This is a genomic window from Enterobacter sp. PL_is514 (assembly GCF_055816715.1).
On the sequence record NZ_JBVPGN010000028.1, the window covers coordinates 401,576 to 458,859 of the forward strand.

The 57,284-nt window shown below is 57.3% G+C and carries 54 protein-coding genes (2 of these 54 running past the window's edge); 35 read left to right on the forward strand and 19 right to left on the reverse strand.

Translation table 11 applies throughout. The features are described from left to right. The 3 genes from sdaA to pabB form a co-directional block, all read right to left on the reverse strand. On the reverse strand, positions 1-1,283 hold the 5' portion of the coding sequence (gene sdaA / locus AC0TNG_RS08175; protein WP_024909859.1) for an L-serine ammonia-lyase. Its footprint begins 82 nt before the window's first position; the window shows 1,283 of its 1,365 coding nt (coding positions 1-1,283); its start codon is at positions 1,281-1,283; its stop codon lies off the left edge, out of view. Between the two features lie 185 nt (positions 1,284-1,468). Then, positions 1,469-2,047 carry a CoA pyrophosphatase gene (locus AC0TNG_RS08180; protein ID WP_048029449.1) on the reverse strand — a complete coding sequence of 193 codons (579 nt, stop codon included), beginning with the start codon at positions 2,045-2,047 and terminating at the stop codon, positions 1,469-1,471. A gap of 6 nt (positions 2,048-2,053) precedes the next feature. Continuing rightward, a complete protein-coding gene (pabB, locus tag AC0TNG_RS08185; RefSeq protein ID WP_417927709.1) occupies positions 2,054-3,379 on the reverse strand; it encodes an aminodeoxychorismate synthase component 1 in 1,326 nt (441 codons plus the stop codon). Positions 3,380-3,440: 61 nt separating this feature from the next. Here pabB and AC0TNG_RS08190 point away from each other — a divergent pair, with 61 nt between their 5' ends. Next, positions 3,441-3,623, forward strand: coding sequence for a YoaH family protein (locus AC0TNG_RS08190; protein ID WP_008500497.1), 183 nt, complete (start codon positions 3,441-3,443; stop codon positions 3,621-3,623). A gap of 6 nt (positions 3,624-3,629) precedes the next feature. On the opposite strand, the gene AC0TNG_RS08195 is transcribed toward AC0TNG_RS08190, so the two are convergent. Next, complete coding sequence (locus AC0TNG_RS08195) at positions 3,630-3,974, reverse strand: RidA family protein (protein WP_008500498.1); 345 nt, start codon at positions 3,972-3,974, stop codon at positions 3,630-3,632. A gap of 133 nt (positions 3,975-4,107) precedes the next feature. Between AC0TNG_RS08195 and AC0TNG_RS08200 the strand changes: the two genes are divergently transcribed. The 5 genes from AC0TNG_RS08200 to rnd all read left to right on the forward strand — a co-directional run bounded on the left by AC0TNG_RS08200 (position 4,108) and on the right by rnd (position 10,487). After that, positions 4,108-6,018, forward strand: a complete 1,911-nt coding sequence (locus AC0TNG_RS08200; protein WP_024909863.1) for an ATP-dependent DNA helicase — start codon at positions 4,108-4,110, stop codon at positions 6,016-6,018. Positions 6,019-6,084: 66 nt separating this feature from the next. Next, a complete protein-coding gene (tsaB, locus tag AC0TNG_RS08205) occupies positions 6,085-6,780 on the forward strand; it encodes a tRNA (adenosine(37)-N6)-threonylcarbamoyltransferase complex dimerization subunit type 1 TsaB (RefSeq protein ID WP_417927538.1) in 696 nt (231 codons plus the stop codon). A 37-nt stretch (positions 6,781-6,817) separates the two neighbouring features. Next, positions 6,818-7,399 carry a Slp family lipoprotein gene (locus AC0TNG_RS08210; RefSeq protein ID WP_061714891.1) on the forward strand — a complete coding sequence of 194 codons (582 nt, stop codon included), beginning with the start codon at positions 6,818-6,820 and terminating at the stop codon, positions 7,397-7,399. Between the two features lie 203 nt (positions 7,400-7,602). After that, complete coding sequence (gene fadD, locus AC0TNG_RS08215; RefSeq protein WP_073961507.1) at positions 7,603-9,288, forward strand: long-chain-fatty-acid--CoA ligase FadD; 1,686 nt, start codon at positions 7,603-7,605, stop codon at positions 9,286-9,288. 71 nt (positions 9,289-9,359) lie between these two features. Further along, positions 9,360-10,487 (forward strand): ribonuclease D, encoded by a 1,128-nt coding sequence (gene rnd, locus AC0TNG_RS08220; RefSeq protein WP_417927537.1) that lies wholly within the window; start codon positions 9,360-9,362, stop codon positions 10,485-10,487. An 86-nt stretch (positions 10,488-10,573) separates the two neighbouring features. Here the strand turns inward: rnd and minE are convergent, their stop codons facing one another. Genes minE through minC form a run of 3 tightly spaced genes read right to left on the reverse strand, consistent with a single transcriptional unit; the run spans position 10,574 to position 12,387 of the window. Continuing rightward, on the reverse strand, positions 10,574-10,840 hold the full coding sequence (gene minE / locus AC0TNG_RS08225; RefSeq protein ID WP_024909868.1) for a cell division topological specificity factor MinE: 267 nt from the start codon (positions 10,838-10,840) through the stop codon (positions 10,574-10,576). 3 nt (positions 10,841-10,843) lie between these two features. Continuing rightward, positions 10,844-11,656 carry a septum site-determining protein MinD gene (minD, locus tag AC0TNG_RS08230; protein ID WP_024909869.1) on the reverse strand — a complete coding sequence of 271 codons (813 nt, stop codon included), beginning with the start codon at positions 11,654-11,656 and terminating at the stop codon, positions 10,844-10,846. Between the two features lie 23 nt (positions 11,657-11,679). Then, positions 11,680-12,387 carry a septum site-determining protein MinC gene (gene minC / locus AC0TNG_RS08235; protein WP_023312186.1) on the reverse strand — a complete coding sequence of 236 codons (708 nt, stop codon included), beginning with the start codon at positions 12,385-12,387 and terminating at the stop codon, positions 11,680-11,682. 123 nt (positions 12,388-12,510) lie between these two features. Here minC and AC0TNG_RS08240 point away from each other — a divergent pair, with 123 nt between their 5' ends. The 3 genes from AC0TNG_RS08240 to AC0TNG_RS08250 all read left to right on the forward strand — a co-directional run bounded on the left by AC0TNG_RS08240 (position 12,511) and on the right by AC0TNG_RS08250 (position 14,027). Further along, the gene (locus AC0TNG_RS08240) at positions 12,511-12,786 is read left to right on the forward strand and encodes a YcgL domain-containing protein (RefSeq protein WP_029742143.1); all 276 of its coding nucleotides are present in this window, start codon (positions 12,511-12,513) and stop codon (positions 12,784-12,786) included. A 47-nt stretch (positions 12,787-12,833) separates the two neighbouring features. Further along, positions 12,834-13,493, forward strand: a complete 660-nt coding sequence (locus tag AC0TNG_RS08245; protein ID WP_417927536.1) for a fumarylacetoacetate hydrolase family protein — start codon at positions 12,834-12,836, stop codon at positions 13,491-13,493. A gap of 93 nt (positions 13,494-13,586) precedes the next feature. Next, positions 13,587-14,027, forward strand: a complete 441-nt coding sequence (locus AC0TNG_RS08250) for a YcgN family cysteine cluster protein (protein WP_024909872.1) — start codon at positions 13,587-13,589, stop codon at positions 14,025-14,027. A 125-nt stretch (positions 14,028-14,152) separates the two neighbouring features. Here the strand turns inward: AC0TNG_RS08250 and dsbB are convergent, their stop codons facing one another. Next, complete coding sequence (gene dsbB, locus AC0TNG_RS08255) at positions 14,153-14,683, reverse strand: disulfide bond formation protein DsbB (protein ID WP_024909807.1); 531 nt, start codon at positions 14,681-14,683, stop codon at positions 14,153-14,155. Between the two features lie 143 nt (positions 14,684-14,826). After that, positions 14,827-16,365, reverse strand: a complete 1,539-nt coding sequence (gene nhaB, locus AC0TNG_RS08260) for a Na(+)/H(+) antiporter NhaB (RefSeq protein WP_248165022.1) — start codon at positions 16,363-16,365, stop codon at positions 14,827-14,829. 201 nt (positions 16,366-16,566) lie between these two features. Here nhaB and fadR point away from each other — a divergent pair, with 201 nt between their 5' ends. After that, positions 16,567-17,286, forward strand: coding sequence for a fatty acid metabolism transcriptional regulator FadR (gene fadR, locus AC0TNG_RS08265; protein WP_024909809.1), 720 nt, complete (start codon positions 16,567-16,569; stop codon positions 17,284-17,286). 109 nt (positions 17,287-17,395) lie between these two features. Here the strand turns inward: fadR and AC0TNG_RS08270 are convergent, their stop codons facing one another. Continuing rightward, a complete protein-coding gene (locus tag AC0TNG_RS08270; protein ID WP_024909810.1) occupies positions 17,396-18,928 on the reverse strand; it encodes a SpoVR family protein in 1,533 nt (510 codons plus the stop codon). Positions 18,929-19,249: 321 nt separating this feature from the next. On the opposite strand from AC0TNG_RS08270, the gene AC0TNG_RS08275 reads away from it, so the two are divergent. Next, entirely contained in the window at positions 19,250-20,548 is a 1,299-nt protein-coding gene (locus tag AC0TNG_RS08275) for a D-amino acid dehydrogenase (RefSeq protein ID WP_267215002.1), read from the forward strand. 9 nt (positions 20,549-20,557) lie between these two features. After that, positions 20,558-21,628: a catabolic alanine racemase DadX gene (gene dadX, locus AC0TNG_RS08280; protein WP_473713393.1), complete on the forward strand. Its 1,071-nt coding sequence runs from the start codon at positions 20,558-20,560 to the stop codon at positions 21,626-21,628. Between the two features lie 95 nt (positions 21,629-21,723). Here dadX and AC0TNG_RS08285 read toward each other — a convergent pair whose 3' ends face one another. Together AC0TNG_RS08285 and ldcA are read right to left on the reverse strand one after the other, a co-directional pair. Continuing rightward, entirely contained in the window at positions 21,724-23,457 is a 1,734-nt protein-coding gene (locus tag AC0TNG_RS08285; protein WP_032647718.1) for a potassium/proton antiporter, read from the reverse strand. Positions 23,458-23,554: 97 nt separating this feature from the next. After that, complete coding sequence (ldcA, locus tag AC0TNG_RS08290; protein WP_267217036.1) at positions 23,555-24,469, reverse strand: muramoyltetrapeptide carboxypeptidase; 915 nt, start codon at positions 24,467-24,469, stop codon at positions 23,555-23,557. 107 nt (positions 24,470-24,576) lie between these two features. Here ldcA and emtA point away from each other — a divergent pair, with 107 nt between their 5' ends. Next, entirely contained in the window at positions 24,577-25,188 is a 612-nt protein-coding gene (gene emtA, locus AC0TNG_RS08295) for a membrane-bound lytic murein transglycosylase EmtA (protein ID WP_024909815.1), read from the forward strand. A 37-nt stretch (positions 25,189-25,225) separates the two neighbouring features. On the opposite strand, the gene ycgR is transcribed toward emtA, so the two are convergent. Next, positions 25,226-25,957 carry a flagellar brake protein YcgR gene (ycgR, locus tag AC0TNG_RS08300; RefSeq protein WP_024909816.1) on the reverse strand — a complete coding sequence of 244 codons (732 nt, stop codon included), beginning with the start codon at positions 25,955-25,957 and terminating at the stop codon, positions 25,226-25,228. A 208-nt stretch (positions 25,958-26,165) separates the two neighbouring features. Between ycgR and AC0TNG_RS08305 the strand changes: the two genes are divergently transcribed. Together AC0TNG_RS08305 and AC0TNG_RS08310 are read left to right on the forward strand one after the other, a co-directional pair. Beyond that, the gene (locus AC0TNG_RS08305) at positions 26,166-26,420 is read left to right on the forward strand and encodes a GlsB/YeaQ/YmgE family stress response membrane protein (protein WP_008502662.1); all 255 of its coding nucleotides are present in this window, start codon (positions 26,166-26,168) and stop codon (positions 26,418-26,420) included. A gap of 117 nt (positions 26,421-26,537) precedes the next feature. Beyond that, complete coding sequence (locus AC0TNG_RS08310; protein ID WP_417927534.1) at positions 26,538-28,640, forward strand: TonB-dependent siderophore receptor; 2,103 nt, start codon at positions 26,538-26,540, stop codon at positions 28,638-28,640. A gap of 494 nt (positions 28,641-29,134) precedes the next feature. Here AC0TNG_RS08310 and AC0TNG_RS08315 read toward each other — a convergent pair whose 3' ends face one another. Both AC0TNG_RS08315 and AC0TNG_RS08320 read right to left on the reverse strand, forming a co-directional pair. Continuing rightward, positions 29,135-30,820 (reverse strand): alpha,alpha-trehalase, encoded by a 1,686-nt coding sequence (locus AC0TNG_RS08315; protein ID WP_417927533.1) that lies wholly within the window; start codon positions 30,818-30,820, stop codon positions 29,135-29,137. A gap of 102 nt (positions 30,821-30,922) precedes the next feature. Then, positions 30,923-31,879, reverse strand: coding sequence for an AraC family transcriptional regulator (locus tag AC0TNG_RS08320; RefSeq protein WP_024909819.1), 957 nt, complete (start codon positions 31,877-31,879; stop codon positions 30,923-30,925). A 115-nt stretch (positions 31,880-31,994) separates the two neighbouring features. On the opposite strand from AC0TNG_RS08320, the gene AC0TNG_RS08325 reads away from it, so the two are divergent. Continuing rightward, complete coding sequence (locus tag AC0TNG_RS08325) at positions 31,995-33,182, forward strand: MFS transporter (RefSeq protein ID WP_024909820.1); 1,188 nt, start codon at positions 31,995-31,997, stop codon at positions 33,180-33,182. Positions 33,183-33,222: 40 nt separating this feature from the next. On the opposite strand, the gene gap is transcribed toward AC0TNG_RS08325, so the two are convergent. Together gap and AC0TNG_RS08335 are read right to left on the reverse strand one after the other, a co-directional pair. Then, positions 33,223-34,233, reverse strand: coding sequence for a type I glyceraldehyde-3-phosphate dehydrogenase (gap, locus tag AC0TNG_RS08330; protein ID WP_024909821.1), 1,011 nt, complete (start codon positions 34,231-34,233; stop codon positions 33,223-33,225). Between the two features lie 78 nt (positions 34,234-34,311). Next, entirely contained in the window at positions 34,312-35,292 is a 981-nt protein-coding gene (locus AC0TNG_RS08335; RefSeq protein ID WP_024909822.1) for a GlxA family transcriptional regulator, read from the reverse strand. Between the two features lie 149 nt (positions 35,293-35,441). Between AC0TNG_RS08335 and AC0TNG_RS08340 the strand changes: the two genes are divergently transcribed. Together AC0TNG_RS08340 and AC0TNG_RS08345 are read left to right on the forward strand one after the other, a co-directional pair. Continuing rightward, the gene (locus tag AC0TNG_RS08340) at positions 35,442-36,413 is read left to right on the forward strand and encodes a fatty acid desaturase (RefSeq protein WP_024909823.1); all 972 of its coding nucleotides are present in this window, start codon (positions 35,442-35,444) and stop codon (positions 36,411-36,413) included. Next, the gene (locus AC0TNG_RS08345) at positions 36,406-37,164 is read left to right on the forward strand and encodes a phosphate/phosphite/phosphonate ABC transporter substrate-binding protein (protein WP_024909824.1); all 759 of its coding nucleotides are present in this window, start codon (positions 36,406-36,408) and stop codon (positions 37,162-37,164) included. The genes AC0TNG_RS08340 and AC0TNG_RS08345 overlap by 8 nt, the downstream gene beginning before the upstream one ends. Here the strand turns inward: AC0TNG_RS08345 and AC0TNG_RS08350 are convergent. Both AC0TNG_RS08350 and AC0TNG_RS08355 read right to left on the reverse strand, forming a co-directional pair. Beyond that, positions 37,143-38,039, reverse strand: coding sequence for a LysR family transcriptional regulator (locus tag AC0TNG_RS08350; RefSeq protein WP_024909825.1), 897 nt, complete (start codon positions 38,037-38,039; stop codon positions 37,143-37,145). The genes AC0TNG_RS08345 and AC0TNG_RS08350 overlap by 22 nt on opposite strands. A gap of 22 nt (positions 38,040-38,061) precedes the next feature. Then, positions 38,062-40,350, reverse strand: a complete 2,289-nt coding sequence (locus AC0TNG_RS08355; protein ID WP_473713395.1) for an FdhF/YdeP family oxidoreductase — start codon at positions 40,348-40,350, stop codon at positions 38,062-38,064. A gap of 1,001 nt (positions 40,351-41,351) precedes the next feature. Here AC0TNG_RS08355 and AC0TNG_RS08360 point away from each other — a divergent pair. The 17 genes from AC0TNG_RS08360 to AC0TNG_RS08440 form a co-directional block, all read left to right on the forward strand. Continuing rightward, the gene (locus AC0TNG_RS08360) at positions 41,352-41,846 is read left to right on the forward strand and encodes an SH3 domain-containing protein (RefSeq protein WP_463727189.1); all 495 of its coding nucleotides are present in this window, start codon (positions 41,352-41,354) and stop codon (positions 41,844-41,846) included. Between the two features lie 23 nt (positions 41,847-41,869). Beyond that, the gene (tssJ, locus tag AC0TNG_RS08365) at positions 41,870-42,373 is read left to right on the forward strand and encodes a type VI secretion system lipoprotein TssJ (RefSeq protein WP_024909828.1); all 504 of its coding nucleotides are present in this window, start codon (positions 41,870-41,872) and stop codon (positions 42,371-42,373) included. A gap of 28 nt (positions 42,374-42,401) precedes the next feature. After that, positions 42,402-43,745: a type VI secretion system baseplate subunit TssK gene (gene tssK / locus AC0TNG_RS08370; protein WP_024909829.1), complete on the forward strand. Its 1,344-nt coding sequence runs from the start codon at positions 42,402-42,404 to the stop codon at positions 43,743-43,745. Between the two features lie 17 nt (positions 43,746-43,762). Further along, positions 43,763-45,001: a DotU family type VI secretion system protein gene (locus tag AC0TNG_RS08375; protein ID WP_024909830.1), complete on the forward strand. Its 1,239-nt coding sequence runs from the start codon at positions 43,763-43,765 to the stop codon at positions 44,999-45,001. A 3-nt stretch (positions 45,002-45,004) separates the two neighbouring features. After that, a complete protein-coding gene (gene tssM / locus AC0TNG_RS08380) occupies positions 45,005-48,625 on the forward strand; it encodes a type VI secretion system membrane subunit TssM (protein ID WP_473713396.1) in 3,621 nt (1,206 codons plus the stop codon). Between the two features lie 16 nt (positions 48,626-48,641). Further along, complete coding sequence (gene tagF / locus AC0TNG_RS08385) at positions 48,642-49,358, forward strand: type VI secretion system-associated protein TagF (protein WP_024909832.1); 717 nt, start codon at positions 48,642-48,644, stop codon at positions 49,356-49,358. Positions 49,359-49,369: 11 nt separating this feature from the next. Beyond that, complete coding sequence (gene tssA / locus AC0TNG_RS08390; RefSeq protein ID WP_090419862.1) at positions 49,370-50,386, forward strand: type VI secretion system protein TssA; 1,017 nt, start codon at positions 49,370-49,372, stop codon at positions 50,384-50,386. A gap of 75 nt (positions 50,387-50,461) precedes the next feature. After that, a complete protein-coding gene (gene tssB, locus AC0TNG_RS08395; RefSeq protein WP_008502644.1) occupies positions 50,462-50,986 on the forward strand; it encodes a type VI secretion system contractile sheath small subunit in 525 nt (174 codons plus the stop codon). Between the two features lie 3 nt (positions 50,987-50,989). Further along, entirely contained in the window at positions 50,990-52,489 is a 1,500-nt protein-coding gene (tssC, locus tag AC0TNG_RS08400) for a type VI secretion system contractile sheath large subunit (RefSeq protein WP_014884232.1), read from the forward strand. 55 nt (positions 52,490-52,544) lie between these two features. After that, on the forward strand, positions 52,545-52,778 hold the full coding sequence (locus AC0TNG_RS08405; RefSeq protein WP_061714907.1) for a hypothetical protein: 234 nt from the start codon (positions 52,545-52,547) through the stop codon (positions 52,776-52,778). A 53-nt stretch (positions 52,779-52,831) separates the two neighbouring features. Then, positions 52,832-53,263 carry a Rap1a/Tai family immunity protein gene (locus AC0TNG_RS08410; RefSeq protein ID WP_061714908.1) on the forward strand — a complete coding sequence of 144 codons (432 nt, stop codon included), beginning with the start codon at positions 52,832-52,834 and terminating at the stop codon, positions 53,261-53,263. A gap of 71 nt (positions 53,264-53,334) precedes the next feature. Further along, a complete protein-coding gene (locus tag AC0TNG_RS08415; RefSeq protein ID WP_473713397.1) occupies positions 53,335-53,754 on the forward strand; it encodes a T6SS amidase immunity protein Tai4 family protein in 420 nt (139 codons plus the stop codon). A gap of 180 nt (positions 53,755-53,934) precedes the next feature. Continuing rightward, a complete protein-coding gene (locus AC0TNG_RS08420; protein ID WP_008502640.1) occupies positions 53,935-54,417 on the forward strand; it encodes an Hcp family type VI secretion system effector in 483 nt (160 codons plus the stop codon). 58 nt (positions 54,418-54,475) lie between these two features. Further along, complete coding sequence (locus AC0TNG_RS08425; RefSeq protein WP_032645536.1) at positions 54,476-54,967, forward strand: type VI secretion system amidase effector protein Tae4; 492 nt, start codon at positions 54,476-54,478, stop codon at positions 54,965-54,967. Continuing rightward, positions 54,964-55,317 (forward strand): T6SS amidase immunity protein Tai4 family protein, encoded by a 354-nt coding sequence (locus tag AC0TNG_RS08430; RefSeq protein WP_061714910.1) that lies wholly within the window; start codon positions 54,964-54,966, stop codon positions 55,315-55,317. The genes AC0TNG_RS08425 and AC0TNG_RS08430 overlap by 4 nt, the downstream gene beginning before the upstream one ends. Before the next feature lie 87 nt (positions 55,318-55,404). After that, positions 55,405-57,180, forward strand: coding sequence for a type VI secretion system-associated FHA domain protein TagH (gene tagH, locus AC0TNG_RS08435; protein ID WP_473713399.1), 1,776 nt, complete (start codon positions 55,405-55,407; stop codon positions 57,178-57,180). After that, on the forward strand, positions 57,177-57,284 hold the 5' portion of the coding sequence (locus AC0TNG_RS08440) for a PP2C family protein-serine/threonine phosphatase (protein WP_008502637.1). It continues 690 nt past the right edge of the window; 108 of the gene's 798 nt are visible here — the first part of the coding sequence; its start codon is at positions 57,177-57,179; the stop codon falls past the right edge of the window. The genes tagH and AC0TNG_RS08440 overlap by 4 nt, the downstream gene beginning before the upstream one ends.

A 57,284-nucleotide genomic window follows, 5' to 3' on the forward strand; every position in this document is an offset into this window, starting at 1 on the left:
ATGGTTTCAATCACCTTATCCAGCGATACGCGAGGTTCGCTGGTACGGCGCATCGCCATACGTGAGGCGTTGATGGCTTTCACCGAGGCAATCGCGTTACGCTCGATGCACGGCACCTGCACCTGGCCCGCGACCGGGTCACAGGTCAGACCGAGGTTATGTTCCATACCGATTTCAGCCGCCACGCAGACCTGCTCAGGGCTTGCGCCCAGCAGCTCTGCCAGACCTGCCGCCGCCATGGAACAGGCCACGCCGACTTCACCCTGACAGCCCACTTCCGCACCGGAGATGGAGGCGTTCATCTTGTACAGCGCGCCGATGGCACCTGCCGCCAGGAAATAGCGAATGTAGATGTCCGGCGTCACGGGCTCAATAAAGTGATCGTAGTAGGCCAGCACTGCCGGGACGATACCGCAGGCGCCGTTGGTTGGCGCCGTCACGACGCGACCACCGGCGGCGTTCTCTTCGTTAACGGCCAGGGCAAACATGTTTACCCAGTCAACCACGTTCATCGGGTCGTTGGAGAACTTGTCCGTGGTCACCAGCATACGGCGCAGGGCGGAGGCACGACGCGGTACGCGCAGTGGACCCGGCAGAACGCCTTCGGTGTTCATCCCGCGATCGATACAGGCGCGCATGGTTTGCCAGACGTTCGCAAAATAGTCTTCAATCTCTTTTTTGCTGTGCAGGGCCAGCTCGTTCTGCATCACCATACCGGACAGTGAAAGACCGGTCTCTTTGCAGTAGCCCAGCATCTCGGTAGCCGATTTGAACGGGTACGGTACGTTGACGTCGCCGACGCTGTCTTTGCCAAAATGCTCTTCATCCACGATGAAGCCACCGCCGATGGAGTAGTACGTCTTGCTGTAGATCTCTTTTTCACCGCTCCAGGCGTGAATGGTCATGCCGTTTTCATGCAGCGGCAGGTTGTCGCTACGGAAACGCATGCCGTCATCCTGCGGAAAATCGACTTCCTGCTGGCCGTTTGCCAGCAGCAGGCGACCGCGTGTTTCCACGTCGCGGATAAATGCCGGGATGGCATCAATATCAACGGTATCCGGCATGTTGCCTGCCAGACCCATAATAATGGCGATATCGGTGTGGTGGCCTTTACCCGTTAATGACAGCGAGCCGTAAACATCCACGGCGACACGGGTAACGCTTTCCAGTAATCCTTTTTCGACCAGATCATCGACGAACTGTTTACCGGCCTTCATCGGGCCAACAGTATGGGAAGACGAAGGGCCAATTCCCACTTTGAACATGTCGAATATACTAATCACTTTCACACTCCTGACAGGGTTACCGGGGTTCCAGTAACGATGTTATAACTGCGCATAGTGTAAGAGGGAACACCGACCTCGGCTTAACTATTCACATGAATTAAACTAATGGTTAACGATGGGTTTTGCTAATAGCGCGACGCAGATCGCAAACCTGGCAGAAGAGGGCGGAATGTAAAGTATAGTCAAGGCTTCAGGCCGATTTGCAACGCCAGCTCACGAATAATGCCCGCCGTCATGCCCCAGACAAAATAATGCTGATACCAGGACAACCAGACCCGATGGTCATGCCCACGACGCTGAATATCCAGCGGGTGGTAACGACTCAGTCGGAGGGCCTCCTCCAGCGGCATTTCAAACACCGCGGAGACTTCATCGACGCTGGCGTGATACTGCAGGCCCGGCGGGATAATGCCCACCACCGGCGTGACCTGAAAACCGGTGACGCTGTCGACGGGCGGCAGCACGCCGATGACCTCAACGGCCTCCGGCGGAATGGCCACCTCTTCCTGCGCTTCGCGCAGCGCGGCGGCAATCAGCGAGGCGTCGGAGCTGTCTACCGCGCCCCCCGGAAAAGCGACCTGACCCGCGTGCTTGCGTAAATGGGCGGAACGCTGGGTGAGCAGCAGGCCCGGCTGCGCGCGACGCACGACCGGGATCAGCACGGCCGCCTGACGTTGATTCAGCGCTTCGCGGTTAACCTGCGGTCGTAATAGCTGAAAACGCGATAAAAAGTCATCCAGCGTCAGGTTCTCTTTTTCCACCCGTGATTACTCCAGTTGTTTCAGGATACGGTTAACTTTATCAAAGGTTTCCTGATATTCCGCATCGACCTCACTGTCGGCAACAATGCCGCCCCCGGCCGAACAGTAAAGGTTTCCGTTGCAGGCGGTCAGCGTGCGAATGGTAATGCTGGTATCCAGCGTGCCGCACAGGCTGATATAGCCGATGCTGCCGCACCAGGCGTTGCGGCGGTGCGGCTCCAGCTCATCAATGATCTCCATCGCCCGCACCTTTGGCGCGCCGGTGATGGAGCCCCCCGGGAATGCCGCGCGCAGCAGGTCGCAGGCCGTGCGCGAGTCAGGCAGCCGCGCGGTAATGGTGCTGACCAGATGATGCACCGCCGGGAAAGGCTCGACGACAAACAGTTCCGGTGCGCGGACGCTGCCCGGAACGGCCACCCGGCCAATGTCGTTACGCATCAGATCGACAATCATCAGGTTTTCGGCGCGGTCTTTCGGCGAGGCGGCGAGTTTTTCCGCCTGCTTGCGGTCGGCGTCGGGATCGGCAAGACGCGGCAAGGTGCCTTTAATCGGACGGGTTTGAATCGTGCCCTCGGCCAGATGAATAAAACGCTCGGGCGACAGGCTGAGGATCGCCCCCTGTTCCAGACGCACAAACGCGCTAAACGGCGCCTTATTGCTGGCATTAAGACGGGTAAACGCCTGCCACTCATCTCCCCGGTATGTCGCCTGGAAGCGCTGGGCAAGGTTAACCTGGTAGCAGTCACCGCTTTGCAGATACGCCTGAACGCGCGCGAATTTTTCGCCATACTCTGCGGCGCTCATGTTCGAGCGCCAGTCGGAGGTCAGCGTGAATGGCCCGGCAGGTGCAGGCTGCTGTGCCTCAAGCCACGCCAGACGCGCCTGCACGTCATGATGGCTCAGCAGGGAAACCGTTTTTTTCTGGTGATCAACTATTAACGCCCAGTCATACAGCCCGACGGCCATGTCGGGCAGGGGAATATCAGCCTGCGCATGCTCGGGCAGCGTTTCGAAACGGCGACCCAAATCGTAGCCAAACAGGCCCAGCGCGCCCCCCTGAAAAGGAAGGTCCGGGTTGGGTGTGGCAGATAAGCCCAGCGCGTTAATGTCGCGCTGAAGCTGCACCAGCGGATCGTCCGTCAGCGAAAGGTCATCGGTTGTCAGCGTCTTCAGCGGATCGGCGACCAGAATATCAAAGCGGCTATAGGGATGATCCGCATGGCCGGAATGCAGCAGCATCGCAAACGGAAGATGGCTCAGGCGGGCAAACCAGTATTCAGCGGCGTCTGTCCGCCAGGGCAGGGTAATAACAGTGGGGAAGCGCATGTTCATGTATGGCATACTACCGGGCAGCGTGAAATAATTAGCGCGAATAATTTAGCAGGAGTTGACGATGTTTGCAGGTTTACCTTCTCTGAGCCATGAACAGCAGCAGAAAGCGGTTGAGCGAATTCAGGAACTGATGTCCCAGGGGATGAGCAGCGGACAGGCGATTTCCCAGGTGGCGGAAGAACTGCGCGCCACGCATACCGGCGAGCGGATCGTGGCGCGTTTCGAGGATGAAGATGAAGAGTAATCGGGCTTAAACCGCCGCGATAATCTTAATCTCGACCTTGTATTCCGGCTTCATCAGCGTGGCCTGTACGGTGCAGCGTACAGGCGCGTGACCCGCCACCACCCACGCATCCCAGGCTTTGTTCATTGCCGCGAAGTCATCTTTGTTTGCCAGGAAAATCGTCGCATCCAGAATGCGGGATTTGTCGCTGCCCTGTTTTTCCAGCACCGCGTCAATCTGCGCCAGGGTATTTGCCGTCTGCTCGAACGCATCCGCGTCCAGGTTAGCCGGGACGCCGGTGTAGTAGAGCGTCTGGTTATGGATCACCACATCAGACCAGCGGGCTTCGGCATCAATGCGCACAATTGTCATAAACGTTTCCTCGTTATTTTTCGTCATCAGGCGGCAAGACTGCCATATTGTTCCCCTGTCGTCACTATTTGGGGTGGCACATGAGAGGATGGGCTGACATAATCCCTGTGCAAAAATACAGTGAGAGAGCACCGTGGCAGACGATTTTTCCCCTGAAGGTCAATTAGCGCAGGCTATCCCCGGCTTCAAACCCCGTGAGCCTCAGCGACAGATGGCGCACGCCGTTGCACGCGCCATCGATAAGGCTCAGCCGCTGGTGGTTGAAGCCGGTACCGGCACGGGTAAAACCTATGCTTACCTTGCGCCGGCGCTGCGGGCGAAAAAGAAGGTGATTATTTCCACCGGTTCAAAAGCGCTGCAGGATCAGCTCTACAGCCGCGATTTGCCCACGGTAGCTAAGGCGCTGAAATACAAGGGACGTCTGGCCCTGCTGAAGGGGCGCTCCAACTATCTCTGCCTGGAGCGCCTTGAGCAGCAGGCGCTGGCGGGCGGCGATCTGCCGGTACAGACGCTGAGCGACGTCATTATCCTTCGGTCATGGGCGAACCAGACCGAAGAGGGCGATATCAGCACCTGCGCGAGCGTGCCGGAAGATTCCCCGGCCTGGCCGCTGGTGACCAGCACCAACGACAACTGCCTCGGCAGCGACTGCCCGCTGTATAAAGACTGCTTCGTGGTGAAAGCGCGCAAAACGGCGATGGACGCCGACGTCGTGGTGGTAAACCATCACCTGTTTCTCGCGGATATGGTGGTCAAGGACAGCGGTTTCGGCGAGCTGATCCCCGAGGCGGACGTGATGATCTTTGATGAAGCGCACCAGCTTCCGGATATCGCCAGCCAGTACTTCGGTCAGTCGCTCTCCAGCCGTCAGCTGCAGGATCTGGCGAAAGATTTCACCATTGCGTACCGGACCGAACTCAAAGATACCCAGCAGCTGCAGAAGTGCGCCGACCGCCTGGCGCAGAGCGCGCAGGATTTCCGTTTACAGCTCGGCGAGCCGGGCTATCGCGGCAACCTGCGCGAGCTGCTGGCGGACAAAAATATCCAGCGCGCGCTGCTGCTGCTCGATGACGCCCTGGAGCTCTGCTACGACGTGGCGAAACTGTCCCTCGGCCGCTCCGCGCTGCTGGATGCGGCCTTCGAGCGCGCTACGCTCTATCGCGGTCGGCTCAAACGGCTGAAAGAGATCAACCAGCCGGGGTACAGCTACTGGTACGAGTGCACCTCGCGGCATTTCACGCTGGCGCTCACGCCGCTGACGGTGGCCGATAAATTCAAAGAGGTGATGGCGCAAAAGCCGGGAAGCTGGATCTTTACCTCGGCAACCCTGTCGGTGAATGACGATCTGCACCACTTCACCGAGCGCCTCGGCATTGAGCAGGCGGAATCGCTGCTCCTGCCCAGCCCGTTCGACTACGAAAAACAGGCGCTGCTCTGCGTTCCCCGTAATCTGCCGCTGCCGAACCAGCCGGGTGCGGCGCGCCATCTGGCTGCAATGCTAAAACCGATGATCGAGGCCAACAACGGCCGCTGCTTTATGCTCTGTACCTCCCACGCCATGATGCGCGATCTCGCCGAGCAGTTCCGCGCCACGATGACCCTACCGGTGCTGCTGCAGGGCGAAACCAGCAAAGGCCAGCTGTTACAGCAGTTTGTCAGCGCCGGTAATGCCCTGCTGGTCGCAACCAGCAGCTTCTGGGAAGGGGTGGACGTGCGCGGCGACACGCTTTCGCTGGTGATCATTGATAAGCTGCCGTTTACCTCCCCGGACGATCCGCTGCTGAAGGCGCGGATGGAAGACTGCCGTCTGCGCGGCGGCGATCCGTTTGACGAGGTACAGCTGCCGGATGCGGTCATCACGCTTAAGCAAGGGGTAGGGCGCTTAATCCGTGACGTCACCGATCGCGGCGTGCTGGTCATCTGCGATAACCGGCTGGTGATGCGTCCTTACGGGGCGACTTTCCTTGCAAGCCTGCCGCCCGCGCCGCGGACGCGGGACATAAAACGCGCGGTGCGTTTCCTGGCAAACCCAACGGCGGAGTAATTTACCCCGGAGTGTGCTAAGATGCGCGCCATTTTGTGACTGACCCCTGCGAGAGCGCGACGACTGATGCGAATTCTGGCTATTGATACCGCGACAGAGGCTTGCTCTGTTGCCCTGTTGAACGACGGTGCTGTTTCTGCCCATTTCGAAGAGTGCCCCCGGGAACACACCCAACGCATTCTGCCCCTGGTAAAAGCCATTTTAACCCAGGGCAACACCTCCTTAACCGACCTCAACGCGCTGGCCTTTGGCCGCGGCCCCGGCAGCTTTACGGGCGTACGTATCGGGATTGGCATTGCGCAGGGGCTGGCGCTGGGCGCCGAACTGCCGATGATCGGCGTCTCTACCCTCGCCACCATGGCGCAGGGCGCATGGCGCATGACCGGGGCAACGCGCGTCCTGGCAGCGATTGATGCCCGCATGGGCGAAGTCTACTGGGCCGAATACACCCGCGACGAGCAGGGCGTGTGGCACGGTGAAGAGACGGAAGCCGTGCTTAAGCCAGAAGCGGTCACAGAACGACTGAAGCAGCTGTCCGGCGAGTGGGCGACCGTCGGCACGGGCTGGCCAGCGTGGCCTGAGATGGCGAACGACACCGGATTGACGCTGGTGGACGGCAACATGCTGCTCCCGGCTGCTGAAGATATGCTTCCGATTGCCAGCCAGCTGCTCGCAGCAGGAAAAACCGTGGCCGTTGAACAGGCGGAACCGGTTTATTTGCGAAACACCGTCGCGTGGAAGAAACTTCCGGGCCGCGAGTGAATCTCAGTAACAGGAACTGAGAAAAAGGAGTCGCATCATGGCGGTTCAGACTAAAGTAGTACGCCTTATTATGGCAGGCGCAGTTGCCATAGCACTGAGCGGATGCGTTTCCGTTCCTGATGCGATTAAGGGCAGCAGCCCGACGCCACAGCAGGATCTGGTTCGGGTGATGAATGCCCCTGAGCTGTACGTCGGCCAGGAAGCACGCTTTGGCGGTAAGGTCATAGACGTACAAAACCAGCAGGGGAAAACCCGTCTGGAGATCGCCACCGTTCCGCTGGACAGCGGCGCGCGGCCTGTACTGGGCGAGGCCTCCCGGGGACGTATCTACGCGGACGTCAGCGGTTTCCTCGATCCGGTCGATTTCCGCGGACAGCTGGTGACCGTCGTCGGGCCGATTACCGGCGCCGTGCAGGGCAAAATCGGCAACACGCCGTACAAATTTATGACCATGCAGGTCAACGGGTATAAACGCTGGCGGCTGGCACAGCAGGTGATCATGCCGCCTCAGCCGATGGATCCTTGGATGTGGGGTCCACATCCTTATCGTTATGGCTACCCGGGCTGGGGTTGGTACAACCCGGGCCCTGCACAGGTTCAGACGATCGTTACTGAGTAACTTACTGTTATTGTTAGAAAAGAGACAGCGGCTCAGCCGCTGTCTCTGTTTTTTTACGGATAAAACGAAAAAAAAGAGTGACGCGCTTCGCAACCTTAAATCTGAACAATTAATAAACTGGTACGCTGAGTTAATATAATGTTAACAAACTGTTTATTATCGGGGTTGTGATGACGACGAACACTCATTTCAGAGGTGATGCATTGAAGAAGGTTTGGCTTAACCGTTATCCCGCAGATGTTCCTGCTGAGATCAATCCTGACCGTTATCAATCCCTGGTGGAATTATTTGAACACTCGGTAAGGCGCTACGCGGACCAGCCCGCATTTGTGAATATGGGCGAGGTGATGACGTTCCGTAAGCTGGAGGAGCGCAGCCGGGCGTTTGCGGCGTATCTGCAGGAAGGGCTGGGGCTGCAAAAAGGGGATCGCGTCGCGCTGATGATGCCGAACCTGCTGCAATACCCGGTGGCGCTGTTCGGTATCCTGCGTGCCGGGATGATCGTCGTCAACGTCAACCCGCTGTATACCCCGCGCGAGCTGGAGCATCAGCTGAACGACAGCGGCGCGGTTGCGATTGTCATTGTGTCCAACTTTGCCCATACGCTGGAAAAGGTGGTCGACAAAACCCAGGTGAAACACGTCATCCTGACGCGCATGGGGGACCAGCTCTCCACCGCCAAAGGCACGCTGGTTAACTTTGTCGTCAAATACGTCAAACGTCTGGTGCCAAAATACCATCTGCCGGACGCCATCTCCTTCCGCCGCGCGCTGCATGCGGGCTACCGTATGCAGTATGTGAAACCCGAAGTGGTCGCGGAAGATCTTGCGTTTCTGCAATACACAGGCGGGACCACCGGCGTCGCCAAAGGGGCCATGCTTACCCACCGAAATATGCTGGCAAACCTTGAACAGGTGAACGCCACCTACGGGCCGCTGCTGCATCCGGGCAAAGAGGTGGTGATCACCGCGCTTCCGCTGTATCACATCTTTGCGTTGACCATGAACTGCCTGCTGTTTATTGAACTGGGTGGTCAGAACATCCTCATCACCAACCCGCGCGATATCCCGGGCCTGGTGAAAGAGCTGGCGAAATACCCGTTCACCGCCATGACCGGGGTAAATACCCTGTTTAACGCGCTGCTGAATAACAAAGAGTTCCAGCAGCTGGACTTCTCCACGCTGCATCTCTCTGCGGGCGGAGGCATGCCGGTTCAGCAGGCGGTCGCCGAGCGCTGGGTGAAGCTCACCGGTCAGTATTTGCTGGAGGGCTATGGCCTGACGGAGTGCGCGCCGCTGGTCAGCGTTAACCCGCATGACATCGACTATCATAGCGGAAGCATTGGTTTGCCCGTTCCTTCCACTGAAGCGAAACTGGTCGATGATAACGATAACGAAGTCGCGCCGGGCGAGCCGGGGGAGCTGTGCGTCAAAGGTCCGCAGGTGATGCTGGGCTACTGGCAGCGCCCCGATGCGACCGACGAAATCATCAAAGACGGCTGGCTGCACACCGGTGATATTGCGGTGATGGATGACGAGGGCTTCCTGCGCATCGTCGATCGCAAGAAAGACATGATCCTGGTCTCCGGCTTCAACGTCTATCCGAATGAGATCGAAGACGTGGTTATGCAGCACAGCGGCGTGCTCGAAGTGGCGGCAGTCGGCGTGCCTTCCGGTAGCAGCGGTGAAGCGGTGAAGATATTTGTGGTCAAGAAAGATCCTTCTCTCACCGAGGAAGCGCTGGTAACGTTTTGTCGTCGTCAGCTGACGGGCTACAAGGTGCCGAAGCTGGTGGAATTCCGCGACGAGCTGCCGAAATCCAACGTCGGGAAGATATTACGACGAGAATTACGTGACGAAGCCCGTGGCAAAGTAGACAATAAGGCCTGAGCTTCACGCTAATCGCCCAGACGCCGGTTAAGCCGGCGTTTTTTATGGGCGCAAACAAAAGAGAACCCGTTTTGAATTACCAGATGATCACGACCAACGACGAGCTGGCTTCGCTGTGCGAAGTGACGCGCGACTTTCCTGCCATTGCCCTGGATACCGAGTTTGTCCGTACCCGGACCTATTATCCGCAGCTGGGTTTGATTCAGATGTACGACGGTAAACACGTGTCGCTGATCGACCCTCTCGGCATTACCGACTGGACGCCGATGCGTGACCTGCTGCTCGATACCGCCGTGACGAAATACCTGCACGCAGGCAGTGAAGATCTGGAAGTCTTTCTGAACACCTTTGGCATCATGCCTCAGCCGCTGATTGACACGCAGATCCTCGCGGCATTCAGCAATCGTCCGCTCTCATGGGGCTTTGCTGCCATGGTAGAGGAGTATACGGGCCTGACGCTGGATAAAAGTGAATCCCGTACCGACTGGCTGGCGCGTCCGCTAACCGAGCGTCAGCTGGAGTATGCGGCGGCAGACGTGTTTTACCTGCTGCCGATTGCCGGACAGCTGATGAAAGAGGCAGAAGCCTCCGGATGGCTGCCTGCGGCGCTCGACGAGTGTCGTATGACCCAGCAGCGTCGTCAGGAAGTGGTTGACCCGAAAGAGGCCTGGCGCGATATCAGCAACGCCTGGCAGCTGCGTACGCGTCAGCTGGCGTGCCTGCAGCTGCTGGCAGACTGGCGTTTGCGTAAAGCGCGCGAGCGCGATCTGGCCGTTAACTTTGTGGTTCGCGAAGAACATCTCTGGGCGGTGGCGCGCTATATGCCGGGCAGCCTGGGCGAGCTGGACAGCATTGGGCTTTCGGGCAGCGAGATCCGCTTCCACGGTAAAACCCTGCTGGCGCTGGTCGCAAAAGCGCAGGAGCTGCCGGAAGATGCGCTGCCGGAACCGCTGCTGAACCTGATGGACATACCGGGCTATCGCAAAGCGTTTAAGGATATCAAAGCGCTGGTGCAGAACGTTGCAACGGAAAGCAAGCTAAGCGCTGAACTGCTCGCCTCACGTCGTCAGATTAACCAGCTGCTGAACTGGCACTGGAAGCTGAAGCCGCAGAATGGCGTACCGGAAATGATGGCGGGGTGGCGCGGGGAATTGATGGCCGATCGCCTGAATACGCTGCTGGAAGCATACCCACGCTAAAGAATTGTAGCCCCGGTAAGCGTAGCGCCACCGGGGAGATTGCCGGGCGGCGCGACGCTTGCCCGGCCTACAAAACCACAAACGGATTAACGTGACTCTTCCGCTTCCGGGAGCGTCACGTTCAGCTCCAGAATCGAAATATCCCCGTCTTTTTGTTCCAGCTGCACCGTCACCATCTCCGGGTCAATCTGCACGTACTTACAGATCACTTCCAGGATGTCCTTACGCAGCTGTGGCAGGTAGTGAGGCTCGGCGTCGCTACGACGACGCTCCGCAACGATAATTTGCAGACGTTCTTTTGCGATGTTGGCGGTGTTCTTTTTCCGCGAGAGAAAAAAGTCCAGTAATGCCATAACTTATCCTCCGAACAGGCGTTTGAGGAAACCTTTCTTCTCTTCTTCAATGAAGCGGAAAGGACGTTCTTCTCCCAGCAGACGGTCAACGGTATCGGCGTAAGCTTTACCTGCATCTGCCAATGTATCAAGGATCACTGGCTCGCCCTGGTTCGAAGCGCGTAACACGGACTGATCTTCCGGGATAACGCCCACCAGCTTAATGCGCAGGATCTCCAGCACGTCTTCCATGCTCAGCATGTCACCTTTGTTCACGCGGCCCGGATTGTAGCGGGTGAGCAGCAGGTGTTCTTTAATCGGGTCTTCGCCATTTTCCGCACGACGGGATTTAGAGGCGAGGATCCCCAGAATGCGGTCTGAGTCACGCACGGATGAAACTTCAGGGTTAGTGGTGATGATCGCTTCATCAGCGAAGTACAGTGCCATCAGGGCACCGGTTTCGATGCCGGCAGGGGAGTCGCAGACGATGAAGTCGAAATCCATTTTTTTCAGCTCATCGAGCACCTTTTCCACTCCTTCACGGGTCAGGGCGTCTTTGTCACGCGTCTGAGAGGCCGGGAGAATGTAGAGGTTCTCGGTGCGCTTGTCTTTAATCATCGCCTGGTTCAGCGTGGCATCGCCCTGAATGACGTTCACGAAGTCATACACGACGCGACGCTCACATCCCATGATGAGGTCGAGGTTACGCAGACCGATATCGAAGTCGATAACGATGGTTTTCTTTCCCTTCTGGGCCAAACCAGTAGCGATGGCCGCGCTGGAGGTGGTCTTGCCAACGCCTCCTTTACCCGAAGTAACAACAATAATGCGTGCCATAGAAATTCCTTGTTAAAAAGGGATCAATTCAACGGTTGAACGGTCAACGCGTCGTCTGCCAGAAGCAGGCGAGCCGCTTTGCCATAAAATTCGGCTGGGATCTTGTCGCTCAGCCAATATTCACCTGCGATGGACACCAGTTCCGCCGTCAGGTGAGTACAAAATATTTGCGCGTCTCGATCGCCACTTGCACCCGCGAGCGCACGTCCACGCATCATACCGTATACGTGAATGTTGCCATCTGCAATCAGCTCAGCGCCAGCACTGACGTGGCTTGTAACAATCAGATCACAGTTTGGTGCATAAATGCGCTGACCGGAACGAACCGGCACATCAATCATTCGCGTTTTTGTGACGGTAGTAACGTTTTGCACCGCAGGAGGGGGCGTTTGCACGGCAACGGGTGCCGCACGCGAGGCTTTTTCTTTGCCCTCATTCAGAAGAGGCAGCCCCGCACGCTCAATTTCCGCTTTCAACTCAGTATCTTTGCAGCCGCTGATGCCCACGATACGCAGTCCGGTCGATGAGACGGCCTGCTGGAGAAGTTTCCAGTTAACCGGAGCCTCAAGACCGCTAACGTTGATCACAACAGGGGCGTGCTTCAGAAAGGCGGGAGCCTGGGCGATTTTGTCCTCTAACGCCTGACGAATAACCTCGGGTTTTGCATCATGCAAATGTACCACTGATAAGGTGAAGCTACTGCCTTTAAGCTCGATGGGCGTGTTTGACATCCTGGCCTTACTCAATTTGCTATTAACCGCAACCACTCGCTGCGATATTCCGAAGAGTATCAGGCATGTTATAGTCAGGAGTATATTGAGGCAAGCAACCACCCATTAATTCAGAGTAAAAACATGTTTTGTGTGATCTACAGAAGTACAAGCCGTGACCAGACCTATCTTTATGTCGAAAAGAAAGACGATTTTTCACGCGTGCCTGAAGAATTAATGAAGAACTTTGGCCGACCACAACTGGCGATGCTGCTGCCGCTTGATGGTCGTAAGAAACTGATTAATGCCGATCTGGATAAAGTAAAAACGGCCTTAGCCGAGCAGGGCTATTATTTACAGCTTCCACCGCCACCCGAGAATTTATTAAAACAGCATCTTGAGGCGAACGGTAAAAAATAGTCTCAACTGTTTTTGGGCATAACACATCAACCGTTTAGGGGTCGACCATGTATCAACATCACAACTGGCAAGGTGCATTACTGGATTATCCCGTCAGCAAAGTCGTCTGCGTGGGCAGCAACTATGCAAAACATATTCATGAGATGGGCAGCGCGACGCCAGAAGAGCCGGTTCTGTTCATTAAGCCTGAAACGGCGCTTTGCGATATCCGCCAGCCGCTGGCCCTGCCGCAGGGGCTCGGCTCGGTGCATCACGAAGTTGAACTCGCCGTGCTGATCGGCGCAACGCTGCGTCAGGCCTCCGAAGATCATGTTCAGAAAGCGATTGCCGGCTACGGCGTGGCGCTGGATCTGACGCTACGTGACGTGCAGGGCAAAATGAAGAAAGCCGGGCAGCCTTGGGAAAAAGCCAAAGGGTTTGATAATTCCTGCCCGATCTCGGCGTTTGTGCCGGTGAGCGAATTTACCGGCGATCCGCAGGACACCCCGCTCAGCCTGAAGGTTAATGGTGAAATCCGCCAGCAGGGCACCACGGCAGACATGATCCATAAGATTGTGCCGCTGATCGCCTATATGAGCCGCTTCTTTACCCTGAAGCCGGGCGATGTGATCCTGACCGGCACGCCGGAAGGCGTGGGTCCGCTCGTGAGCGGTGATGAACTGGAGGTCGGTTTTAACGGCCTGTCGCTGAAAACCCGCGTGCTGTAATCTCCTCTTGCCGCCTGAAAAGGGCGGCAAAACTTGCATCGACGTGCCAGACTCGTTATAAGGTGCGCTTTCTTTTGACGTGTGGACATCCTGATGAACGACATCCCTTTCTGGCAAAGCAAAACTCTCGACGACATGACGGACGCGGAATGGGAATCCTTATGCGACGGCTGCGGTCAGTGCTGCCTGCATAAGCTGATGGATGAAGATACGGACGAGATTTACTTCACCAACGTTGCCTGCAAGCAGCTAAACATAAAGACCTGCCAGTGCCGCAACTATGAGCGCCGCTTCGAGTTTGAGCCGGACTGCATCAAGTTAACCCGGGATAATTTGCCCACCTTTGAATGGCTGCCGCATACCTGCGCGTATCGCCTGCTGGCGGAAGGGAAAGGTCTGCCTGACTGGCATCCGCTGTTAACCGGTTCAAAAGCGGCGATGCACGGTGAGCGCATTTCAGTGCGCCACATCGCCGTGAAAGAGTCCGAGGTGCGTGACTGGGAAGATCACATCATGAACCACCCGACCCGTTGACAATAAAAAACCCGCCGAGGCGGGTTTTTTATTGTGTTTGTGCGGCCTGATGCCCTCACCCCAACCCTCTCCCACGGGAGAGGGCGCAAGCACTAAAAACGGCAACCGAGGTTGCCGTTTTGCTTTTACCTTCCGAACAAATCGCGTTTCTTCGGTTTGAACGGCTGGGCAATCAGCACCAGCAGCGCCACGACGAAGTAGGCGGCAAAAATACCCACCAGCCACTGCGGCATCTCCAGCGTCAGGAATTCCCACTGACGAACGGAGCAGTCACCGGATGCGACAAATACCTGCGGCAGCCATTTGTCCAGCGGCAGCCAGCTCGGGAAGCGGGCGGCAAAATCACAGGTCATAAACGGTGACGGATGCAATTGCATCATGGTGTGCTGCCAGGAGAGTTCAATTCCTTTCCAGGCGCTGTATATCCAGATGGCAATACCAGCATAGCGAAGCGGCGATTTTGGGGCAATCGCGCCCACCAGGCCCGCACCCATAATGCCGAACAGTGCGCAGCGTTCATAAATACAAAGCACGCAAGGTTTGAGTCCCATTACATGCTGGAACCACAGCGCGACCATTTCCAGCGCAAAGGCGGTCAGGGCCATTAACAACCACGCTCCGCGACCGCGGGAGCACTGGTTTAAAAATCTCAACATAATCATTTCCCTGGAACATGCTTAGAAATCGCAGTGTAAACGAATTCGTTTTTCGCGCCACCTGTACCTGGCGAAATAAAACGTAATTGGATGTTTATCGTGCGAAAAGGCAAACGGGCAGCGAACTGCCCGAGATGCAGTGTTTATTGCGCCGCAAGTATACCCGCTTGTATCAACCATTGCGTACAGGGAATGAGGGTAATTTTGACGCAAAGCAATCCCACGATCGTGAGCACCAGCGTATAGGGCAGCGCCATCCACACCATCCTGCCATAAGAAAGTCGTATGAGCGGCGCGAGGGCGGAGGTCAGGAGGAACAGGAAGGCGGCCTGGCCATTTGGCGTCGCCACCGACGGCAGGTTGGTGCCGGTATTGATCGCCACGGCCAGCAGCTCAAACTGTTCGGCGCTGATAACGCCTTGCTCCATAGCGGCTTTGGCCTCGTTGATATAGACCGTCCCGACGAAGACGTTATCTGAGATCGACGAGAGCAGGCCGTTGAACAGGTAAAACAGCGACAGCTGAGCATCCGGCGATGCCTTTAAGACAAAAGCAATAATCGGCGCGAACAGATGCTGGTCGATTATCACCGCCACAACGGCAAAGAACACCGCCAGCAGGGCGGTAAATGGCAGGGCTTCGGTAAACGCCTTACCGATGGCATGCTCGTCCGTCACGCCGGTAAAGGTGGTGGCGAGAATAATGACCGACAGGCCAATCAGCCCCACTTCGGCAAGATGGAACGCCAGCGCGGCGATCAGCCAGACGCCGATGATCCCCTGGGCAATCAGACGCAGCGTCTCCTGGCGCGTCCGCTGGCGTCGGCTCTGCAGATCGAATTTATGCAGCTCCTGACGTACCGGCTCCGGGAGCTGGGCCCCATAGCCAAAGAGGCGAAACTTCTCCACCAGCAGACAGGTCGCCAGCCCGCAGAAAAGCACCGGTACGCTCACCGGCGCCATTCTCAGGAAGAACTCACCGAAGTGCCAGCCCGCCGCTTTGGCAATGATCAGGTTTTGCGGTTCGCCCACCATGGTCATCACGCCGCCCAGCGCGGTACCGACGCCAGCATGCATCATCAGGCTGCGCAGGAAGGCGCGAAACTGTTCCAGTACCTCACGATTATGCGCATCGACGTGGCTGTCATCCTGCAAATCCTCGCCCGGACGAGAGGAGGCCACGCGGTGATAAATACCGTAAAACCCCACCGCTACGCTTATCACCACCGCGACGACCGTCAGCGCATCCAGGAAGGCCGACAGGAAGGCGGCCGCAAGGCAAAACGCCAGTGAGAGCAACATTTTCGACGGAATGCTGAGCAGCAGGCGCGTGAAGATAAACAGCAGCAGCTGTTTCATAAAGTAGATGCCCGCCACCATAAACATCAGCAGCAGTAGCACTTCGAGATTGGATGCCAGCTCGGCTTTGACGTGCTCGGCGCGGGTCATGCCGATGACGACGGCCTCAAACGCCAGCAGTCCGCCCGGCAAAAGCGGATAACATTTCAGCGCCATGGCCAGGGTGAAGATAAACTCCGCCACCAGCAGCCACCCGGCAATAAACGGGTTTACGCTAAAGAGGAGGGGGTTAACGACCAGGAACACCAGAAGTATAAGTTTATACCAGTCCGGAGACTGGCCTAAAAAGTTGCGCCACAGTGCGCGCCCAAAAGAAATTTCCACGACAGACGTCCATCCCCGTCAAGTAAGACAAAACATCAGTATACGCAAAAATCGCGGCCTGGAGGCGGATAAGGCTGCATTGTAAATTTCACAAAAATGAAACGGCGATCCCTCTTTTCTCTCTTTGCCGTGCTACCTGCCACTGGCTGCCTCTGGTATGATGAGTCCAATTTGCTAAAGCTGTGTAATGGAAATCTCACTATGGTCATTAAGGCGCAGAGCCCGGCGGGTTTCGCGGAAGAGTACATCATTGAAAGCATCTGGAATAATCGTTTCCCTGCGGGGTCCATTCTTCCGGCTGAACGCGAACTCTCTGAACTGATTGGCGTCACTCGCACCACGCTGCGTGAAGTGCTCCAGCGGCTGGCGCGCGATGGCTGGTTGACTATCCAGCACGGCAAGCCGACGAAAGTAAACAACTTCTGGGAAACGTCCGGGCTGAACATTCTTGAAACGCTGGCGCGTCTCGACCATGAAAGCGTGCCGCAGCTCATTGATAATCTGCTCTCCGTTCGCACCAACATCGCGACGATCTTTATTCGTACCGCTTTCCGTCAGCATCCGGAAGACGCCCTTGCGGTGCTGGCCACAGCGAACGAGGTGGAAGATCACGCCGATGCTTTTGCCACCCTCGATTACAACGTGTTTCGCGGCCTGGCGTTTGCCTCCGGCAACCCGGTGTATGGCCTGATCCTCAACGGTATGAAAGGGCTTTATACCCGCATCGGCCGCCACTACTTTGCCAATCCGGAAGCGCGTAGCCTGGCGCTGGGCTTCTACCATAAGCTGAGCAAGCTCTGTACTGAAGGCCTGCACGATCAGGTTTATGAGACGGTGCGCCGCTACGGTCATGATTCCGGTGAAATCTGGCACCGCATGCAGAAAACGCTGCCGGGCGATTTGGCGATTCAGAGCCGCTGAAATAAAAAACCTCTCGTATGAGAGGTTTTTTTTCGTCGGGTGGCGCTTCGCTTACCGGGCCTACAAAACCCGTAGGCCGGGTAAGGCGTAGCCGCCACCCGGCAAAAAACTACAGCGTATTCAACCGCGCCGGGCAGCGTTCCAGCAGCTCGACGCTCCCGTCTTCATTCTGCTGCTCCAGTTGCACATCAAAGCCCCACAGGCGATGCACATGCTTCAGCACCTCTTTACGCCCTTTATCCAGCGGCGCGCGATTGTGCGGGATATAGCGCAGCGTCAGGGAGCGGTCACCGCGTAAATCCACGTTCCAGACCTGAATATTCGGTTCAAGGTTGCTCAGGTTGTACTGGGAAGAGAGGCGAGAGCGGATCTCACGGTATCCCTCCTCGTTGTGGATTGCGGAGATCTCCAGATAGTTGTTGCGGTCATCGTCCAGCACGGTGAAGAAGCGGAAGTCACGCATGATCTTCGGCGACATAAACTGGCTGATGAAGCTCTCATCCTTAAAGTCGCGCATCGCAAAGTGCAGCGTTTCCAGCCAGTCAGATCCGGCGATATCCGGGAACCAGTACTTGTCTTCTTCCGTTGGCGACTGGCAGATACGCTTGATGTCCTGGAACATGGCAAAGCCAAGCGCATACGGGTTAATGCCGCTGTACCACGGGCTGTTGTAGGGCGGCTGGAACACCACGTTGGTATGGCTGTGGAGGAACTCCATCATGAACCGCTCGGTAACTTTCCCCTCGTCATACAGGTGGTTGAGGATGGTGTAGTGCCAGAATGTCGCCCAGCCTTCGTTCATCACCTGCGTCTGCTTTTGCGGATAGAAATACTGGCTCACCTTGCGCACGATGCGCAGGATCTCACGCTGCCACGGCTCCAGCAGCGGGGCGTTCTTCTCCATAAAATAGAGCAGGTTTTCCTGCGGCTCGGACGGATAACGACGCGCTTCGGCGACCGCTTTTTCTTCCTCACGTTTCGGCAGGGTACGCCACAGCATGTTCACCTGGCTCTGGAGATACTCTTCGCGGCTTTTTTGTCGCGCTTTCTCCTCCTGCAGGGAGATTTTCTGCGGACGTTTGTAGCGGTCCACGCCGTAGTTCATCAGCGCGTGGCAGGAGTCGAGCAGTTTTTCCACTTCGTCCACGCCGTAGCGCTCTTCGCAGTCGGTAATATATTTACGGGCGAAGATCAGGTAATCGACGATGGAGCTGGCATCCGTCCAGCTGCGGAACAGGTAGTTATTCTTGAAAAAGGAGTTGTGCCCGTAGCAGGCGTGCGCCATCACCAGCGCCTGCATGGTAATGGTGTTCTCTTCCATTAAATAGGCGATACACGGATTGGAGTTAATGACAATCTCATACGCCAGCCCCTGCTGGCCGTGCTTATACAGCCGCTCCGTTTCAATAAATTTTTTACCAAACGACCAGTGTGGATAGTTAATCGGCATACCGACGCTGGAGTAGGCGTCCATCATCTGTTCGGACGTAATGACTTCAATCTGATGGGGATAGGTATCCAGACGATACAGTTTTGCGACCCGGTCGATTTCGGCGAGGTAAACATCCAGCAGCTCGAAGGTCCAGTCGGGTCCATCGCTCAGACGTGTGTTGTCCTTGTTCAGGGAATCAATAGTAGCCATTAGCGCGCCCTCGTTGTGGGTGCTCTCTCTGTCTGGAGAGCCTCCTTTCAAGCATAGATCAACGTGTTAAAAAGCGTGCTGGGGCAGAAATTTTTTCTTTGCGATTTCGCGTTTTTGATACGGCAAAAAAACGGTATGTCTCAGCATATTATGCTGGTTAAAAATAACGCGCAGCAGGAGATCCCAAATTAGCACTATCCCCTGATGCTGGGGGATGTGTGAGGTAAGTCACCATAAAAAAGTCATATGTTGAATAATATTTTCAACTAGGTTATCAATCTGTAATTAGAAGATTGTTCTTTTGCACATAATGGAGTGGCTATGCGTGTTGTCATACTGGGAAGTGGTGTCGTTGGGGTAACCAGCGCCTGGTATTTAAGTCAGGCGGGACATGACGTAACCGTTATCGATCGTGAATCCGGTCCGGCGCTCGAAACCAGCGCGGCGAATGCCGGGCAAATCTCTCCCGGCTATGCCGCTCCGTGGGCTGCGCCGGGCGTTCCGCTGAAAGCGATTAAATGGATGTTCCAGCGCCACGCGCCGCTGGCCATCAGCCTTGACGGCACGCAGTTCCAGCTGAAGTGGATGTGGCAGATGCTGCGCAACTGCGACACCCGCCACTACATGGAGAACAAAGGGCGCATGGTGCGCCTGGCGGAATACAGCCGCGACTGCCTGAAAGCGCTGCGCGCGTCGACGGGGATTGAGTACGAAGGCCGTCAGGGCGGAACGCTGCAGCTGTTCCGCACGGCGCAGCAGTACGAAAATGCCACCCGCGATATCGCCGTGCTGGAAGATGCCGGCGTACCGTACCAGCTGCTGGAAGCCAGCCAGCTTGGTCAGGTTGAACCGGCGCTGGCGGAAGTGGCGCATAAGCTGACAGGCGGCCTGCGCCTGCCGAACGACGAAACCGGCGACTGCCAGCTCTTTACGCAGCGTCTGGCGCAGATGTGCGAGCAGGCGGGGGTGAAGTTCCGCTTTAACACCTCTGTCGACAAGCTGCTGTCGGAAGGGGAAAAAATTTACGGCGTGAAGTGCGGCGACGAGGTGATCAAAGCCGATGCCTACGTGATGGCGTTTGGTTCGTACTCCACCGCCATGCTGAAAGGTATTCTCGACATTCCGGTCTACCCGCTCAAGGGCTACTCGCTGACCATTCCGGTGAAAGAAGAGAGCGGTGCTCCGGTATCGACCATTCTGGATGAAACCTACAAAATCGCCATTACCCGCTTCGATAACCGCATCCGCGTAGGCGGCATGGCGGAGATTGTCGGCTTCAACACCGAGCTGCTGCAGCCGCGTCGTGAAACGCTGGAGATGGTTGTGGGCGATCTCTTCCCGCGCGGTGGCTTTGTGGAGCAGGCGACGTTCTGGACCGGCCTGCGTCCGATGACCCCGGACGGCACGCCGATCGTGGGCCGCACGCCGTTTAAAAACCTGTGGACCAATACCGGCCACGGCACGCTTGGCTGGACGATGGCCTGCGGATCGGGCCAATTGCTGAGCGACCTGATTTCCGGGCGCACGCCGGCAATTCCGTTTGACGATTTAAGCGCTGCACGCTATCAATCGGGGTTTACGCCTTCGCGTCCACAGCATCTGCACGGCGCGCATAACTAAGGAGCTGTCATGTCCCGTCCTGTTCTGGCCCAGCTGAACCTGCAGGCCCTGAAGGATAATCTGCAAATTGTTCGTCGGGCGGCACCTGGTTCGCGCGTCTGGTCGGTGGTGAAAGCGAATGCCTACGGCCACGGTATCGATCGTATCTGGAGCGCCCTGAGCGCCACCGATGGTTTTGCCTTACTCAATCTGGAAGAGGCCATTCTGCTGCGCGAGCGCGGCTGGAAAGGGCCTATTCTGCTGCTGGAAGGCTTCTTCCACGCCGACGATCTGCCGCTGCTGGATAAGTATCGGCTGACCACCAGCGTGCACAGCAACTGGCAGATCAAAGCGATTCAGGATGCGAAGCTCCATGCTCCGCTGGATATCTATCTCAAGGTGAACAGCGGTATGAACCGCCTGGGCTTCCAGCCTGAGCGGGTGCATACGGTCTGGCAGCAGCTGCGCGCGCTGAAGAATGTAGGTGAAATGACGCTGATGGCGCATTTTGCCGACGCGGAACAACCCGACGGGATTGCCGATGCCATGGTCCGCATTGAGCAGGCGGCAGAAGGGCTGGACTGCCCGCGCTCGCTGTCGAACTCGGCGGCCACGCTGTGGCATCCCGAGGCGCACTATAACTGGGTGCGTCCGGGGATCGTTCTGTACGGCGCGTCTCCCTCAGGCCAGTGGCAGGATATCGCCAACAGCGGCCTGAAGCCGGTCATGACCCTGCGCAGTGAAATCATTGGCGTGCAGACGCTGAAGGCCGGTGACACGGTAGGCTACGGCAGCCGCTACCGGGCAAAGGGCGAGCAGCGGATTGGCATCGTGGCGGGCGGCTATGCCGACGGCTACCCGCGCATCGCGCCGACCGGCACGCCTGTGTGGGTCGATGGGGTCCGCACGGGAACGGTGGGCACCATATCAATGGATATGCTGGCCGTTGACCTGACGCCATGCCCGCAGGCGGGCATCGGTTCGCCGGTCGAACTGTGGGGTAACGAAATTAAGATTGATGACGTTGCTGCCGCGGCGGGCACGGTGGGGTACGAATTGATGTGCGCGCTGGCACCGAGAGTGCCGGTTGTGACGGTGTAACGAATGTTTGTGTCGGGTGGCGCTAACGCTTACCCGACCTACGTTCGAAGTTTTTTTGCCGGGTAAGGCGAAGCCGCCACCCGGCAAAAAAACCGCTACTCCGCTTCCTCTTCCATCGGCCTCAAACCGACTTTCCGCACCGCGTTATCTTCTTTTTCGGCAACGGTCCAGATCATCCCGGCAAACTCCACCTGGTCTCCCACGACCGGGGCAGCGCCAAGCCGCTGCTGGATGATTTCGCCCAGCGTTTGCTGGTTATCTCCGTCTTCAGCACCTTCATCCAGGCCGTAGATCAGCGCGACATCGGCAAACCTGGCGCTGGCTTCCAGAATAAAATCGCCAAAGAAACGCTGATCCAGCGCCACCGGAGGCGACTGGCTGAACAGTTTGCCCAGCGCGGGCAGGTCGCGCTCGCGGCCAATCACGCAGAGAATATCCCCTTCGCGCAGGCGGGTGCTGCCGGTAGGGTGCAGCAGAACGTTGTCGCGGAACAGAGCGGCAATGCGCGTTTCGGCCGGCATGTGCAAATCGCGCAGTGAAGCCCCCACGCACCATTTGTCGGCGCTCAGCTGATAGACGAACTGTTCCCACGGGTTCTCCGGATGAATGTCGAGCCCCACGCGGGAGACCGGCCAGCCCACGGGAGGGACCACCACTTTGGCTTTTTTCGCCGCCCACCCGAGCGAGGTTCCCTGGAACAGCAGCGAAATCAGCACCACGAAGAACGCCACGTTAAAGAACAGCCGCGCGTTATCCAGACCGGCCATCATCGGGAACACAGCAAGGATAATCGGCACCGCGCCGCGCAGGCCCACCCAACTGATGAAGATCCGCTCGCGCAGGTTGAAGCCGCGAAACGGCAGCAGGCCTGCAAATACCGACAGCGGACGGGCAAAGAAGATCATCCATGCAGAGAGCAGCAGCGCCGGAACGGCGATCGGCAGCAGGTCCGATGGCGTAACCAGAAGACCCAGCACCAGAAACATGCCGATCTGCGCCAGCCAGGCCAGACCGTCGAAGTTCTGCAAAATGGCATGCCGGTTACGAATAGGGCGGTTGCCCATCAGGAACCCGCAGAGGTAGACGGCGAGAATGCCGCTGCCGTCCACTGCGGTAGTGACGGCAAAAATGAGGATGCCGCCGCTCAGCGCCAGCAGCGGGTAAAGCCCCAGAGGAAGCGATATACGGTTGATCGTCTGCTGGAGCAGATATCCCCCTGCCAGGCCGATGACAATCCCCAGGCCGAACTGCTGCAGGATATGTAACGCAAACGTCCAGCTCAGCCCGCTTTCGTGCTGCTGAATCATCTCGATAAGCGTGATGGTGAGAAACACCGCCATCGGATCGTTACTGCCGGATTCAATCTCAAGCGTTGAGCCCACGCGTTCGTTAAGCCCTTTTCCGCCAAGCAGGGAAAATACTGCTGCCGCATCGGTTGAGCCAACAATCGCGCCAATCAGCAAACCTTCCATGATATTGAGATGGAAAAGCCACGCGGCCATCATTCCGGTGAGGCCAGAGGTAATCAGCACGCCGACCGTGGCGAGCGACAGCGCGGGCCCCAGGGCCACGCGGAAGGAGCTCGCCTGGGTGCGCATCCCGCCGTCCAGCAGGATCACCGCCAGCGCGAGGTTACTCACCATGTAGGCGAAAGGGTAGTTATCGAAAGGGATACCGCCAATGCCATCAATGCCGGCCAGCATGCCGATGGCGAGGAAAATGACAAGAATAGGTATGCCGAGACGCGATGAAAATGAACTTAATAAAATACTGCTGGTTACAAGGACCGAACCCAAAATGAAAAGGCTGATTATCGCTGCGGCATCCAATGTTCTCTTACTCCCACCTCAATGTTAACGCTGTTACTAAAACCCTAACATATTAACGACGGCAACAGCGTTTTATTAAGGGGGTATAACGGCTTTTTTATGCCTTTATGACAGGATGGCCGCTGATGGTCAGCCGACTGCCGGAATCATTGTGGATCAGCGAGGCGTGTGCCCCCAGTGCCAGGGTCACGGTGCGCTGCTCATGGCCGAAATCCAGACCGGTGATGACCGGAATATCCAGCCGCGAGCGAATGAACTCAACCATGGTCTCCAGGGAGTAACCCGCGTCATAGTCATTCGGCGCAGAACCGCTGAAGCTGCCCAGCACAATCGCGGACTGGCGTTCAAGAATACCGGCATGATAGAGCTGCAACAGCATGCGTTCGACGCGGAACGGATGTTCGTTGATATCTTCCAGCACCAGAATGCCGTCCTCGATGTGCGGCATCCACGGCGTGCCGATAAGCGAAACCAGCATCGCCAGGTTGCCGCCCCAGAGCTGACCTTCGCATTCCCAGTGCGGTCCATTGCCTTGCCACTCCACGCTGTAGGTGGGATTGCGCAGCGCGCGCCAGAAGTGTTCCATGGTACACGCATTCAGCTCCAGGGCGCCGAAGTTACCGGCCAGCATCGGGCCGCTGAAGGTGGTAACGTTATGTAGCGCCAGCAGCCCGAGCTGGATGACGGTGAAATCGCTGTGGCCGCATATGAGTAGCGGATCCTGCTGCTGGCGCTGCGCCAGACCCTGCCAGTCAATGCTCTCCAGCAGCCGGCTCGCGCCATATCCGCCGCGCACCGCCAGCACAACCCGGTTTTCACCCTTCAGGTTCACCAGGCTGTTGATATCATTCAGCCGCTGCGCTTCTGTACCGGCAAAACGCTGCTGGCGGCGGGGGATAATCGTCTGATTTTCTACCTGATGACCCGATTCCAGCAAACGCTGAACGCCCCGCTGCGCCGCGTCCTGGTTAATGCAGTAGCCAGACGGCGCGATGAGGTGAAACTGAGACATGGCAATTCCTTGCTGAATGAGAAACTAATTGTCTATATCATGCCGCGTATACGCCGCCTGCTTCAAGAGGCGGCGCACCGCGATGACCGGCTATAAGGATAGATGACGTGAAATTGAGATGGTTTGCTTTTTTGATTGTGTTGCTTGCTGGCTGTAGTTCAAAACATGATTATCAAAACCCACCCTGGAACCCGGAAGTGCCGGTGAAACGGGCCATGCAGTGGATGCCGATCAGTGAACAAGCCGGGAAGGCCTGGGGCGTCAGTCCGCGTCTTATCACGGCGATCATTGCGGTGGAGTCCGGCGGTAACCCCACGCTTGTCAGCAAATCCAACGCGGTGGGGCTGATGCAGCTTAAAGCGTCAACGGCGGGGAAAGAAGTTTACCGCTATATGGGCTGGAGCGGTCAGCCGTCAACCAGCGAGCTGAAGAACCCGGAACGTAACATTTCAATGGGCACGGCCTATCTGAGCATAATGGAGCACGGCGTGCTGAAGGGCATTAAGGATCCGGAGGTGATGCAGTACGCGCTGGTGGTCTCTTACGTTAACGGTGCCGGCGCGTTGCTCAGAACCTTCTCCTCTGACCGCAAAGAGGCAATAGAAGAGATTAACGGCATGGACAAAGACGAATTCTTTGAGCATGTGGCGAAAAATCACCCGGCACCACAGGCGCCTCGTTATATCTGGAAAGTACAGAAAGCGATGGATGCCATGTAATGCCGCAGACGGGCGGCGGTCACGCTGCCCGATTTTCTTACAGAACTTTATTTGCGCGTTCCCGCGCCTCCCGCTCCAGCGAATAGATGATGCGCTGAAGCTCACGCTCTGCACCGGGCCCCACATTCAGGAAGCGGAAGCTCAGACGCGGCGTGGTGATGGTTTCATTTTTGCTGTCCACGACGGTACGGTCGCTTATGGCAATCAGCTGTGCATCGAAATAAAAGCGACCCCAGCCCCCCATATCCAGTTCAATTTGCGTAAACCGCATGCCTTCTACCAGTCCGTCGGGTTTCGGCGTATCCATCAGCGCACCCATGCCGCCCAGTGACAGATCGAAGAGGCGGAAGCGGATCTCTTTTTTATCCGGCATTTTGGCCTTACAAAAATAGGCGGGGTGAAGCGGAGCGCTAATGCGGAAATATTCACGACGCTGAACAAACCAGAGATTGGTGGGAAGTGGGGTAGCAAAAGCAGGGAGTCCCTGGTACTCGCTCAGTTCCAGTCGCGACAGGACAAACTCCACTTTGGCGCCCTGCGTTTCGGCCATCACCGCGATATTCTCCGCCTTCAGCGCCGCGCGGTTTTCATACTCCTGACTGCCTAAATCAATCACCAGCCGCTCCTGCGAGGCGTCAAGGATCTTGCTGATGAACTGATTATTCGACCAGCTGATGCGCAGCGGCACTTCACCTTTTTGCAGGTCGCGTAATACCCCTAATACAGCCAGCGGATTTTGCTTGAGGAACTGCTCACTGTAATGACTCACGCCGGATGGCTCCTTGATTGATGACAGACTGTCTTAGCGTTATCGGCAATCTGCAATGAAACTTAATACAAACCGGTGAGTTTTTTTTGCCTGTTTACGTAAAGATAAGTCGGTGAGATGAAAATGATTTTCCGGCGATGACCTATACTTAAGTTAGCTGTGCAGAAGGTTTTCTGCGCACGCGTTAAACCTGCAAGAGGGCATCGCTATGGGTATCATCGCCTGGATTATCTTTGGTCTTATTGCTGGCGCTATCGCGAAATTGATCATGCCGGGAAACGATGGCGGCGGCTTTATTTTGACCTGCGTACTCGGGGTCGTTGGTGCGGTTGTGGGCGGCTGGCTGGCGACGATGTTTGGCTTCGGAGGCAACATAAGTGGTTTTGACCTGCACAGTTTTCTGGTCGCTGTCGTGGGCGCCATTGTGGTGCTGGGCATATTCAGGTTACTGCGACGAGCATAACATGACGTAAACGGCTCTCTGCGGAGGGCCGTTTTTTTGCCTGCGTATTGATTTGTTAATCTAAATGATAATAATTGTCGTTCCGTATCGCATCGCATCTAACAACAAGACGACATTATGACTCCTTCACGTTTTACGCTATGCGCCCTGGCAGGCGCCGTCTCGCTCGCACTGCACGTTCCGGCATTCGCCGAAGAATCCACTATCGTCGTCACCGGCGCAGAGCAGGGCAGCGCGCTGCCGGCCTGGACGAACAGCGCCACGAAGTCGGCCGTGGCCGAAAGTAAAACGCCGCAGGTCATCACGACCGTCTCTGCGCCGGAAATTGAAAAACGCCATGCGAATTCGGTGAATGAAATCCTGCGCTATGCTCCGGGCGTCTCAACCGAGGTGCGGGGGAATACCTCCTACATGAGCGAATATAAAATTCGTGGCTTTACCGTCGACCAGGAGTTCTACAACGGGCTGCAGCTGCCCTATAACGTCACCGGCAATACCAAAGCGCGCATCGATCCGCTGTTGATTGACAGCGTTGATATCCTGAAAGGTCCCTCATCGGTTCTTTACGGCGGTGGTTCGCCGGGCGGGCTGGTGAATATCCAGAGTAAAAAGCCGCAGCGTGAAGCGCGAACTGAATTCGGATTTAACACCGGCAATCGCAACCTGAAAGAGGGCTATCTCGACTCAACCGGGCAGATTGCCGAAAGCGACTGGAACTACCGTCTGCTGGGGAAAGCGACGGAAAATGACGATCAGCCGCACACCACCCGGTATGAAAATTACCTGGTTGCCCCGTCCGTCACCTGGCAACCCGACAGCAAAACCCGCCTGACTCTGGATGCGCTGGCGCAGAACTCCCCGAGCCTGATGCCGTCGAACCCGCTGCCGCTCGCCTACCTGCGCTCGAAATACGCGGGCAAGCGCGACTATGCCGGTGATGAGTGGAACGGATTTAAGCAGCGCCAGTGGATGCTGGGCTACAGCTTTGAACATGCGTTCGACAGCGGCTGGGGCTTTAACCAGAAGGCGCGCTATTTCGACGTCGATACGCATCAGCGCAGCGTCTATGCGACGGGCACGGGAAGCGAGGTCTATCAGCTTAACCGCTTTGCCTACACCACCGATGAAGATCTGCAGAGCTTCAATATCGATAACCAGGTGACTAAAACCGTGGCGCTGGGCGACTGGAAACACCATCTGCTGGCCGGGTTTGACTACCAGAAGCTGAACTCCCATTTCCACTACCGTTACGCGTCGACCACGCCGGGCATGGATATGCGTCATCCTGACTATTCGCAAATCAGTGAAAGCGCATTAGGGCTGTATACCGCCCAGAAAAACCGTCTGAGCTATCAGCAGAACGGCTACTACCTGCAGGATCAGGTGGAGTGGGGGGGCTTAAATCTGCTGGGTAGCCTGCGCTACGACGATTATCGCTCCGTGACCACCAATTATCTGCAAAACGGTGATAAGGACTGGGTCTCTCAGGATCGCGTCACCAAACGCCTGGGCGCGCTTTACGCCTTTGATAATGGTCTGTCACCGTTTATCAGCTATTCCGAAGGCTTTGCGCCGGTGTCGCCGAAGGGAACGCTTGCGGCGAAAGACGTCAAGCCGACCACCAGCAAGCAGGTGGAGGGCGGCGTGAAATATCTGCTGGCCGACTACGCCACCACCTTTACCGCTTCGGTGTTCAACATCCGTCAGAAAAATGTCGTCACCTCCGATCCGGGCTTCCTGAACTATCGTCAGACCGGGGAGGTGGAATCCAAAGGGGCTGAGCTGTCTGCCATCAGCCGCCCGACGGACAACCTGACGCTGATTGCTAACTATGCCTACACCCACGCGATCAACACGGAAGATGATAAGTACAAAGGGAAACGTCCAACGCAGGTGCCGGAGAATGCCTTCAATCTCTGGGGGGATTACACCTTTGAGAACACGCCGCTGAAAGGGCTGATGCTGGGAGCGGGCGCACGCTATACCGGCCCGATGGAAATCTCTCCGGCAAACGATGCGGGTAAACTGGGCGGTACTACCCAGTACGATCTGGCGGCCTCGTACCGGATGGGCGAGATCCTGCCCTCGCTGGCAGGGCTAACGCTTAAAGCCAGCGCGCAGAATATCACCAATAAAGAGACGCTGACCTGCTACGACGCGACCAACTGCTGGATTGGGCGTGACAGAACGTATCAGCTAGGGGCGAGTTACAGTTTCTAAGGAACCAGGGGAGCCCCAACAAAATACGCAATCGGACTGCCCCCTCTCCTCTTAGGGGAGAGGGCTGGGGTGAGGGGGAACATACGGCTGCGGAGGTCATTCCGTTCACTTTATGTTCCTTGCTACTCTTTAACGACATGGCCTGTGAACGTGCCAGGGTGGCTCAGTCGCCACCACCCTGGCGACCCGGGCTCCCGGCGGTAAATCGCCGCTTCGCGGTGCCCTCGGCGTATTCCTTCCGGCTTATCGGGGACGGGCGGAGGTAACATCCCTGTAAAGCCCGCCCTCTCGGCGCATCCCTGCGCCTCGCCCCGGCCGGAAGGCAAACGCCTCAGCGATTTACAGCCGGACCAGAGCATCGCTGAAAGCCTTCAGTCGTTCTGAAACAACGTTATTGCTTCTGCTTAAAAATTACTGGGGATCCCTTTCCCGGTGGGAAGAGGGTTAGCAAAAGTAGGCCGGGTAAGGCGTAGCCGCCACCCGGCAATACTCACTTACTGCGCCGTCGCCTTCACCGGCGCCACCTCATCATTCGCGGCAGGCCGATTCTCCGGCACGCTGTCGCACGGTTTCTCTTTCGGGCAGACCCGATCCAGCATCTTCAGCGTCACGCCGTTGCTCCAGCCGAAGCCGTCCTGCAGCGGATACTCGCCGCCGCCGCCGCCCGTACCGGTTGTCGACACGTCGTATTTCTCGACCAGTTTCTTTTCCCGGTCGTAAGTATGCTGAACGTTTTTCAGGAAGCGCCAGGTCACATCCATCGAGACCTTCTCTTGCCCGTAATTCTGCAGCCCTTCCGCGGCCACCCATTGCAGCGGGGCCCAACCGTTTGGCGCATCCCACTGCTGGCCACTGTTGACGGTGGTGGTCGCAATACCGCCCGGTTTCAACAGGCGCGATGAGGTTGCCGCGGCGACTTTATCGGCCCGATCCTGCGCCGCCGCCTTAACGTAAAGCGGGAACAGGGCTGCTGCCGTGAGCTGATTACGTACCTTCTTGCTCTTCAGATCGTAATCCGCGTACCAGCCCTCTTTATCATTCCACAGGTGGCTCTCGATGGCTTTCTGACGCGCGGTGGCCAGCGCCTCGTATTTGCTTGCGCTGGCGGCGTCGCCACTCTCCTGGGCTGCCCGCGCCAGCAGTTTTTCCATTTTGAACATCAGGGCATTCAGGTCCACGGGGACAATGCTGGTGGTCCGGATGGTGCCGAGTTTTTGCGGATCGTCCATCCAGCGGGAGCTAAAGTCCCATCCCGAGGCCGCGGCGGAACGCAAATCACGGTAGATTTCGGTTGCCGGTCGGTTAGGGTTACTTTTGGCAGTATTTACATCGTCAAGCCAGGACTCCGGGCGCGGAGTGTCGCGGTCATCCCAGTAGCGGTTGAGGACAGCGCCGTCATCCAGCTTCACCACGCGCTTGTTGGCCTGACCCGGCTGAAGGGCGTCGACGCCGTCCATCCAGTAGGCATACTCTTTCTCCATCTGCGGACGATACTTCTTCAGCGCATCGCTGTCGTGCGTTGCCAGCAGTTCCACCATCAGCGAGAAGAACGGCGGCTGGGATCGGCTCAGGTAATAGCTGCGGTTGCCGTTGGGAATGTGGCCGAAGGTGTCAATTTCATAGGCAAAGTTATCCACCATGTCGCTGATTTTGTCCCAATGATCGCTCTCTGCCAGGCCCAGCATGGTGAAATAGCTGTCCCAGTAGTAGACCTCGCGGAAACGTCCGCCGGGCACAACGTAAGGTTTGGGTAACGGCAGCAGGGAATCCCATTTGTTGCTGGCTTTATCCGTGGTGCGCGTCAGTACGGGCCAGAGATCGTTAATATGCTCACGTAGACTTTGTCCAGCAGGCGGAACATATTTTTCCCCTTCCGCAGGGAGCGTAAAGTTCATCTCGACAAAGTGGCGTAAGTCAAAGCTGGACTGCGTGTGCTGCATCCGATAGTCCGCCAGAATCATCAGCGGGTCGCTTTTGGGGACGGCATCCGCAAAGGTTTTCTGATCGGGAAACAGTTTGGCGCTCTGCACATCATTAAACAGCGGGCCCAGCAAAATATCGGGTGAGGCTGTCTGGGCTGCGGGGCTATCGTCGGCATAACCGAATGTCGTTACGCCGAGCAGCGCGCCGCCTAACGCAAGGGGCAAGAACGCGGGGCGTAGTGTACGAGGTCTTATCATCAGTTCGTCTCCTGTCTTCACTAAACAGCGTGACCGCTGTTGTCAATCACCTGAAAACCTTAGACGAATATTGCCCGCTTCGCGTTAAATATTGCTGGCCAGTCAGACCTCTTCCGGCGTCTGGCTGGCTTCCCGCAGCGTGCCCGGCGCATGTCCAATAATGCGCTTAAATGCCCGGCTAAATGCCGCCAGAGAGCCGTACCCCAGCCGCAGCGCGACGGTTTCTATCGGCTGATTTTCATGGCGAATGTACTGAATGGCCAGGCGCATCCTCAGCTCGCTGAGATATTTTGCCGGAGTGGTTCCCGTCGCGGCCAGAAACCGTTCGGCGAACACGGAGCGGGACGTGCCCGCTTCTTTTGCCAGATCCGCCACGCTCCAGTTCAGGCCCGGCTGCTGGTGCATGGCGTAAATGGCGCGGCTCAGGCGCGGGTCGCGCAAAACCTGCACCCAGCCGGTGGCTTTACCACAGCCGCCTTCAACCCAGCCGCGCACAATTAACGCCGCGACCACGTCGGCCAGTCGCGCAAGGATCCCGGCAAACCCGGCCTGACGCGCCACGGACTCCCGCTCCATCGCCGCCAGCAGCGGGTGGATCTCCGGCCAGGTGGACATTAACCGGCTGACCATCATCACTTCCGGCATTGCCTTGATCAGCGGCTGCATTCCGCCCAGCTCAAAATCCATGCACCCGCTAAAGATGAGGGTGTTCTCGCTCTCCGGGCAGGGCTCGCAGGTGATGGCGCAGACCGAGCTGCAGATAGGCTCGCTCGGAAAGGCGTTGACAGGGGTAAGAGGGGCCTGCTCGTCAGAGAGCAGGGCATGGGAATTCCCGCCGGGAATAAAGAGGGCGTCGCCACCGCTCAGTTCGAACGTTGCTCCGCTCTCCATGCGCAACAGGGCGCTACCGTGGCTCACAAAATGAAACTGCGCCCGGCCGGGAGCCTGATGAAACGCGACGCCAAATGGCGCACTGGCTTCAATGCGCCGGTATTTCACGCCTGACAGGCGCATGCCGCGTAAAAGTTCGCTGATCAAATCGGGTGACTGTACGGTCATGGCGCAACTCCGGACGAATAATCAATAAGTGGAGATTATATGTCATAGATCGTCCAGGGTGAACCTTCTATTCTTTTGCGACTGTAGTCACATTTTTATAACGGGAGATCAACAGATGAGTTCATGTGTCGCGGCGAGCGAGGCGGTAGCGCCTGCAAAACCCGCCTGGCGGGCCGTTTATTCACTGGGGCTGGGGGTATTTGGTTTGATTACGGCAGAATTTCTGCCGGCCAGTTTGTTAACGCCAATGGCCGCGAGCCTGGGCGTGACCGAGGGGATGGCCGGACAGGCCGTCACCGCCACCGCGCTGGTGGCGCTGGTGACCGGGCTGCTGATCACCCCGGCAACCAAAAGTATCGACCGTCGCTGGGTGCTGATGTTTTTCTCGGTGCTGCAAATTATCTCCAGCCTGCTGGTGGCCTTTGCGCCCAATCTGCACGTCCTGCTGATGGGGCGCCTGCTGCTGGGGGTAGCCATCGGGGGATTCTGGGCGATGTCGACGGCCACGACGATGCGTCTGGTTCCGGCGGATAAAGTGCCGAAAGCGCTGGCGGTGATCTTCTCCAGCGTATCGATTGCCACGGTAGTCGCGGCGCCGCTGGGCAGCTATCTGGGCAGCCTGATCGGCTGGCGCAACGTCTTTGTGCTCTGCATTCTGCCGAGCATGCTGGCGCTGCTGTGGCAGCTCTGGGTCCTGCCGTCCATGAAACCTGAGAGCAGCGGCAGCCTGAGTACGCTGTTCCGCGTGCTGCGTCGTCCGGGGATGATCGGCGGCATGCTGGCGACCATTCTGATCTTCAGCGGCCATTTCGCCTTCTTTACCTACCTGCGTCCGTTCCTGGAAACGGTGGGGCAGGCGAGCGTGGAGACCATTTCACTGATCCTGCTGGGCTTTGGTATCGCCAACTTTGTGGGCACATCCGTTGCCGGGCATCTGCTGGCACGCAATCTGCGCCTGACGCTGGCGCTGGTGCCGTTTGCGATGGGCGTACTCGCGCTCATGATGGTCGCCTTTGGTCATCTGGCCATGCTGGACGGGCTGCTGGTCGCGCTGTGGGGCTTTGCATTTGGCCTGGTTCCGGTGGGCTGGTCAACCTGGCTTGCTACCACTGTCCCGGATGAAGCCGAAAGTGCAGGGGGGCTGCTGGTGGCCTCAATCCAGCTGGCGATAAGCGCCGGTGCGGCCGGAGGCGGGGCGGTATTTGACCTCAACGGCGCCAGCGGCGTATTCGCGGGCAGTGGTTTCCTGCTGGTGATGGCGATGGTGATTGTGTTTATGGGTGTGAAAGTGAAAGCGGAATGATTTTTTGCCGGGTGAGCGTTTGCGCCACCCGGCCTCAGGCTTACAGCCCTTTCTTATCCATCAGCACCGCCAGATCCACCAGGCGGTTGGAGAAGCCCCACTCATTGTCATACCACGCCAGGATCTTCACCATGTTCCCGCCAATCACCAGCGTGGAAAGCCCGTCGATAATCGACGATCGCGGGTCGCCCTGGTAATCGCTGGAGACCAGCGGTTCATCGCTATAGCCCAGAATGCCTTTCAGGGGCCCGCTGGCAGCCGCGTTGCGGAACGCGTCATTCACCTCTTCGGCGGTCACGTTGCGGCTCAGCGTCACGGTTAAATCCACAATCGACACCACCGGAACCGGCACGCGCAGGGAGTACCCGGTCAGCTTGCCGTCCAGGGAGGGGATGACTTTCCCCAGCGCTTTCGCCGCGCCGCTGGAGTAGGGCACAATCGACAGCGCCGCCGCGCGTGCGCCACGCAGATCTTTCTCCGGCTGATCGTGCAGCGCCTGACTGTTGGTGTAGGCGTGCGTCGTGTTCATCAGGCCATGCTCAATCCCGAACTGCTTGTGCAGCACCTGAGCGGCCGGTGCCAGACCGTTGGTGGTGCAACTCCCGTTGCTCACTACTGTGTGCCGGGCGGGATCGTACTGGTCATGGTTAACGCCCATCACAATCGTCAGGTCGTCGTTCTTCCCGGGGGCGGAAATGATGACGCGCTTAGCGCCGCCGTGGGTGATATGTACCGCCGCTTTCTCCCGCTCGGTAAAGAAGCCCGTGGCCTCAATCACCACGTCGGCGCCGACATCACGCCACGGAATATTCGCCGGATCGCGTTCGCTAAACACCGTGATCCGCTGCCCGTCTACCTGCAGCGCGCCGTCAGCCGCTTCAACGGGTGCGGGCAGCTTGCCCAGAAGGGAATCATGTTTCAGCAGGTGGGCGAGGGTTTTACTGTCCGTCAGATCGTTGATGGCCACAATCTGCAGATCCGGGTTACCTAGCGCCGCGCGCAGGAAATTACGTCCGATACGGCCGAAACCGTTAATACCGACCTTAACCATGGTGCACTCCTTATCTCTGTTGTCTGGAGTCACTGTAGGCGTCGGGCCGGTTGGCGTAAACGACAAAAAAGGATCAGATTACGCCATCTTGCGGCAGTGGAATCGCTGGCGGTACTCGCCGGGGGTAAGGTGAAGCTGTTTCTCAAAGATGCGGCGCAAATTAATGCTGGTGCCAAACCCGCTTTGCTCAGCAACGCGCTCCAGGGAGTCATGGGTCTGCTCAAGCAGCTGGCGGGCGGCGGCCAGACGCGCTTCGGTCACGTAGCGGGCAGGAGAGACCCCGGCCTCGCGGGTAAACACGCGGGTGAAGTTACGCGGACTCATTGCCGCTTTCTCGGCCAGATTTTCCACGCACAGATCGGCGGTGAGGTTCTGCAGGATCCAGGTTTGCAGTTCGCTTATCGGGCCCGATGCGCCAGGCTGGTGCAGGCTGTAACGACTGAACTGCAGCTGGCCGCCGGGACGACGCAGATACATCACCATATCCTGCGCCACGTCGCGGGCGAGGGTAAATCCGTAGTCGTCCTCCACCAGCGCCAGGGTCAGGTCGAACCCGGAGCTTACGCCGCCGGAGGTCCAGATGGGGCCGTCCTGAATATACAGCGGACCGCCTTCGACGTGGATAGCCGGATACTGGGTTTGCATCGTCTCCAGCAGCCGCCAGTGGGTGGTGGCGCGACGACCGTCCAGCAAGCCGGTCTGGGCCAGCAGCATCGCGCCGCCGCAGATAGAGGCTACCCGCCGGGCATGCGGCGCAGCGAGATGCAGCCAGTCGACCACCGCCGTACTCTCCAGCTCGTTCATGCCGCGCCCGGTGATGATAATGGTATCCAGCGGTTCACGCGGATCCAGCTCTGGCAGACGATAGTCCGCCAGCAGGTTCAGGCCGGACTGGCCGTGGATCACCTGGTGAGGCTGCGTGGTGGCGATGATAATCCGGTAGCGGGGCTGCGCAAGCCCTTCCGGATGCAGCCGGTTGGCCTGCATCAGAATGTCGGCGATACCGGCGGCTTCAAACAGCATGCCGCCGTCGGGAACGATAATCAGGATCTTCTTCATGTCCTGAAAAGTACCTTTATCACAGAATAAGTCAAGCAACGCGTGCGCTCTGTGTTTCTGGCAAAGCAAAGCGATTTAAGTTCTTTGTTATTTCAGGCGTTATCCCCGATCGTCAGGGCTCTGTCTCTGGCGAAACGGCGTCCGAAGAAATGAGTCAACGAAGCTCCCTCTATTTACATCCGCAACAACGCGAACAAATCCGCCATCTCGCATCGGGTTTTATATGGCGAAGCGAACTGCCCACCTGGCTTTTGATTATCACTGTTTATGCAGGCTGGTTTGGCACGCTGACGTTCTGGCAAACGCTCGGCCTGCTGCCCGCCACGCTGCTGCTCGTCTGGTTTAGCGCCTGGTACATGTCCCTGCAGCATGAGCTGATCCACGGACACCCCACGCGTTTTGCCTGGCTTAACCAGCTGTTTGGCACGCTCCCGCTGGCGGTCTGGTATCCGTACGGCCTGTACCGGGACTCCCATCTTGCCCATCATCGGCACCATAGCCTGACCCATCCGGTGGATGACCCGGAGTCGTACTATTTTACCGACGAGAGTTGGGGGCGCTTTTCTCCCAGGCAGAAGCGCCTGATCCGGGCCCGAAATACCTTTGCCGGTCGGCTTCTGCTGGCGCCGCTGCTGGATATCGTCCAGACGCTGGGCAGCGCCGCGGCGGCGTTTCGTCATCTTCACCTGAGGGCGATGACGATGTGGCTGGTTCACATCACGCTGCTGGCGGTACTCTTCGTCTGGATGACGCATATCGATTTTTCACCCGTCTGGTTCGTGCTTGCGGTCAGTTATCCCGCGCTCGCGCTGACCAAGGTGCGATCGTTTTTCGAACATCGTGCGGCGGACGATCCGCTGGCGCGCTCCGTCATTAACGAGGCCGGGCTGTTCTGGCGGGTGCTGTTTTTGAATCTCAACTACCATTCAGTACATCACGATCTGCCGGGCGTTCCCTGGTACGGGCTGAAGACGATCTACCAGCAAAACCGGGAGGCGTACCGGGAGCGAAACCGTGGTTTTCTCGTCAGGGGCTACGGTGAATGGCTGCGCCGGTTCTGGGTCAGACCCGTCGACGTCACCGTTCACCCCGGAAAACAACAGGGGGAAGGGTATGAGTAACCTGCTGGCGTTTCCCATGTATGCGGTGGATCGCGCCGACACGCGCGCGCTCTGGCTGGCGGTTAAGGGATTGCTGGCTGCACGCGGTGTGCCCGTCGATGATGTCCCCGACTGGCCGGAGTCCGATCTGCTCACGCACTGGCAACAGCCCGGGCTTATCCTTAGCCAGACCTGTGGTTACCCGCTGGTCACGCAGCTCCCGGACGTGCAGGTGGTCGGCTGTTTTCACTACACGGCACCGGGCTGCGAAGGGATCCAGTACCGCAGCTTTCTGGTGGTGCGCGAGGAGGATCGACACCTGACGCTGGCGGACTTTCGCGGACGACGGGCGGTCTGTAACTCTGCGGATTCCCAGTCTGGCTACAATGCGCTGCGAAAAAAAGTGGCTCCCCTGTTGAGTGGCGGTCCATTTTTCGCGCAAACGTCCTTTAGCGGCAGCCATCGCCAGTCGCTGATTGATGTGAAACGCGGGGCAGGGGATATCGCGGCCATCGACTGCGTAACCTGGGCACTGCTGCAGCGCCATGAGCCGGAACGGCTTGCGGGGCTGGCGATCATTGACCATACCCCGCTGACGCCGGGACTGCCGCTGATCGCTTCGCATAACACCTCACCTGAAACGCTAAACGCCATTCGCGATGCGCTCCATGCGCTGGTCAGTTCACCGGAACATCGGGCGATTTGTGACGCGGTGCTGATCGGCGGTTTTAGCGTGGTGACGCGCGAGGCCTACGCCTCATTGTCCGCGTGATAAATCTCCTGCGCGTCGGTAAAACAGCGCAGCGCCAGCGAGGAGATAGGCTTTTGTCTGCGCATAATCAGGCCGACAGGGGCCTCAATGTTCGCGTCAGCGATGGGGACAATCCTGAAATGGCTGTTCAGTGCTTCCAGCCCGTTGTTCAGCGGCATGACGGCGCAGCATACGCCGCTCTGAACCGCCTGAATGATCTGGAACGTCGAGTCGCTCTCGAAAACGGCCGTCGGTTCAATGCCGAGAGACTTAAAGCCGGCCTCCATATGCGCCCGGTAGTGCATCCCTTTGGTCAGGAACCCCAGCGGAAAATCCGTCAGATCGCGCCAGGTCAATGTCTCCTGGCCGAGCTGGAAATGACGGACGTCGTGCAGCAGGCCCATCTTCGTTTTGGGAAGCTGGATAATATCGAACTGGCTGGTGTCAATGCTGTTGAGGTAGCAAATTCCCAGCTCAAGCTGATTGCGGCTGACGCCGTCGGCAATCTGCGCGGAGGACATAGAATAGAGGCTGTAGGTCAGCTCCGGGTATTTTTGCGTCAAATGGCGAATAAAAATCATCGGATCCACGCTCGCCAGCGGCACCATCCCCAGACGGAGTTCGCCCACCACCTGGCCTTTGCACAGCGCGGCTTCCGCCTGTAGCCCGTCATGCGCGGCCAGCAGCGAGCGGGCCCACGCGAGGATGCGTTCACCCTCCGGCGTAAACCCTTCAAAGCGCTGCCCGCGCACAATCAATACCAGCCCGAGCTCCTCCTCCAGGCTGCGGATGCGCATGGAGAGGGTCGGCTGGGTAATGTTGCACTGCGAGGCAGCCTTGCCAAAATGGCGGGTCTCGTCGAGCGCGATTAAATATTTTAACTGTTTAATATCCATCTTTTTCTCTGCGCGAACAGCCTTACAGCATGCGGATCTCTTTTGAGCGCAGGGTGATGCGAACCGGAACGGATTTATACGACGGCGTACCGCTGTCCTTATCCAGATAATCAAGCGGTACCAGCACGTTGGCTTCCGGATAATAGGCGCCGACGGTCCCCGGCGCGATGTTGTACGCCACCACGGTAATGTCTTTCAGACGCTGAACGCTGCCGGGCAGGGCGGTTTCGATATCCACGCGGTCGCCGTGTTCCAGCCCTGACTGCGCCATATCGTCTTCGTTCATAAACAGCACGTCGCGACGGCCAAATACGCCACGGTAGCGGTCGTCCAGGGCGTAAATGGTGGTGTTGTACTGGTCGTGGCTGCGCAGCGTGATCAGGCGCAGAACATGCTCACCTTCACCGCTGGCGTTCTCGTGAACCCCGTCGAACACCGAGAACATCGCTTTTCCCGTCGCCGTTGGCCAGATACGTTGCGTCGGTGGCAGTGGCATACGGAAACCACCGGGAACGCGGATCCGCGCGTTATAGTTCTCAAACCCCGGAATGGTCTGCTCGATCAGATCGCGGATGCGGTCGTAATCCTCAACCAGCGTCAGCCAGTCCACGCGGGTATCCGGCAGGGTGGCTTTCGCCATGCCCGCGACGATAGCGGGTTCTGACCGAAGCAACGGCGATGCAGGCTTCAGCTTGCCGGATGAAGCATGCACCATCGACATGGAGTCTTCGACGGTAATGGACTGGCGGCCGGTGGCCTGAACATCCAGCTCGGTACGGCCAAGACACGGGAAAATAAAGGTCTCTTTGCCCACCAGCAGATGGGTACGGTTGAGCTTGGTGCCGACGTGCACGCTCAAATCCAGGTTACCCATCGCCGGAAAACCCCGCTCGTGATCGGGCATCGCGACGGCAAAATTGCCGCCGAGGCAGATGAGCGCTTTCGCGCGGCCGTCGATCATCGCCTGCGTGGCCTGCACCGCGTCGTGTCCGTGGTGCGACGGTGGCTCAAAGCCGAACACGTCCTTCAGGCGATTAAGGAATGCCGGTGTGGGTTTCTCGCTGATCCCGACGGTACGGTTCCCCTGCACGTTTGAGTGGCCGCGCAGCGGGCATATTCCCGCGCCAGGTTTCCCGATATTCCCCCGCAGCAGCAGCACGTCGGCAATCAGGCGGACGTTCGCCGTACCTTTGTTGTGCTGCGTAATCCCCATCCCGTAGGTAATGATCGTGGCCTTCGATTTTGCATAGGCTTCGGCGACCTTTTTGAGCGCCGCCTGGCTCAGACCCGACTCGCGCTCGATCTCGTCCCAGCGGGTTTGCGCGATATCGGCGGCGAACGCCTCAATGCCCTGGGTGTGTTCGGCAATAAATGCGTGGTCCAGCACGTCACTGCGTTCGGCCTCCATTTCCAGCAGGTGTTTGGCAATGCCTTTCAGCGCGGCGGCATCGCCCCCGGCCTTCACCTGGAAATAGGTCGAAGCGATATCTGTGGAGCTGTAGGTTGCCATTTCAATCACGCTTTGCGGGTCGGCGAAACGTTCCAGGGCACGTTCGCGCAGCGGGTTAAAGACGATAATCGGCACGTTCCGGCGGGCCAGCTCGTGGAGGGTCCCCATCATTCGCGGATGGTTGGTGCCGGGGTTGTGGCCGATGGAGAGCACCAGCTCGGTCTTATCGAAGTCGTCCAGCGAAACGGTGCCTTTTCCGATGCCAATTGAACGCGGTAAACCGACGCTGGTGGCCTCGTGACACATATTCGAGCAGTCGGGGAAGTTGTTGGTGCCGTATTCGCGAGCAAACAGCTGGAACAGATACGCCGCTTCGTTAGAGGCGCGTCCTGAGGTATAGAACTCGACCTGATCCGGCTCGAGCCCGCGCAATACTTCGCCGATGCGTTGAAACGCCTCGTCCCAGTCGACGGGGCGGAAGGTGTCGCTCGCCCGATCATAGCGCAGTGGGTGCGTCAGTCGACCGTAGCCTTCCAGCTCAAAGTCCGATTTTGCCAGCAGCGAGGAGACGCTGTTTTCAGCCAGAAACGCGGGGGTGACGCGTTTGCTGGTCGCTTCCCAGGTCACCGCTTTGGCGCCGTTCTCGCAGAACTGGAACGTCGATTTGTGTTCTTTATCAGGCCACGCGCAGCCCGGGCAGTCGAAGCCATCAGGCTGGTTGGTGCGCAGCAGCGTCGCGGGAGCGTCAAGGGTATCCATTTGGGTACGTACCGCGATGGCCGTCGCTTTTAGTGCCCCCCAGCCGCCGGCAGGGCCGTCATAGTGTCTGATGCCTGGCACCGAGCGTCTTTTCTTGTTCATACCCACTCCTGATTTGTTCGGTCAACAACATCTGAACCCATAAAAGCGCTGCACAGGACAATAAGCAAAAGCAATCACGACCGTATGGCTAATCGCATGCGGTGCGGAAAGGTGCTTTATCTTAAATTCTTTTTATTACAGCGGCTTATGTGAATTGATGTTTAAATATTTAAAGAAATTATAACGAAATTTTATCATTTTAATAATAAATCTTATCTATCGGTCGGTAGGCGAGATAGATGGCGGTGAGTAAGGAAGGATGTAGTACTAGTAAAACTTCGAATGAAGCTGATGCGCTGGAGATATCGCCACGATTCACGTCTGGCGGGCTTCTGGAGGCATTTTGGGTTTGAGGAAATGACAGGAAGGTTTACTCAGGCTTAATGAATAATAGATATAAGGTATACCTTACTGTGGAATTCTCAACGCGTGAATATACAGTTTTTTTGCGACGTGAAATTAACGTAGCGCTGCATAAGTGAAATATTCCCAGCCAGGTGATGAAGCGTGTTCAATATTAAAGATACCTTGTTAGTGCAACAAATAATTCATCGGAGATATATTCCTTTGACATCAAAAAAACGCGAATTCTACTAATTATGGTAGTGGCGATAATAGCGTTATTGCGTTAATGAAAGTGGTTCTCTTTTGTGTTTTTAATAGATAAAACATCATGTTATGTGGTTTTGCAGTGAGGAAATAAGAAAGGGGGGGGCAAATCGTTTTTTTTCATAGGATTAATCCTATAATTTTCCGACTGCTTCATTTACCAACAGTTACGCGGCGGTAAATATTGAATTGATGCGAAGCTCATGTAAACTTGCTTACCGTTTGTCAAAATATGTCAGGAAGATGCTGGGCCTTATTCTGAAGGGCTCGTGCGGTAGCTATGCCCTTAACATAGTAACGCCCCGAAAATATCCTGGCTATTTTAACAATAGCACTTAAGTCAAACTTCATCCCCTTATCTCCATCATCGAAATATCGCTACGGAAAAGCATATGAAAATGCGCGTACTGTTTTCACTTCTGTTTGTAATGGCGGTGGCGGGCTGTAAAGCGCCGCAAAAACCTGTGATCAATGACGATACGATCGAGACCATCCAGGTCAACGGCGTTACCTTAACCCACCGTCACGCTGTGACGCCGCCGACGGAGTTCACGCCGGTCAACGAGCCGTATCGTGCCATGTATCCGGCTTCCCTGATGAGCCGACCTGACTTCGGCGGCAAAGTTATCCGTAATCTCGAGACCGGAAAAACGTACGTGGTGCTGGGGCAGGTTGAACACTACTGGATGGCGCTTGCCGACGAAGGCAACGATCAGCTGATTGGTTACGTCCCGATGCGCGCCGTCATCAAGGCCGACCAGTACGACGCCGCCGTGCGTAAACAGGCCATTCGTCCAAAGGCGCGTAAAAAAGCGACCTGTGTCGATGTCGATGGCAACAGCAAAGCCTGCAAAGACAGCGCTAACGGTACCTGGATCCTGAACTAAACGGCTTTCATGAGCGCATTTTTATGAATAATAAAAATTTTCATAAGCTGTGGTTATTCTTTTACGCGGCGATTTTCGCCCTGGTCAGTGGTTGTACGTCGTCTTCACACAGCGACCCCTCCCGCTACAATCTGCAGTTTCAGGCTCATCCACAAATCAATGAATCTGCGCCGCTTAAGGTCCGGGTGCTGTTGCTGAAATCCGATGCGGATTTCATGTCCAGCGACTTCTACTCCCTGCAGAACAACGCGTCAGCCACGCTTGGCGCGAATCTGCTGAACAGCGACGTGTTCTTCCTGATGCCGGGACAGCTGTCCAAAACCCTCAGCGGGCAAAGCTCTCCGGAGGCCCGTTACATCGGCGTGATGGCGGAGTATCAGGTGCTGGATGGCAAAAAATGGCGCGTTTCACTCCCTCTGCCTGTGCCTGGCGAAAATCATATCTACCAGTTCTGGAAATGGTCCGCAGATGAACTTCAGGCCAACGTTTTTCTCGACGTGAACGGCATTCGTGTCATCAGCCAGTAACGCGCTTCAAAACAGGAAACACATCATCATGACGAAAGCAGAAAAGGTCGTCTGGACCGAAGGCATGTTCCTGCGTCCACACCATTTTCAGCGGACTGAAAGCTATCTGCTCAACCATGTTCGTGAATGGGGCGCACTACAGCGGTCGTATCTCTGGGGCTTTCTCGACGTTGAACTGGATGAAGCGATGCTTCGTCAGGGATGCATTGCCCTGAGCTACTGCAGCGGTTTGCTGCCGGACGGCACCTTTTTCCAGGTACGTAACGGGCGCAACGGCCCTGCACCGCTGAAAATTCCTGACAATCTCACTAACGAAAAGGTGGTGCTTGCGCTGCCGGTACGTCGTGGCGAGAGAGAAGAGGTAATTTTTAGCGAAGAACCGGCCTCGCTGGCGCGCTTCATCGCTTTCGAGCAAGAGGTGGAAGACGATAACGCCATGTCGGTGGGGGATGCCACCGTCCAGTTTGGCCGCCTGCGTCTGACCCTGATGCTGGAAAAAGACCTCACGGCAGAGTGGACCGCCATCGGCGTGGCGTTTGTGACCGAGAAGCGTAACGACAACCACGTGCGGCTCGACAACAGCTACATCCCGCCGATGCTCAACGCCAACAACAGCCCGCAGATCTACAGCATGATCAACGATCTGCACGGTCTGCTGGTACAGCGCAGCCAGCAAATTGGCGGTCGTTTGCGCCAGCCCGGTCGCTTTAATACCTCCGAGCTGATTGAGTTCACGCTGCTGTCGCTGGTTAACCGTCATCTGGGCGAGGTTTCTCATTTAAAAACCCTCCCGCTGCTGCATCCAGAAACGCTCTGGCGCAGCTGGCTGCCGTTCGCGACCGAGCTCGCCACCTGGACGTCCCAGCGTACCGCTGAAAGCGTGCTGCCGATTTACGATCATGACGATCTGGCAAACTGCTTCAGCAAGCTGATGCTGATGCTGCGTCAGGGGCTGTCGCTGGTGATGGAAGACCACGCGATTCAGCTGCCGCTTAACGAACGCTCTCACGGCCTGAACATCGCCACGGTGCCTGAAACCAGCATGGTGCGTGAGTTCGGCTTCGTGCTGGCGGTTAAAGCCAACGTGCCAGGCGAACACCTGCAAACCCATTTCCCGGCGCAGATGAAGGTCGCGCCGGTCTCGAAAATCCGCGATCTGGTTCAGCTTCAGCTGCCGGGCATTATGCTGCGCGCCATGCCGGTCGCGCCGCCGCAGATCCCGTGGCATGCCGGCTATAGCTACTTTGAACTGGAGAAGGGCAGCGAGCTGTGGCACGAGATGGATAAGTCCGGTGCATTCGCCCTGCATCTTGCAGGGGAATTCCCGGGGCTGGATATGGAGTTTTGGGCCATCCGTAGCCCGACAGAATAATAAAGCGAGCGCTTAATATGCAGGAACGACAGGACACCGGCAGTGATGCCGCCTTTACCGGAGCCAGTAGCAACAATCAGCTGGTGGCGGCCGCCAATCCGCTGCTCAATGCGATTCCGCAGATCCGTCACTCGATCTCCCATGACGATCAGGTGGCGTTACGCCAGCGCCTGATTGATGAGATTCGCCGTTTCGAAGTCCGCTGCCAGCAGGCGGGACTGCCCTACGAAGTGATCGTCGGGGCTCGTTACTGCCTGTGTACGGCGCTCGATGAGGCCGCCGCGCTCACCCCCTGGGGCAGCAGCGGCGTCTGGTCAAGCAACGGTCTGCTGGTGACGTTCCATAACGAAACCTGGGGTGGCGAGAAGTTCTTCCAGCTGCTGGCGCGCCTGTCGCAAAACCCGCGCGAGCACATTCTGCTGCTGGAGATGATCAACTACTGCCTGCTGCTGGGCTTCGAAGGACGCTATCGGGTGCTGGATAACGGCCGCACCCAGCTTGAAACCATCAAGCAGCGGCTGTGGCAGATGATCCGCGGCGTGCGCGGCAGCTATCCGCCGCCGCTTTCACCCCATCCGGAAGATCGTCCGGTGCTGCGCAAACTCTGGCGGCCGATGGTTCCCCTGTGGGCCTGCGTGGCGCTGGCCGGGTTTATCGCCTGCCTGTTTTATATCGTGCTTAACTGGCGTCTTGGCGATAACACCAACCCGGTGCTGGCGAAGATTTATCAGTCTCAGCTGCCGGAAACCACTATTCAGCAACCGGCGCGTCAGCTTCCGGCTGTGCTGAACCTGCGCGGCTTCCTGAAACCTGAAATCGAGGCTGGCCTGGTCGCGGTGAAAGACGAAGCGGATCGCAGCGTCGTTATCCTGAAGGGTGACGGGCTGTTTGCTTCTGCCTCTACCGTCGTGCGTGACCGCTATGAACCGGTCATCCACCGCATTGCGCAGGCGATGAATAACGTCAGCGGCAAAATTCTGGTGGTGGGCTACAGCGACAATGTGCCGATCCGCAGCGCGCGCTTTGCCTCTAACTATGAACTCTCTCTTGAACGCGCCCGCTCGGTACAGAAAATGCTGCAGGGAAGCCTCTCTCAGCCTGGCCGCGTGAAAGCGGAAGGGCGGGGCGAGATTAACCCGGTGGCGCCGAACACGACGCCTGAAAATCGCGCCCGTAACCGCCGTGTGGAAATTACTCTGCTGGTGTCGCCTGAAAACACTCAGGCTGAGCTGAACGGATTGCCGCAAGGAAACTAAGGAATGCTGACTACACTTCTTTCCATTTTGACCAACCGCATTCTGTGGAGCTTCCTCGGCGTCACGGCGCTGGCGGCGGTGATCTGGATGATTGGTCCCCTGTTGTCCATCGTGGACACCCGACCGCTTGAGTCTGAGCAAAACCGTATTATCAGCATTGCCGTGGTCTATCTGCTCTGGGCGCAGGGCCACATTCTGCCGCGCCTGTACAACGCCTGGCTGAACCGCAAGCTGATGGACAAGCTCAAGGAGAATACCGCCAGCCCGGAAGCGGCGGATCCGCAGAAGCGGCTGAACAGCGAGGAGCAGATCCTCGCCAGCCGTTTTGATGAAGCCGCGCAGATGCTTAAAAAAGCGCACTTCAGCAAAGCGGGCCAGGGCGCCCAGTGGACGCAGCGCTTCAGCACGCAATATCTCTATCAGCTGCCGTGGTTCGTCATTATCGGCGCGCCGGGCTCCGGTAAAACCACGGCGCTGGTCAATTCCGGGCTGCAGTTCCCGCTGGCCGATCGTTTCGGTAAGACCGCGCTGCGGGGAATTGGCGGCACGCGCAACTGCGACTGGTGGTTCACCAATGAGGCGGTGCTGCTGGACACGGCGGGCCGCTATACCACCCAGGAGAGCGAGCAGGTGCAGGACGCCGGCGAATGGCTGGAGTTCATGGGGTTACTGCGTAAGTATCGCCGCCGCCAGCCGATCAACGGCGTCATCATCACCATCAGCATTTCTGACCTGCTCACCCAGTCCGCCGAGGCGTCCCGCCAGCAGGCGGTGAACCTGCGCCAGCGTCTGTCCGAGCTGCATGAGCAGCTGGGTATCCGCTTCCCGGTGTACGTGATGGTGACCAAGGCCGACCTGCTTAAAGGCTTCCGCGCGTGGTTTGCCGACTACGATAAAGCGCAGCGCGACCAGATCTGGGGCTTTACGCTGCCGTGGGAGCAAACCAAACACGCTGATTACGACCTGATGGGCAACTTCCAGCAGGAGTTTTCTCTGCTACAGCAGCGCCTTGATGCCGGGCTGCCGGAAACCATGCTGAAAGAGCATGACGCGAAAACCCGCGCAGAAGCGTATCTCTTCCCGCAGGAGTTCGCCGCGCTGCGTCCGCTGCTGGCAGACTACCTGAGCACGGTCTTTGCCCGCTCCAACTTCGAAACCGAGTTCTCTCCGCGCGGGATCTACTTCGCCAGCGGGACGCAGGAAGGCATGCCGTTCGACCGCGTGATGGGCGAACTGAACCGCGCCCTGTCGCTGCCGGAAGGGGGCGAGGCGGATAACTGGGATTCGGTCAGCAAAGAAGCGCCTATCCCGGGCGCAAAAGGCCAGAGTTTCTTCATTAAGAATCTGCTGCAAAACGTCATCTTCCAGGAAGCAGGGATCGCAGGGGAAAACCGCTGGTGGGAGCTGCGCAACCGGGCGGTGATCTGGTCCGGCTACGCGGCGCTGCTGGCCCTGCTGGTTATCCTCGGCGGTCTGTGGCTCACCAGCTATGCCAAGAACAAAACCTATCTGGCAGAGGTGGATGCGAAGGTTCCGCTGCTCGACCAGCAGAGCAAAGCGTTACAGAACCAGCCGCAGCGCGATCTGTTCGATCTGCTGCCGCTGCTGAACGGGCTGGTTGACCTGCCGAAAAGCGACGCGTTTGATGTGAACGATCCGCCCGTATCCCGCCGTATGGGGCTCTATCGCGGGGATGACGTTAGCGATGCCGCGCAGTCTCTGTACCAGAAAGCGCTGGATCAGATGCTGCTCCCTGCCGTTGCCATGCACATCACTACCTGGCTTCGCAACGACAACGGCAGCGATGTGGAATACAGCTATGAAGCGCTGAAAGCCTATCAGATGCTGTATCAGCCGAAGCACTATGACGGCAAATTCCTGCATTCGTGGGTGATGCTCAATCTGCAGCGGAATCTGCCTCAGAACGTCACGAAGGCGCAGCTGCAGCAGCTTGAATGGCACCTGACGCAGCTGCTGGAACCGAAAATTCAGGCCTCGCCGTACGCGCAGGATGAATCTCTGGTTGCCCGCGAAAGAGCGATGATCAACCAGCAGCCGCTCTCCACGCGCGTATACGGTCGCCTCAAGCGCCTGCTGGAACATGATGACAACCTGAAGCCGGTCTCCCTTTCCGACCTGGGCGGACCGCAGAGCGAGCTGGTATTTTCCCGCAAAAGCGGCAAGCCGGTGAGCGAAGGCGTACCGGGTCTGTATACGCCGGACGGCTACTGGAAAAGCTTTAACGGCCAGATTGACAGCGTGACCACCGCCCTGCACGAGGATGACGCCTGGGTGCTGGGGGCCGCGACGGCGCAGGAGGATAAACAGCAGATCGATAACGCCGTGCGCCAGCTCTACATGCGCGACTTTATCGCCAACTGGGATCGCTTCCTCGCCGACATTCAGCTCAATAACAGCGCCGACCTTTCCCAGCGCATCAACACCGCGCGCCTGCTCTCCGGCGGCAATTCGCCGCTGCGTCGTCTGGTGCAGAACCTGAGCCAGGTCCTGACGCTGTCACGCAATGCGCCAGCGCCAGAAGATGCAGGCAAAGCGCAGGATCAAAGCAACCGCGCTACCCGTACGCTGGAAGCCCTGTTCAGCAACAGTGACGCAGCGCCGACCCAGGCCGCCGTGGTCACCCAGGCGCCGGAACAGCTGGTCACCGACCACTATGCGCCGATGATTGAGCTGGCGCAGCCGCTGGAGAAGGGGGGGAAGACCATCGTGTTTGATGATTTTCTCAAGCAGGTGGATGAACTCTATCGCTACCTGACCGCCGTCCAGGACGCGGCCAACAGCGGTATGCCGGCACCGGGTGGGGAGGCGATCAGCCGTCTGCAGGCCAGCGCCGGTCGTCTGCCGGGCGGGCTGCAAACCATGTTCAGCAACATGGCGGTGGGCGCCAGCAGCGATACCCAGCGTCGTGATCTGGAAAACGTGCGTAAGCGAATTAACGTTGAAGTGGGCGGTTTCTGCCGTCAGGCGATTGCCGGTCGCTACCCGCTGGTACGCAGCGCCGGCACCGAGGTCACCCCTGACGATCTCGCGCGCATGTTTGCGCCGGGTACCGGGCTGATGGACGCTTTCTTCCGCGACAATCTGACCAATAAGGTGGACACCACGCAGGCCAACTGGCGCTTTATGCCGGGCATTGACGGGAAAACGCTGCCGGGAAGTGAAGGGTTGCTGAGACCGTTCCAGCAGGCCCAGTCGATTCGCGACGCCTTCTTTGCTAATGGCGCAACGACGCCGTCCTTCAAGGTGACGGTTCGCACCGTGCGAATGGATAACACCATTCTGAACCTGACCCTGGACGTTGACGGCCAGCTGCTGCGCTACAGCCACGGTCCGCAGGCCGTGCAGATCATGAACTGGCCGGGGCCGGGCGGCACCAACCAGGTACGCATGCAGCTGGGGCTGGCGAACGGCAGCACGGCGACGCTGGTCACCAACGGCGCCTGGGCGCTCAACCGCTTCTTCGATAAAGCGAGCACCAGCCCGGGCGCGGGTAGCCTGAGCCGTCAGGCCACCTTCAACGTCGACGGACATCAGGTCACGCTGGAGTTTGCGCCAAACAGCATTCGCAACCCGTTCCAGCTTCCCCGTTTCTCATGCCCATAACCGCAAGGACAGCCGTATGACGAATACCCCTGCGATGAACCGCTACAGCTGGTATGGCAAATTACCCAGCGCCGGAGATTTTTTGCAGCGTCGCTTTCCTGACACTTTACAGCGCCAGTGGTCACACTGGTTTCAGGTCGGTCTGCTGGCCTGGCAGCAGGAAGAGCAGCGCAGCGGCGAGCGCCAGTTCCAGAAAGCGCCAGTCTGGAATTATGTGGTACCGCCCATGCTGGGCAGCCAGATGATCCAGATGGGCTGTCTGCTGCCCGGCCGCGACAGCGTTGGCCGACAGTACCCGGTTTGCCTTCAGCTGAGCTTCGCCCCGTCAGAGTGGTCGACCAGCCTGCTCAGCCAGGCCGAAAGCTGGTACCAGCAGATTGGGCGCCTGGGGCTGCACGCGGTGCGCAACAGTTTTTCCGCCTCGCAGCTGGATGAGATGCTGATGACCATTCCGGCGCCGCAGCCCGTCGAGCCGCAAAAGCGCTCCGACATCCTGGATGTGATTGGCTATGACGAGGACGGCCAGAGCACGCTGGGCTGGCCTCAGGCGGCGGAGTGTTTTGATCCGCTACGTCAGACCAGCTACTGGTGGACCAACCGCTGCGACGGTTACCCGCTATACACCCACGTGCACAGCGGTAACTTTACCGGGCAGCTTTTCACCCTGCTGTTCGACCCGGCAGGGGGCGCCCGTCCGGGGCGTCACGGTCTCTATCCGCCCATGTTTGAATAAGCAGGGATCTTATGAATATCGAAGAATTTCTCGCGCCAATAAGCCCCGACAAGCCCTGCGGCGAAAACCTGGAGTACGACGCTGACTTCCAGATCATGAATCAGGCAAGTCTTGGGAAAGCGGAACAGCAGTTTGGCGACACCATTATCCCGGCAGAGCCCGCAGACTGGAACACGGTAGAAAAATACGCCACCAGCCTGCTGACCCGCACCAAAGATCTTCGCGTCCTGCTGGCGTTAACCCATGCCTGGACGCGCCGCCGCGGGCTGGCGGGCTACGCGGACGGATTATTGCTGGTGCAGGAGGCGATCGCCCGTTACTGGGAACCGCTCTATCCGCTGCTGGAAGAGTATGGCGAAACCGATCCGTTCTATCGCATTAACGCCCTGGCGGGGCTCAGCGATAAATCCGACCTCACCGTCGCCGTGCGAAACGCCTCGCTTCTGCGTTCAAACGGCGATGAAATTTCGCTCCGGGATGCCCAGGCCCTGCTGGACGGCAGTAAGACGGAATGTCCGGACTATCCCGGCGGCCGTCCACGGCTGATTGACGAGCTGGCCCGCGGCGACCAGCCGGGAACCGCAGCGGTTATCGTCATTAACGAACGGCTGCTGGCGATTCGCGAGCTGCTCACCGGGCATCTCGGTGAAAGCGGCGTGCCCGAGATGGAGCAGCTGCTGAAAACCGTCGGACTGGTAGCCAGCGCGTGTCAGGTGACCGACATCAGCAAGCTGCTGCCGAACCGTGAGGTGCAGGCAGAACCACAGGCCGAGCAGCAATCGGCGGCAACGCAGCCCGCTCAGCCGGTCACCGACTGGCGAAGCGTGCAGGTCACCAGCCGCGCCGACGCGCAGCTGATGCTGGAAAAAGCGAAGCAGTATTTTGCGCAGTACGAACCGAGCCACCCCGCACCGCTGATGATTGAACGGGTGCAGCGGCTGTCAGAACTTAACTTTATGGACATTATTCGCGACCTGGCGCCAGACGGCGTTAACCAACTGGAAAACATCTTTGGGCGCCGCGAATAGCGCGTCCAGGCATTATGACGACAGGCATGGAGCCTGCCGTTTCACCTTCACCGCGCATCTTTGATGGAGAACATCATGGCAATGAGTAACAGTGGGCAGAAATTCATCGCACGTAACCGTGCTCCCCGCGTGCAGATCGAGTACGACGTAGAGATCTACGGTGCAGAACGTAAAATTCAGCTGCCGTTTGTGATGGGCGTCATGGCCGATCTGGTCGGCAAACCGGTGGAAAACCTGCCGGCCGTCGACGAGCGTAAATTCCTCGAAATCGACATCGACAACTTTGACGAACGCATGAAGGCGCTGAAGCCGCGCGTAGCGTTCCAGGTGGATAACACCCTGACCGGCGAAGGTAAGCTCAACGTGGATCTGACCTTCGACAGCATGGACGACTTCCTGCCGGATGCGGTGGCCCGCAAGGTTGAGCCGCTGAACAAGCTGCTGGAAGCGCGTACCCAGCTTTCTAACCTGCTGACCTATATGGACGGCAAAAACGGTGCGGAAGAGCTGATCGCTAAAATTCTGCAGGATCCGACGCTGCTCAAATCCCTGAGCCAGTTGCCGAAAAATGACGAAAGCGCGAAAGGTAGCGAGGAATAATCGATGAGCAACCAGACTCAACAACATGAGCAGCAGGCGGGTCAGGCGTTCAGCCAGGATGAATTCAGCGCGCTGCTGAACAAAGAGTTCCGCCCGAAAACCGATCAGGCCCGCTCCGCCGTCGAAAGCGCGGTCAAAACCCTGGCGCAGCAGGCGCTGGAAAATACCGTCACCTTCTCGAACGATACCTACCGCACCATTCAGAACCTGATTGCCGGTATCGACGAGCAGCTGTCGCAGCAGGTGAATCAGATCATTCACCACGAAGAGTTTCAGAAGCTGGAGAGCGCCTGGCGCGGTCTGAGCTACCTGGTGAACAACACTGAAACTGACGAGATGCTGAAGATCCGCTTTATGAGCATCTCCAAGCAGGAGTTGGGCCGTACCCTGAAGCGCTTCAAGGGCGTGGGCTGGGACCAGAGCCCGATCTTCAAGAAAATCTACGAGCAGGAGTACGGTCAGTTTGGCGGCGAGCCGTTTGGCTGCATCGTGGGCGACTACTACTTCGACCACAGCCCGCAGGACGTTGAGCTGCTGGGTGAAATGGCGCGCATCGGCTCTGCGGCACACTGTCCGTTCATTACCGGTACCGCACCGGGCGTGATGCAGATGGAGTCCTGGCAGGAGCTGGCCAACCCGCGCGACCTGACCAAGATCTTCCAGAACACCGAATACGCCGCCTGGCGTTCACTGCGTGAATCCGAAGATGCCCGCTATCTGGGCCTGGTGATGCCGCGCTTCCTGTCGCGCCTGCCGTACGGTATTCGCACCAACCCGGTCGACAGCTTTGACTTTGAAGAGCAGACCGACGGCGCGAACCACAACAGCTACTCGTGGGCGAACGCCGCGTACGCGATGGCAGCCAACATCAACCGCTCCTTCAAAGAGTACGGCTGGTGCACCTCGATTCGCGGCGTGGAGTCAGGCGGGGCGGTGGAAAACCTGCCGTGCCACACCTTCCCGAGCGATGACGGCGGTGTGGACATGAAGTGCCCGACCGAGATCGCCATCAGCGATCGTCGTGAAGCCGAGCTGGCGAAAAACGGCTTTATGCCGCTGGTTCACCGCAAAAACTCCGACTTTGCCGCCTTCATCGGCGCGCAGTCCCTGCAGAAACCGGCGGAGTACCACGACCCGGATGCGACCGCTAACGCGCGCCTGGCATCACGCCTGCCGTACCTGTTCGCCTGCTGCCGCTTTGCCCACTACCTGAAGTGCATCGTGCGCGACAAAATCGGCTCCTTCCGCGAGCGCGAAGAGATGGAACGCTGGCTGAACGACTGGGTCATGAACTACGTCGACGGTGACCCGGCTAACTCCTCTCAGGAGACCAAGTCCCGTAAACCGCTGGCAGCTGCGGAAGTGCAGGTGCAGGAGATTGAGGACAACCCGGGCTACTACGCCGCGAAGTTCTTCCTGCGTCCACACTACCAGCTGGAAGGTCTGACCGTTTCTCTGCGTCTGGTATCTAAACTGCCGTCGCTGAAGACGAAAGACGCGTGATGCAGATAGCCGGCCTCCTGGGGCCGGCAGCCTTATTGTGAGTACGAGATAGCTAATGAATTTACCTGTGAAAGCGATAACAAGAAAATTCATCATCTATTTAATGGTTTATGCGTTGTTAATTATTTCATTCATGCTGTTTGTGACGGTATCCGGCTACTATCTGTTTATCTTTGACTGGCCAGAAGATGTCCCGCAAATCGCAATGCATGGATTCTTATGTGCTGGACTTAATGCATTAGCGATAGGTATCTACGTTGTTGCAGAGAAATGGAAAGAGAAACGTTAATACCTCGTGCTGGCTTATATTTAATTAAGGTATTCCACTAACGCGATATTACAATGAATAAAATAAACCTGTTTGCAATCGCTTTGTTGTTTATCGCGTCTCTGGCAGAAGCACAAACGGGAAATTATTCTTATCCTGACGCAACAGCATTACCGCAGGATGATACGTCAAATTTGCTTCGCGACCCGGGCTTATTAACGGGGTACGATTTCAATCTCAGCGCAGCGCGCTTCGCCAGTGCCTGGCTTTCAAAAACGAATGAACGCGAGCGCATTAAGGCGGATATGTATCTATTAGGCGTGGTTGATGCATCAGAGGGGAAGGCCTGGTGTAAAGGTCATCCGGTTTTGCCCAATACGGTTCATGAATTTCTTTACTCTCGCTTTGCCCATTTATCTGAGCAGGAGAGCAAACGGCGGGCTTCTGAAATCATTTCCGATGCAATGGGAGAATTAAGCCCCTGTCAACATCGGACTGGCTTATAGAACGCTCCACTGCTGAACCGGTTGGAATTGGATAGCTGATGCGCTGTGGGGCCGATGGCAAAGGATATAAGGTGAAACATTTCTGTTTTTTCCTCGTATTTATGACCTTTTATGTGTGTGCCGGAAATAACTATCCTGATTTTTATCAGCAGCAAACATACCGGCAGGTTTTAAAAGATTTAGTTCTGGCGCGCTGTCTTGCTCAGGTGGCAGATAAAGGCAGTCAGTTTTCTGCTGATGCGGCCAGAAGTGCGAGCGCATTTATTGAGTGGATACCTTTTGATGCTGAAAATGGCACGGATAAAGTGAATGCCCTCATCGGAAAATATAAAAATCAAATTAATGGTTTTCATTCAGAGCGAAAACCCGATGTCAAAGGCGTAACCTTAAACTGTATACGTCTTTATCATAGCGACGAACTGAACAAACTGGTTCCGCAAGTCATCATTGGCGATCCTGACCGTAGCTGGATCCAGGATAACCCAGAGTAGTAAAAGACTTCACATTCTTTCCATTTATTCCGGGAGAATGTAAGACTGTCAAATGACACGGGTCATTTGATATGAGGCAGAGGTAAAATATGGACGGTTTTATTCAGCCCCATGCTTTCCTGTTTGCCATATAAGTGCTTTTTCGAAAGCAATATTGTTCATCCACGAAGAGTAGATATTATGGCTATTGATATGTTTCTGAAGGTCGAGGGTGTTACGGGCGAATCGAAAGATTCTAACCACACCGGCTGGACTGATATTACCTCCTTCTCCTGGGGCGCTTCCCAGCCAGGTAATATGAGCGTTGGCGGTGGCGGCGGTGCCGGTAAAGTTAACTTTAACGACCTGCACGTTAACGCGCTGATCGACAAATCCACCACCGCTATCCTGAAACACTGCGCCAGCGGTAAACACCTGACTAAAGTTGAACTGTCCGTTTGTAAAGCGGGCGGCCAGCAGGTGGAATACTCCCGCATCACGCTGGAAGATGTGCTGGTGACCTCTGTTCAGTACACCGGTGCTGACAACGGCGACACCGTTGGTGTGACCTATGCATTCCAGGCTGCGAAAGTGAAACAGCAGTACTGGGAGCAGACCACGTCGGGTGGTAAAGGTGCTGAAAGCAGCGCTGGCTGGAACATCAAAGAGAACAAAGAAGCGTAATAATAGTGGGCCCGAAAGGGCTCACTTTATCCGGAGCTTCTTATCAAGGAGAAACAAGATGTCTCAAATGCGTCCTGCTTTTGGTGCCGCCTGGAACAGATTCAGAGAAGTGAACGTAAGCGTAGAACAGGTTGGCAAATTGTTGGGTGGAAAAGTTCAGCATAATATCGACGCCGGTATTTTTAAAAATGCCTGCCCAATTCGTATGAGCTACGTTTTAAATTACTGTGGCATTCCTATTCCTTCTAACAGTAAATATGCGACAGTGACCGGAAACGACAAAAAGCGCTATATGTTCCGCGTTAAAGATATGATTGCATTTCTACCCACGGTACTGGGCAATGCCGATATGTCTGTCTCTTCTCCCACTCCTGCGCAATTTGCAGGCAAACAAGGCATTATCATCTTTACCGGGCACGGCTGGAGCGACGCAACCGGGCATGTCACACTCTGGAATGGTAATATTTGCTCTGATGATTGCCATTTTCTGGGCTCACCGGGTAATGGTTCGTTTATTCCGACCAACGCAACATTCTGGAGCCTGAAATGAAACGTTTATTACTGCTGGTATTGGCTATAAATGCCTCTGCTGTTTATGCCCAAACCCTGCCTGATGTCAGCGCTTTTTCTCAGCAACAAATCTTTGAAAACTGGGTGCAAAATCGATGCATCAGTAAGATTGCGGACAGTAAAAGTCTGAAAGACGATGCAGAGGCCAGCGCGGCCGCATGGCTGGAAGCAAGCAATCTCCCTGCAGAGAATTTTGAAAAAGCTGACAAGGTGATTGTTTCTTTACTGAAAGAGAAAGTAGGCGGTACCGAACCGGGTCAATATCAGGTTTTAAAGTGCAGCTTAATCGCCAACAGCGACGCGATTCGTCCGCTCAAAACCGCAAAATAGAATCAATGGAATCCGGCCCCAAACGCCGCCGTTCTCGCCCCGAGAGCGGCAGCGTTTGAGCGCTAATCATACCAGCAGGAATACGCCATGCGATTCACGATTATTTCTACGAAACCCGGTCATCAGCCGCCGCAAAGCAGCTGTGATTTTTACGCCCCGGGCGGCACCATTGGGCGCGGTACGGATAACAATCTGGTATTGCCGGATAATGACCGCACCATCTCTCGTCTGCAGGCCATTGTTCACGTGGACGCCCAGGGCGAATGCCGCGTGACCAACCGCGGCAGCGTCACCCGCGTGGTATTAAATGACATTCCGCTGGAGCGAGGGCGTCAGGTTGAACTGCAGGATGGCGACATTCTCGGTATTGATGACTACCGTATCGAAGTGACCGAACTGATCCACGATACCCAGCCCGTGAGCCGTATGGCGGCCAGCCTGCACCAGCAGGCGCGTCCGACAGCCGCACCCGCGACCGCGCCAGCTTCTCAACCGAAACCGGCAAGTGCCGCACCGCGCGGGAAAGCCGAGCCGACCGCCGTGCCAACGGAGATCTGGGATAGCCTGATGCAGGAGTTCTCCATCTCCGACAGCATCTCCAGCAACCGTACAAAACCGCAGCCTGCTGCATCGCACGATCCGTTCTCCCAGCCTGCGGCTCCGGAGCGTAACGCCGAAGATCCGCTGGCGATATTCAACGACAGCGATCCAAAACTCGAGCGTAAGCATGTCGATCCGGACACGCTGTTCAGTGACGAGGCGTTGTTCAAAAAAGAGAGTATTTTTGACGACGTCACCCCGTCAACGCTGGTGCCGCCGGGCGAGACGAACCCCGTGAAGCCAGAAGAAGAGGCGACGGATGAGCTCGATCCGCTGGCCCTGTTTGGCGGTAAGGCCAGCGCGCCAGCCGCGCGTAATGACGACCCGCTCGGGCTGATGGGCGGCGCGCCACTAACCCATCCGGATGACATTATTGCCGAGAAGCCTGCGCCAGTGCCGGAATCTGAACCTGAACAGGAAGAGGACGTGCTGGCCGATTCTCCGCTATTCGCCCCTGAGCCGCAGGAAGAACCGCGTGCTGAAGAAGAGCCCGCGCGACCGGATTACGCAGGCTTCACCATGCCAACGCCACAGGCCGTTGCGCGCAGCAGCGCTCAGGCCCCGAAGGGCCGCCTGCGCATCGACCCGGTCAATAACGCCGCCTCACCAACCACCACGGCAAACAGCGGTGAGAAGGGCGAAGTGCTGCAGGGCGAACTGCTGGAGGCACTGCTGGAGGGGATGGGGCTGAGCGAAATGCAGCCCGTCCCGCAGTTTGACCGTGAAAATATGCGTCAGTTGGGGCAGATCCTCGGCATGTTCTCTCAGGGGACCGTGGCGCTGCTCTCCTCGCGCTCCATCCTCAAGCGCGGCGTGAAAGCCGATATGACCATGGTGCTGGACGATGCCAACAACCCGTTCAAGCTGTTGCCGACCGGCAAAACCGTGCTGATCCAGATGTTCGGCACCCCAATGCCGGGCTTTATGCCGCCGACAAAATCGGTGCGCGACGCGCTGATCGATCTGCAGGCGCACCAGCTGGGCATGATCTCCGGCATCCGCGCCATTATCGCCGCGATGCTGCAGTCCTTTAACCCGGAGCAGCTGGAAGAGCAGGCGAAGCAGAACGGGATGACCTCTCGTCTGGCGCTGCCGGGCAGCCGTAAAGCGGCCCTGTGGGACTACTTTGTTCGCAGCTATGGCGAGACGGCGGGCGAGATTGAGGATGACTTCCACACCCTGTTCGGCGAGGCCTTCCTTCATGCGTATGACATGGAGGTCAATCAGTACAAAGACTCACAGAGCGGATCGGAAGACAAATGAATATCGCAACGGCTTCTCTCTCCCGCCAGGGGACGCGCGCCAGCAACCAGGATCAGACGGGAGAAACCATAGGGGAACGTTCAGCCTGCTTTGTCGTCTGCGAC

Excerpts from the sequence above, each read along its gene's own strand:
- pabB (WP_417927709.1), bottom strand. The coding sequence starts at position 3,379 with ATGAACATGCGCTTCCCCACTGTTATTACCCTGCCCTGGCGGACAGAC.
- tssK (WP_024909829.1), top strand. The coding sequence starts at position 42,402 with ATGACGAAAGCAGAAAAGGTCGTCTGGACCGAAGGCATGTTCCTGCGT.
- ldcA (WP_267217036.1), bottom strand. The coding sequence starts at position 24,469 with ATGTCTCAGTTTCACCTCATCGCGCCGTCTGGCTACTGCATTAACCAG.
- AC0TNG_RS08340 (WP_024909823.1), top strand. The coding sequence starts at position 35,442 with ATGAGTCAACGAAGCTCCCTCTATTTACATCCGCAACAACGCGAACAA.
- tssB (WP_008502644.1), top strand. The coding sequence starts at position 50,462 with ATGGCAATGAGTAACAGTGGGCAGAAATTCATCGCACGTAACCGTGCT.
- AC0TNG_RS08210 (WP_061714891.1), top strand. The coding sequence starts at position 6,818 with ATGGCGGTTCAGACTAAAGTAGTACGCCTTATTATGGCAGGCGCAGTT.
- dsbB (WP_024909807.1), bottom strand. The coding sequence starts at position 14,683 with ATGTTGAGATTTTTAAACCAGTGCTCCCGCGGTCGCGGAGCGTGGTTG.
- tssJ (WP_024909828.1), top strand. The coding sequence starts at position 41,870 with ATGAATAATAAAAATTTTCATAAGCTGTGGTTATTCTTTTACGCGGCG.
- AC0TNG_RS08375 (WP_024909830.1), top strand. The coding sequence starts at position 43,763 with ATGCAGGAACGACAGGACACCGGCAGTGATGCCGCCTTTACCGGAGCC.
- AC0TNG_RS08420 (WP_008502640.1), top strand. The coding sequence starts at position 53,935 with ATGGCTATTGATATGTTTCTGAAGGTCGAGGGTGTTACGGGCGAATCG.
- AC0TNG_RS08430 (WP_061714910.1), top strand. The coding sequence starts at position 54,964 with ATGAAACGTTTATTACTGCTGGTATTGGCTATAAATGCCTCTGCTGTT.
- AC0TNG_RS08410 (WP_061714908.1), top strand. The coding sequence starts at position 52,832 with ATGAATAAAATAAACCTGTTTGCAATCGCTTTGTTGTTTATCGCGTCT.
- AC0TNG_RS08345 (WP_024909824.1), top strand. The coding sequence starts at position 36,406 with ATGAGTAACCTGCTGGCGTTTCCCATGTATGCGGTGGATCGCGCCGAC.
- minE (WP_024909868.1), bottom strand. The coding sequence starts at position 10,840 with ATGGCATTACTGGACTTTTTTCTCTCGCGGAAAAAGAACACCGCCAAC.
- dadX (WP_473713393.1), top strand. The coding sequence starts at position 20,558 with ATGTCCCGTCCTGTTCTGGCCCAGCTGAACCTGCAGGCCCTGAAGGAT.
- AC0TNG_RS08190 (WP_008500497.1), top strand. The coding sequence starts at position 3,441 with ATGTTTGCAGGTTTACCTTCTCTGAGCCATGAACAGCAGCAGAAAGCG.
- AC0TNG_RS08325 (WP_024909820.1), top strand. The coding sequence starts at position 31,995 with ATGAGTTCATGTGTCGCGGCGAGCGAGGCGGTAGCGCCTGCAAAACCC.
- AC0TNG_RS08195 (WP_008500498.1), bottom strand. The coding sequence starts at position 3,974 with ATGACAATTGTGCGCATTGATGCCGAAGCCCGCTGGTCTGATGTGGTG.
- AC0TNG_RS08425 (WP_032645536.1), top strand. The coding sequence starts at position 54,476 with ATGTCTCAAATGCGTCCTGCTTTTGGTGCCGCCTGGAACAGATTCAGA.
- tagH (WP_473713399.1), top strand. The coding sequence starts at position 55,405 with ATGCGATTCACGATTATTTCTACGAAACCCGGTCATCAGCCGCCGCAA.
- fadR (WP_024909809.1), top strand. The coding sequence starts at position 16,567 with ATGGTCATTAAGGCGCAGAGCCCGGCGGGTTTCGCGGAAGAGTACATC.
- AC0TNG_RS08240 (WP_029742143.1), top strand. The coding sequence starts at position 12,511 with ATGTTTTGTGTGATCTACAGAAGTACAAGCCGTGACCAGACCTATCTT.
- gap (WP_024909821.1), bottom strand. The coding sequence starts at position 34,233 with ATGGTTAAGGTCGGTATTAACGGTTTCGGCCGTATCGGACGTAATTTC.
- AC0TNG_RS08315 (WP_417927533.1), bottom strand. The coding sequence starts at position 30,820 with ATGATAAGACCTCGTACACTACGCCCCGCGTTCTTGCCCCTTGCGTTA.
- AC0TNG_RS08250 (WP_024909872.1), top strand. The coding sequence starts at position 13,587 with ATGAACGACATCCCTTTCTGGCAAAGCAAAACTCTCGACGACATGACG.
- minC (WP_023312186.1), bottom strand. The coding sequence starts at position 12,387 with ATGTCAAACACGCCCATCGAGCTTAAAGGCAGTAGCTTCACCTTATCA.
- AC0TNG_RS08335 (WP_024909822.1), bottom strand. The coding sequence starts at position 35,292 with ATGAAGAAGATCCTGATTATCGTTCCCGACGGCGGCATGCTGTTTGAA.
- AC0TNG_RS08270 (WP_024909810.1), bottom strand. The coding sequence starts at position 18,928 with ATGGCTACTATTGATTCCCTGAACAAGGACAACACACGTCTGAGCGAT.
- tssA (WP_090419862.1), top strand. The coding sequence starts at position 49,370 with ATGAATATCGAAGAATTTCTCGCGCCAATAAGCCCCGACAAGCCCTGC.
- AC0TNG_RS08360 (WP_463727189.1), top strand. The coding sequence starts at position 41,352 with ATGAAAATGCGCGTACTGTTTTCACTTCTGTTTGTAATGGCGGTGGCG.
- AC0TNG_RS08320 (WP_024909819.1), bottom strand. The coding sequence starts at position 31,879 with ATGACCGTACAGTCACCCGATTTGATCAGCGAACTTTTACGCGGCATG.
- AC0TNG_RS08405 (WP_061714907.1), top strand. The coding sequence starts at position 52,545 with ATGAATTTACCTGTGAAAGCGATAACAAGAAAATTCATCATCTATTTA.
- AC0TNG_RS08275 (WP_267215002.1), top strand. The coding sequence starts at position 19,250 with ATGCGTGTTGTCATACTGGGAAGTGGTGTCGTTGGGGTAACCAGCGCC.
- minD (WP_024909869.1), bottom strand. The coding sequence starts at position 11,656 with ATGGCACGCATTATTGTTGTTACTTCGGGTAAAGGAGGCGTTGGCAAG.
- tsaB (WP_417927538.1), top strand. The coding sequence starts at position 6,085 with ATGCGAATTCTGGCTATTGATACCGCGACAGAGGCTTGCTCTGTTGCC.
- AC0TNG_RS08350 (WP_024909825.1), bottom strand. The coding sequence starts at position 38,039 with ATGGATATTAAACAGTTAAAATATTTAATCGCGCTCGACGAGACCCGC.
- AC0TNG_RS08245 (WP_417927536.1), top strand. The coding sequence starts at position 12,834 with ATGTATCAACATCACAACTGGCAAGGTGCATTACTGGATTATCCCGTC.
- tssM (WP_473713396.1), top strand. The coding sequence starts at position 45,005 with ATGCTGACTACACTTCTTTCCATTTTGACCAACCGCATTCTGTGGAGC.
- tssC (WP_014884232.1), top strand. The coding sequence starts at position 50,990 with ATGAGCAACCAGACTCAACAACATGAGCAGCAGGCGGGTCAGGCGTTC.
- AC0TNG_RS08355 (WP_473713395.1), bottom strand. The coding sequence starts at position 40,350 with ATGAACAAGAAAAGACGCTCGGTGCCAGGCATCAGACACTATGACGGC.
- tagF (WP_024909832.1), top strand. The coding sequence starts at position 48,642 with ATGACGAATACCCCTGCGATGAACCGCTACAGCTGGTATGGCAAATTA.
- AC0TNG_RS08305 (WP_008502662.1), top strand. The coding sequence starts at position 26,166 with ATGGGTATCATCGCCTGGATTATCTTTGGTCTTATTGCTGGCGCTATC.
- AC0TNG_RS08310 (WP_417927534.1), top strand. The coding sequence starts at position 26,538 with ATGACTCCTTCACGTTTTACGCTATGCGCCCTGGCAGGCGCCGTCTCG.